This is a genomic window from Kitasatospora albolonga (genome assembly GCF_039535905.1).
GTDB lineage: Bacteria > Actinomycetota > Actinomycetes > Streptomycetales > Streptomycetaceae > Kitasatospora > Kitasatospora albolonga.
Genome location: NZ_BAAAYB010000132.1, coordinates 1 through 57,671, shown reverse-complemented (window position 1 = coordinate 57,671; position 57,671 = coordinate 1). Strand labels below are relative to the sequence as shown.

The window sequence follows — 57,671 nt, the reverse complement described above, 5'->3', positions numbered from 1 at the left end:
CCTGCTCGCGGACGCCGTCCTTGGAGCCGCCGAAACCGTGCGCCAGCAGCACCGCGGGGCGCCGCCCGCCGCCGCCCGCGGTGAAGAAGGAGGTGTCGACGGAGACCCGCTCCGCACTGCCCGGCGCCTCCGGCATGTCCAGCCGCTGCGCCTCCTGACGGACCGCCACCTCGTCGCCGCCGACGGCGGCCACCGCCGCACCGCCGCCCGCGAGCACCACGAGCGCCGCCCCGGCGGCCCACCACTTCCGTTGCCCGAGGCGACGCCACGCCCCACCGAGTCCCATGGTCATCGACCCTAGCCGCCCGGCAGGTAGGAAGCTTGTAAGCGCCCACCCGCCCCCGGACTCCGTTCAGTCCGGGAATGGATCGGCCGGACTAACCGTTGTAGATCCTGACAGCAGTTAGAACGGACCGATGGGAGGGTGCCCGATGGCCACCGACGTGAACGGCGCGACCTTCGCCGAGCAGGTGCTGAGCAGCGACAAGCCCGTGCTGGTCGACTTCTGGGCCGAGTGGTGCGGCCCCTGCCGCCAGGTCGGCCCGGTGCTGGACCGGATCGCCGCCGAGCACGCCGACCGGCTGACGGTGGTCAAGGTCAACGTGGACGAGAACCCGGGCCTGGCCGAGCAGTTCGACATCCGGGCGATCCCGGCGATGAAGCTCTTCAAGGGCGGCGAGGTGGTCCACGAGCTGCTCGGGGCCATGCCCGCCGCGGCCGTGATGGCCGAGCTCGACCCCCACCTCTGACCACCCGGCTCCCCCCGAACTCCCCGAGAGGACACGGCCATGGCCGACCGCTACGCCGAGATCGCCTTCTCCCCGAAGGTGCAGGAGCACCAGCGCCGCAACGGCAGCCTGCGCGCCTACGGACCGCGCACCTCGGGCCCCGCCGCCGGGCCCGTCCTGCTCGGCCCGGACGAGCGGGTGTTCATCGGCGCCCGGGACAGCTTCTACCTGTCCAGCGTCGGCGAGTCCGGCTGGCCCTACATCCAGCACCGGGGCGGCCCGCGCGGCTTCCTCCAGGTGCTGGACAACCGGACGCTGGCCTTCGCCGACTTCCGCGGCAACCGCCAGTACATCAGCCGGGGCAACATGGACCACGACGACAAGGTCGCCCTCTTCCTGATGGACTACGCCAACAGCACCCGGCTCAAGATCTACGGCCGGGCCCGTGCGGTGGAGGCCTCCGAGGACCAGGAGCTGGTGGCCCGGCTCAAGCCCGAGGGCTACCGGGCCCACCCGGAGCGGGCGATGCTGATCTCCGTCGAGGCCTACGACTGGAACTGCCCGCAGCACATCCCGCAGCTCTTCCCGATCGAGAACGTCCGGGCCACCGTGAACCACTACCAGCAGAAGATCGCCTCGCTGGAGGCCGAGCTCGCCGCCCTCAAGGCGGAGAAGGACAACTGACGGGCCGTCGGCGCTGGTCAGGTACCCGGAGCCGCCCGCAAATCGGGTGGACGCGTACCTGACCAGCCGCCATAGTGACCGCCATGGCTTCCCTTGTGCACCACATCACCGTCGACTGTGCCGACACCTACGTCCTCGGCAACTTCTGGGCCGAGGTCCTCGACTCCAAGCTCGCCGACGACGACCTCCCCGGCGATCCGGAGGCGCTGCTCGTCACCCCGAACGGCATCGAGATCCTCTTCATCGCCGTCCCGGACGGGAAGACCGTCAAGAACCGCCTGCACTTCGACATCCAGCCCTCGGACCGCACCCGCGACGAGGAGGTGGAGCGCCTGCTGACCATCGGTGCCACCGTCGTCGCCGACCACCGCCGACCGGACGGCACCGGCTGGGTCACCATGGCCGACATCGAGGGCAACGAGTTCTGCGTCGAGCGCAGCGCCGCCGAACGCGCCGCGACCGCCTGACCCGCCCACCCGACCTCTCCCGCCTCCCCCTCCCGAGGCCGGCGGGGCGCCCGTGCCGCTCCGGGCGCCCCGCCTACCAGGCTCGGCCGCCGCCCGCGGATACGCTGCGGACACCCGTCCCGCAGCGCGAAGGCGAGCCCGATGCCCCGTCACCCCGTCCACCTCGCCCGGGTCTACGACCCGCACCGCCCCGAGGACGGCGCCCGCGTCCTGGTGGACCGGCTCTGGCCGCGCGGCATCAAGAAGGAGGACGCCGCCCTGGACTCCTGGCCCAAGGCGCTCACGCCCTCCACCGAGCTGCGCCGCTGGTACCACGAGGGCGGCGGCTTCCCCGCCTTCCGCGAGCGCTACCTCGCCGAGCTGGAAGCACCGGAGGCCCAGGAGGCGCTGACCGGGCTGCGCGCCCTGGCCGCCGACGGGCCGATCGTGCTGCTCACCGCCTCCAAGGGCGACCTGGACAGCAGCCACGCGGCCGTCCTGCGCGAGCTGCTGGCCTGACACCGCCTCAGGCGACCGTCCCGTCCTCCCCGAGTTCGGTGAAGAGGGTCAGCTGCAGACCGGCCGGGCCCTCCAGGCGCGAGTTGAGCGAGTTCCACGGCGTGCGGACCGGCTCGGCCAGCACCCGGGCACCCGCCGCCGCCAGCCGCGCCGTCACCGCCGGGGAGTCGTCCACCTCGAAGGCCACCCGCAGGTGCCCGGCCACCCGGCGGCCGACCTCCACCTCGTCGATGAACTCCGCGTGCCCCGGATCGGTGATCTCCAGGGTGGCCCGGCCGGCGTCCAGGATGGTGACCCGGCCGTCCGGCGAGGCGAACGCCGCCTGCTCGGCCAGCCCCAGCTCGTCGCGGTAGAAGCGCAGCGCCGCCTCGTAGTCGGCGGCGGTGACGACCAGCCGCAGCTGGCGGACAGGGGTTTCCTCGGACATCGTCGGCTCCTCACCCGGTGATCTCGGTTACGGAGCCGACAACCTGACGTCCGTTCAGATCATTCCGCGCGCGAACAACGCCGCCGTGCCGCCCGCCTTCGCGGCACCGGGCGCCCCGCCCGCCCCGTCCGTCCCGGCCGGCACCGGGTCGGGGCGGCAGAACCGGTCGCGGGCGGGGAGCTGCCCGGTGACCAGGAAGCGGTGCGTCTCGGCGATCGCGCAGGACGGCGCCTCCGGGTCGTACGTCCCGTGGTTGCCCGCGTCCACCGTCACCATCCGGGCCCGCCCGCCCAGCGCCTCGCGCAGCCCGAGCGCACCGGCGTAGGGGGTGGAGGGGTCGCGCAGGTTCTGCAGCAGCAGGATGTTCGCCGGCCCCCGGTCGGTGATCCGCACCGGCGGCTCGACCGGGTCGTTCCACCACAGGCAGGGGAACACGTTGGCGCCCATCCCGGCGAGCAGCGGGTATCGCCGCCGGTGGTCCGTCACCTCCCGCTGGTAGGACGCCGGATCGCGGTTCCACCGCACGTCCCCGCAGACCACGGCGAGCATCGCGGCCACCTCGTTGTCGGCCGGGATCCCCTCCTCGACCACCCTCGGGTACCAGGCCGGCGCCTGCGCGTCCGTCCCGTCCAGGTAGCGCCACCAGGCGGCGATCTCCGGGAAGAGCGCGGTGTGGATGGACAGGCCCCGGTACAGCATCCGGAAGCGGTTGCCGTTCACCTCGCCCGCGTCGGGGTGGTGGCCGGGGGTGCGGTCCAACCGCGCCGCCAGCGCCAGGAATCCGGCCCGCACCTCGGCCGGCGTGGCGCCCAGGCCGAGCTCGCCGTCGCGCTCCGCCGCCCAGGCGGCGAAGTCGCCGAAGCGCAGCTCGGCCCCGCTGTCCCAGAGCGACCACATGCCGTGCCAGATCCGGGCCGGGTCGACCAGGCTGTCCAGCACGAAGCGGTCGGCGCGCTCCGGGAAGAGCTGCGCGTACACGGTGCCGAGGTAACTGCCGTACGAGCCGCTGAAGTAGGAGATCCTCCGCTCGCCGAGCGCGATCCGGATCCGGTCCATGTCGCGGGCGGTGTTGGCGGTGGTGACGTACGGCAGCACGTCCCCGCCGTTGGCCAGGCAGTCCCGGGCGAGCGCCTTGCCGAAGGCGACGTTCGGTGCGATCGAGCCGTCCGGCGCCGGAAAGGGGAGCACCTTCTCGGTCGGCAGCCCGGCCTCGGTGCGGCCGCAGGTGAGCGGGGCGCTGTGGCCGATGCCGCGCGGGTCGAAGCCGATCAGGTCGTAGCGGTCCAGCACCTCCTGCGGGTAGACCTGCGCGTAGGCGCTGGGCAGGTGGAGGCTGCGGGTGCCGGGGCCGCCGCCGTTGTGCAGCAGCACGCCGCGCCGCAAGCCGGGCTTGGCGGTGGCGATCCGGGAGACGGCGATCTCGATGGTGCGCCCGTTCGGCCTGCGGTGGTCGAGCGGCACCGTGACGGTGGTGCAGAGCATCCGGGGGTCGTGCGGCGGCCAGCCGGCCTCCGGCGGGCAGTCCTTCCAGACCAACTTCGCTGCCGCCGGCGCGGCTTGGGCCACGGGGACGGCCACGGCGCCGAGGCCGACGGCCAGGGTCAGCGCGGTGAGTCCACCCACGACCTTCTGACGAATCATCAACATGGTCCAGACCATAGGGACTTGACCAAGTCTTGGTACGCCGTTCGACTCAATTCGCGTACCGACTCGGCGCATCCGAGGTCTTGCCGACCCGGGCATGTCATCCCTACCGTCGGGTAACGTCCCGCGCCTCCTCCCCACCCCCAGGAGTGACCGTGCCCCGGATCCCCCGCACCGCCCTGGCCCTGGCCGCCGCCCTGACCCTGTCCGTCTCCCTCAACTCCCATGCTCCGGCCGCCAGTTCGCCGCCCCTGCGCGAAGTCCTGCTGGTCGGCAACAACTGGGACGGCACCGCTGACGTGCTGGCCTCCTCCGGAGACCTCGCCAAGGTGGGCCGGATCGACGTCGTCCCCGACAGGGAGCAGCGGCTGGCCGAGATCCACCGCGACCCGATCAGGCTGGCCTACTTCCTCGGCGTCCGCCTCGGCCCGGGCGAGGGCCACGACCAGTTCGTCGACGACATGTACACCACCCCTGACGGCTCCTCCGCGGTGGTCTCCCGCCCGAGCTTCGCCGACGTGGTCTCCCTGGACCTGGCCACCGGCCGCCTCAACTGGCGCTTCCCGGTGGCCGGTTACCGCTCCGACCACATGGCCCTCTCCCCCGACGGGACCAAGGTCGCGGTCTCCGCCTCCACCGCGAACACGGTGCACGTGCTCGACGTCCGCACCGGCGCCCAGCTCGGCTCCTTCCGCACCGGCGACAAGCCGCACGAGAACCTCTTCACCGACGGCGGCCACCGGCTGTGGAACATGTCGATCGGCGAGGTCACCACCGCACTGGACGCCCCCTGGCTCGACTGGACCAAGGGCGACCGGCGGATCACCGTGGTGGACGCCGACACCTACGCACCGGTCAAGGTGATCGACATGCGCCAGCGGCTGGACGCGGCCGGACGCAGTGACCTCTCCGACGCCGTCCGCCCGGCCGCCTTCAGTCCGGACGGCTCCACCCTCTACTTCCAGCTCTCCTTCTACAACGGCCTGGTGGAGTACGACGTGGCCGCCGACCGGATCACCCGGTTCAAGGAGCTGCCCAAGTCGCCGGCCACCGACGAGGACCGCACCACCTGGGTGAACGACTCCCGTCACCACGGCCTCTCGGCCAGCCCCGACGGCGCCCACCTGTGCGTGGCGGGGACGATGGACGACTACGTCACCGTGCTCGACCGCGCCACCCTCCAGGAGGGCCCGCTGATCCCGGCCGCCAAGCCGTACTGGGCCACCGTCAGCGGCGACGGCCGCTCCTGCGTGGTCTCGGAGAGCGGCAGCGACCGCGTCACCGCGATCGACTTCGCCACCGGACGCCCCACCGCCTCCGTCCCGGTCGGCGACCACCCGCAGCGGGTGCGCCTCGGCCACGTGCCGACGGGCTGGAGCGGCCCCGCCGCCCGCTGATCGCGGAACTCCTCCGCGTCACCGACCCGGCCGACACCCCGCCGGGCCGTTGCACCTCACTCCTCACCCTGACGGCCGTCTGATCGACCGTCAGGACGCCGACGACGGCGGTCCGGCGGGCTCTTCGGAGCCCTCGGGCCGCCGTTCGCCATGACAGGACACTACTCAGCCTCACCATGGCATGCAACACAGCAGTGAAAGCTTTCTGATGTTCTGTCATTGACCTACTGCAAGATCCCGAGGCCCCCACGCCCCCGCCGGGCCCTCGCCGCACCGCCTCCCGCTCCGACGGCCAGCCGAGGTCAACCTTCTGACCTGCGAAGACGGCAGTCACACCGAGCCGATCCGGACGCATTCGAACCAGCGTCGACGGCCCGGAAGTCGATGGAAGCCTTGCGATTGAACGGGATTCAACTATTGACAGGGCCTTCGCCGAAGTCCTCAATAGGCGACACAGTTCAACGGCTTTCAACGCCCCACCCCCACACCTCAAGACCTCACGGCGCGGTCGCGCCGCTCCCACGGCTGCCCCTCAGCCGCTCCCCCACGCACGCCCCCACCCGAAAGGACCGACCGCCCATGCGCCGCCACCCTCGCGCGCTGTCCGCCGCCATCGCCCTGATCGCCGGCACCATCGCACTCCCCGCCCTGCCCGCCGCCACTGCCTCGGCGGACACGGCTGCCGGTCCGTACGTGCTCCAGGTCGAGAACATGTCGCTGACCAACTTCGCGACCGAGACCGTGAACCACACCGCGTACAACAACCCGGTCGAGACCGTCACCTACGCCCGCGGCGCGGCCGGCCAGACCAGCTCGGCCCGGTCCACCTTCGCCGGCGCGGCGGGCACGTACGACCTGATCACCCGTTACAACGGCAAGACCGCCGGCGGCGTCAGCTACCGGCTGACCGTCAACTCGGCCCAGGTGGACAGCTGGAACGCCAACGGCCGCTGGGGCACCGACTACACCGACCCCAAGAACATCGACACCCGCACCAGCAGCAAGGTCGCCCTCAAGCCGGGCGACGTCATCGAGCTGACCGCCGTCGGCTCCACCGACGTGCCGCGGGTGGACCGCATCACCATCCAGAACTACGTCGGCGCGCCCACCAGCCCGCTGACCATCAACTCCCCCAACGCCGCCCTCAACGACGGCTTCACCTGGGGCCGCGACCGCGCGCTCGGCATGGCGTTCTACCAGGGCAACCCGATGATGGGCCACGAGCCCGAGTGGTGGCGGCTGACCGACGCCACCCACCAGACCGTGCAGCCGGGCTACTGGGGCGCCTACACCAACCGCGAGTCGTACTACAACCGCGACATCTCGCACCAGTCCGACGGCGCGCACGTCATCGGTCTCGACAACGAGACCCTCAACATGTTCAAGACCTTCGCCGGCGACGCCGACGACCCGGGCCAGAACGGCTGGCCGCTCTGGGCGCACAGCCCCACCGGCGCGATGTACTACATCGACCAGACCGGCTTCCGCGAGCTGCCCTCGCCGTTCAACCTGATGGCCAAGGCCTTCAAGCAGTACCAGTGGACCGGCAACGCCGCCTGGATCAACGACCCGACCCTGTCGGCGTACTACGACTCCACCATGAACCAGTTCCTGGCCAGCCACCAGGTCACCTGGAACGACGCCAACCCCGCCGCCGAGCAGCCCGTGGCGAAGAAGCAGAACGGTGAGTACACCGCGACCTTCTTCGAGTTCCCCAACGAGAACCTGACCTCGGCCGCCGACGCGCTGGGCTTCCAGTACCAGTCGATGCTCGCCTACGCGCAGATCCTCAAGGCCAAGGGCGACACCGCCGGCAGCACCACCTGGGCCAACCGCGCGCAGCGGGTCCGCAACCACTTCGAGAGCCAGTGGTTCGACTCGGCCAACAACCGCTACGTCCGCGGCAAGGACGCCAACGGCACCGGCTACAGCAGCTGGGGCCACGAGGCCAGCTTCCTGATGATGCTCAACGGCCTGGGCGACTACGGCCCGCGGACCTCCGCCTACCTGGACTTCATCGCCGCCAACGACGACAGCCTGAACGTCGAGGCGACCTCCTACCTGCCGGAGATGTACTACCAGTACAACCGCTCCGGCGAGGGCTGGTCCTGGCTGAAGAAGCTGATGAAGGACAAGGACACCTACCCCGAGATCTCCTTCCTCGCCGTCAGCAACACCGTCGACGGCATGATGGGCGTCCAGCCCGACGCCCCCAACCACAAGGTCGCCACCGTCTCCCGCCTGACCTCGGAGACCCCGTGGGTGGAGATCGACCACCTCAAGGTCGGCGACAGCGACCTCAAGCTCAAGCACATCGGCACCACCGGCTCGGTGCTGACCAACAACGCGGGCTCCACGGTGAACTGGGAGGCCCAGTTCTACGGCTCCTACTCCACCATCTCGGTGAACGGCACCGCCTACCCGGCGCAGACCAAGTCGCTCTACGGCCAGACCGTCTCCTACGTCAGCGTCCCGGTGAACGCCGGCGCCACCGTCACCGCCGCCGCGGGCAGCACGGTCGTCGACACCACCGCCCCGAGCACCCCGTCCGGCCTGGCGACCGCCAACCTCACCGACGCGAGCGTCGACCTGAGCTGGAACGCCTCCACCGACAACGTCGGCCTGACGAACTACCAGGTCCTGCGCAACGGCAGCGTGATCGGCACCACCACCGGCACCACCTTCACCGCCAACGGCCTGGCCGGCTCGACCGGTTACACCTTCACGGTCAGGGCCGTGGACACCACGGGCAACGTCTCCGCCGCGAGCAACGCCGCCGCGGTCACCACGCTCCCGACCCCCAAGACGGTCAACCTCAGCGACCTGGCCTGGGCGAGCTACCAGAACTCCTTCGGGACCCCCCGCAAGGACACCAGCATCGACGGCACCCCGATCAAGCTCCAGGGCACCGTCTACCCCAAGGGCATCGGCACCCACGCCAACAGCACCATCACCTACAACCTGGGCGGCGGCTACACCCGCTTCCAGGCCGACACCGGCGTGGACGACGAGATCACCGCCACCGGCTCGGTCCGCTTCGAGGTCTGGGGCGACGGCGTCAAGCTCTACGAGAGCCCCTACACCCTCGGCCCCAACAACCAGACCCAGAGCGTGAACGTCGACGTCACCGGCGTCAACACCCTGGTCCTGAAGGCCCTGGACGGCGGCGACGGCATCAACAGCGACCACGCCGACTGGGCCGGTGCCAAGCTCACCGTCAAGGCCTCGGCGCCGGTCAACGCCAGCGACCTGGCCTGGGCCTCGGCGCAGGCCGACTTCGGCACCGTCCAGAAGGACCGCAGCATCGACGGCAACCCGCTGAAGATCAACGGCACCACCTACCCCAAGGGCATCGGCACCCACGCCAACAGCACCATCACCTACAACCTCAACCGCGGCTACACCCGCTTCCAGGCCGACACCGGCGTGGACGACGAGGTCAGCTCCTACGCGACCCTGAAGTTCGAGGTCTGGGGCGACGGCGTCAAGCTCTACGAGAGCCCCTCCGTCAACACCCCCACCACCCCGGCCCAGCCGGTCGACGTCAACGTCGCCGGCGTCAACACCCTGACCCTGAAGGTCACCGACGGCGGCGACGGCATCAACAGCGACCACGCCGACTGGGCGGGCGCCAAGTTCCTCCAGTAGTCCCCGCAGTCCCCTACACCGGCCGGAGCCGGCGGGCGCCCTCGGACGCGCCCGCCGGCTCCGGCCGTCCCGCTCCCTAACGCCCCGTCACCAGACCCACCGGCAGGTACTCCGACACCACGTCCACCGCCATCCCGGCGTCCTGCGCCAGACAGGCCACCGCCAGCGGAGCCAGCGCCACGAACCCGGTGGACGTCACCGCCCGCTCCCCGTCCGCCGTCCAGTACTCCCGGTGCAGCTCCAAGGCCCGCACCAGCGCCGCGTCGAAGCCCGCCTGGTCCCGCGCCACGAACCGGCCGAACAGGTCCATGGCCGGCCGCACCACCTTCATCAGGTACTCCCGGTCCACGACCGCGGCCGGCTCCGCCGCCTCCAGCGCGGCGGCCAACTCCTGTGCCAGCCCCTGGCCCTGACGCCGGTACGCCTGCAGGGCCGCCACCCACGCCCAGGTGTACTCGTCCTCCGCCGCACCGGACCCGCGCAGCACCTCCACCGGCACCGCCGCCAGCCCGTCCAGCAACCCGCCCTCCCGACAGACCGCCGCCAGCCAGAACGCGTTCAACCAGTTCCCCGCGTGCGCCTCCCGCCGCGAGTCCCCCGCCCCCACCGTCCGCACGGCCCCGCCGATCCGGGCCTCCACGGCTCCTTCCTCCACTCCCGCCACCGCGAACAGCGCTGCAGCCGCCTGAGCCGCCGTCAGGAACGCCTCCCGGCTCTCCACCCGCTCGCCCCCCGGGTCCAGCAGCAGCCCGGCCTCGGCCATCACCAACGCCGTCTCCAGCACGCTCACCAACCCCAGCGAAGCTCCTGGCCGCAGCCTCCCCAGATCCACCGCCAAGTCCTCGCCCAGCAGCGCCAGACCACTCTCGACGTGCTCCGTGGAAATGCCGTGCCGCTTCACAATGGCGTTCAACTCAGGTCACTCCCAGGTCAGTTGGTCTCATGTCCGCCGCGGTCCCCGCCCATCCGGACCACCCCGACTACCGTCGGTGCCCCCGCAGCTACTGATCCAACACCGCACCGAACCCCTCCTGTTCCCAGCCCCCTCTCAGACCTCCGACCGAACCTGGACGTAGTCCCTACGGACCGGTTTACGCAGCCTTCTCCGCGCCGGCGCGGAGTACGCGCTCGTCGGACGGATTCCGTTACGCGAGCAGGGTGTAGTCGTCCTCGATGGCCTGGAACCACCACCAGTCCGCACCGTTCCCCTCGGCCGCCACCGGATCGACCCGGCGGAGCGCCGCACGGACGAACGCCAGGAACTCGTAGCGCTCGGCCACCTGACGCCCGGTCGACACCGAGAGCGCCCAGGTCGCCAGCGCCTGGCAGGCGGCGAACGCCATGAGCGAGGTGTTGACCACCTCGGGTTCACCGTCGAACGCCTGCACCACCCGGCCCGTCCCGTGCTCCACGCAGAGTGCGCTCTCACCGTCGCCGGCGACCGCGATCACGGTGTAGCCGCTCGCGTCCACCTCGCTCTCGGCGCCCTCCTCCTCGAGGTACTCCTCCAGCGACCGGAGCGTCTCCAGCGAGCCGAGTGTGTCCTGCCAGAAGACGGGGAATCCGGGAAGCCCGATCGTGCACAGCACCTGGACCGCATCCGGCAGTTCCGCCAGCGCTCCCAGTGCGCCGGGGCCGGCGACCGCGATGCCCCCTTGGTAGTAGGGCTGGAGGTCGTCCGCCGTCAGCGCGCCCACGGTCCACCAGGCCTCGCGGGGCAGCAGCACCGGTTCCGTGGCCCGCTCGGCCGGCCCTCCGGCCGGCCCTCCGGCCGGGGCTCCGGCCGACGGGCCGAAACGGAGCAGTGCCAGTCCGCTGTGCCCGGCCAGCAGGAGACGGCCACCGGGCAGCGGGTAGGCCTGCGCTCCCGGGTACGGCGCACAGAGGGAGAGGACCACTCCGTCCGTGCCCGTTCCGGGATGCACCTCGACCCTCAACAGGTCGGACCCCCCGTCGGAGACGGCCACCGTGCTGCCGTCTCCGTCCACCACCACCGCAAGGGCATCGGCGGTCTCGGGCCGCTGCTCCACTGCCTCTCCCTCTTGCGCCCCGTCCGCCAACGCGTACCAGCGGTACTTCCGGTCGTACGCCGACCGCAGGCACACCGCACCCTCGGCTCCGGTCGCGCCACGCCAGCCGACGACCTCGACAGGACCGGTCCAGCCCGGGCCGAACTCCCGGGCGTCGAAAGCCCCCAGCGGGCGCCAGCGTGCCCACTCGGCCCGCCAAGGGAGCGTCAGTCCGAGGCCGTCCAGAGCCCGGACCAGATCCTCGTCCCCCCAGGCCTGCCCGGCGAACCGCAACCGGGCCACCCACTCGATGACGCCGCACCGCGAGTCGGACCGGTACGCCCGAACCGCTTCGGCCACCGCTCCCCGGCGCCGAGCCGCCGCCCCTTCCGTGCGGTCGCCGGCAGCCACCGCCTCGGCCAAGGCCTCGGGGTCGCCCAGCACCAGCACCCGGAGGTCCGCCAGCCACTCGTCCAGCAGACCACCGCCGAGGGCGTGTCCGACGCCGAACCGCAGCACGTAGTCCTCGGACGCCGTCAACACCCGGCCCCGCGCCACCGCCGCCACGTCGTCCGGCAGCACCTCCCGGAGGGCGGTGGTGATCCTCCGCTGGACCTCCGTCACCCCCGAGCCGAACGAGGCAGCCGCCGCCTCGGCCAGAGCACCGTGCCTCAGCCTGGCGTACCCGTCCGGAACGGCCCCCGCTCCCTCCACCACGTCGGCGGCGACGAACGAGGCCACCACCCCCTCGAAGGCGTTCAGCTCCGCACTCGTGACCCGGTCACCGGTCACCGCAGCCGCGGCCCGCCGCCGCAGCTCGCCGGGCATCCCGACAACACCCTCAGCCAGCACCACCGGCGCCAGCAGCCTCCGGGCCCGTGCGGCGTCCTGACCAAAGCCGTCGAGGACGAACTCCCATGCGCCCTCCAGCGATTCGGGAAGCGTCCCCACCGCACCGGAGCGTGCCCGGAGTTCCCCGGCGAGCACCTCCGCCACCAGGAAGTTCGGCCAAGCCGCCGCCGTCACCGCCGCCGCAGCGGATGCCGCGTCTCCTTCGCGGCCGGCGAAGACCGAGTCCGGTACGTCGATCAGACTCCGCACCCACGCCGCGAACGCGGCCCGGTCGGGCGCGAACCGACCCTGGTCGAGGTCGATCACAGAGGCAGCCAACTTCGGTTTCCACCACAGCAGTTCGGCCAAGGTGGTCCGGTCGACCTCCACGAGCAGCAACGCCAGGCCGCCACCAGGCCGCTTCGCGGTCACCGGGTCGATCAGCTTGCGCACCAGCTCCGGCACTCCGGCCGACCGCCGGACCGTCACCCTCAGCCGACCAGGAGCACCGGACAACAGGACAGCCTGCGGGTGTTCGTCCTTCCTGAGCGCGAGGGTCAACCCGGAGACGTCGCCGTCGTACCGGATGCGGTCCCCCAACCCCATTCCGTCCGCGAGCCACCGCAACCACTCCGCGCCCGTCCCACCGTCCCCGTCCGCGCCCCCGCCGAAAGCACCGACCGGAGGCAGCGACCCGTCGGCGACGGCGACGAACCCACGGGCGTCGGCATCGGCCGCAGCGGCGGTCCTGGCGAGGAGCCGGCTCTTCCCCGCCCCCGGATCGCCGGTGACCAGCCTGATCCCATCACCGAGGTCACCCCGCTCGAGCCAGGCAGCCAGTTCCTCGGCAGCGGCCTGACGTGCTGCCAGTTCGAAACGCATCCGGCGGTCCCACTCCTCGGTTTCCAGCTGGTCATCCCGGTGGCCGACGTTCCCTGGGCGGGCTCCGGCCGGGGGTTCGGTTCAGGTGGTCTCGTACTCGCCGATCCAACTACGGTCCAGCAGGTTCTCCGGCAGGTAGCCGGACTCCACCTCGATCTGCATCCCGCTGTCGAAGGCCATGCACGCCACCGCCAACGGTGCCAGGGCGAGGAAGCCGGTGGACGAGATCGACTGCTCGTGATCGCTCGTCCAGTACTCCCGGTGCATCTCCAACGCCCGTACGAGCGAACTGGTGAAGGCGGCCTGATCACCCTTCAGGAACTGGTACATCATCTCCATCGGCGGATGGGCCACCCTCACCAGGTAGTCCTTGGAAGCGATCCGGGCGACCTCCGGATCCGACTCCTCGATCGCGGCCGCGAGCTTCTCCGCCTGCTGCGGCTCCTTCTTCCAGTACGCCTGCAGCGCCTCCACCCACAGGTAGATGTACTCGTCGTACACCGCAGCGGGATTCCGCAGCGACTCGACCGGCAGAGCAGCCAGAGCATCCAGCCGCTCGGTCTCCCGGCACACGATCGCCAGCCAGAAAGCAGTCAGCCAGTTCGCCGCGTGCGCTTCACGCTTCGAGTTCCCCGCCGGAATCCGCCGCACATCGCCGGCGATCCGACACTCCACCGCACCCTCGGCGAGCCCGGCGGCCGCGAACAGCGCAGAAGACGCCTGCATCGCCGTCAGAAGAGCATCCCAGCTCTCGATCCGGTCGGCCTTGGGATCAGCGATGATGTGCGTCTCCGCGATGATCACTGCCGTATTCATGACCCGGGACGCGCCGAGGGGCTGAGATCCCACTCGTTCCAGACAGAAAGAGAGGTACTCCCCCAGCTTCCGGACCGCAGAATCGACGTCCCCTCCAGCACTCTCATGACGTGCGACAACCATGGTCACCTGGTTCAGACCTCCCTCTGGTGCCGCTCGTGCCAGCAGAGCAGCACATGCCTCCGATTCTTCCTCGCAGCAGTCGTCAGGTGTCGAACTCGCCGACCCAACTGCCCAGTACCAGGCGCTTCGGCAGGTAGTCCGACTCCACCTTCACCGGGATGCCCAAGTCCTCGGCCAGGGATGCGAGTGCCGTCAGCGGCAGGGACACGAACCCGGCGGAGTCGTCGATCCGCTCCTCGTCCGCGGTCCAGAACTCCTTGTGCAGTCGCACCGCTTCCAGCAGCGCCTCGTTGAACTTCTCCGCGTCCCGCTGAACCAGGCGGAAGAAGGCGACGATCGGCGGGTACAGCAGCTTCACCAGGATCTCGCGGTCGGCGATTCGAGCCACCTCGGGGTCCGCACCCTCGAGAGCTTCCTCAAGCCAGCCCATCAACTCCGGCCCAGCCGAACGGAACTCCTGAAGCGCCCTCACCCACGAATAGATGTAGTCGTCGAACACCGCCCCCGACTCCCGCAGTACCGGGATCGGCACCGACGCCAGCAGGTCCCAGTCGACGCGCCTCCCGGCAGACGACGGCCAGCCAGAAGGCGTCCAACCACGACCCGGCATCGGTGTAGTGGTCAGGCCGGACCGCCTGGACCTCCCGCACACCCGCCGACCCCAGCCTCACCACCACCGACCCCCCGGTCCCCACTGCCGCGAACACCGCCGAACTCGCCTGCATCGCAGCCGTCCAGGCGTACCAGCTCTCGACCGTCTCCACCGCGGGATCGAGCAACGCCCGCTTCCGCGCCAGGATCAACGCCTTGTCCGTCGCCATGCTCAACCCCAGAACAGTCAAGGGCTCGCGGCGGAAGGCACGCTGCAGAATCCCGTCGAGCGTCTCCACCAACTTCTCGGACGTTCTCGGTCGACGCCGCATGGCGCGCCACCACCACCGGTCCTCCATCTCCGAAGTCAAGGTGTCCTCCGCGTACTCCGCCGCCCGGCACCCCTCCCCCATGTGCCCGCATCGGCCGCCTTCTGCGGGCCGGCCGCGGCGATCAGCCCCGTCTCCCACCAGAGCGGCACTCCACCGGAGACACGTCCGACGTGGCGACCGCGCAGAGTGCCGCCGCATTGCCGGTAGGCACCTCAGGGCGCGCCAGTCGGACGCCCCCTCGGCACCACTACGTTGCGGAAGTCATCATGCGTCGAACTCGCCGACCCAACTGCCCAGCAGCAGGTGCTTCGGCAGGTAGTCCGACTCCACCTCGACCTCGATGCCGAGGTCACGAGCCAGGCAGGCGATCGCCAGCAGCGGGAGAGACACGAACCCGAAGGGTTCGTCGAGGCGGTCCTCCTCCGCCGTCCAGTACTCGCGGTGCAGCTCGAGGCCCTCGACCAGGGCCTCGTTGAACTTCTCGGCGTCCCGCTGCACCAACCTGTAGAAGGCCGCGATCGGCGGGTAGAGCAGCTTGAGCAGGGTCTCGCGGTCAGCAACCCGCGCCACTTGGGGGTCCGTGCCGTCGATCGCGGCCAGGAGCTTCTCCATGACCTCGGGTTCCTGCCGCCGGAACGCCTGCAGCGCACCCACCCACGCGTAGATGTACTCGTCGAACACCGCACCGGACTGCCGCAGCACCGACTCCGGCACCGTAGCCAGCACGTCCAACCGCCGCGGCTCCCGGCAGATCAGCGCCAGCCAGAACGCGTCCAGCCACGACCCCGCGTCCGTGTAGTCCGTCGGCTCGATCGCAGGAATCGCCCGAACCCCGTGAATTCCGATCCGGCACTCCACAGACCCCTGGGCCTGGACCGCCGCGAACACCGCCGAACTCGCCTGCATCGCAGCCGTCCAGGCGTACCAGCTCTCGACCTCCTCAGCCGGCGGATCGAGCAAGGCCCGCTTGCGCGTCAGGGCCAGCGCCGTCGATGTCGCACTCTGCAGATCCCACGCCGTCAGCGGTTCCTCGGCGAACTCGTCCGCCAGGATCCCGCTCAGTACCTCGGCAGCCCGCGCCGCCTTGTCGTCCGCCGGAATCGCATGACGTGCCACTACCACGGTCATTGGTGCTCGCCTCTCACTCACGGAGTACCGATGTCGAACTTCTTCATCAGATAGCCATCGTAGTCAGTGCCGTCGACCTTGGCCTTGACCATCACGTAGTCCAGCTTTCCTGCCTTCCAAGCAGCCATGAGGTCCCTCGCCAGCGCCGCTTCCGTACCGTCGTCACCCTTCCGGTTCTTCATCTGCTCGATGATGGCCTTGAAGTAATCCGGGTGCCCCTGCATGACCTGACGACCGTTCAGAGCCCTTCGGTCTCCCAGGTCCGCCGACGGCGCCTTGGCTTCGACGACGACGTAGCCGCCGTCTTCACGCAACCAAATCTGATCGAAGCGGTTGTTGCCGTCCTTCCGGTCGTCCTTCCGGTCGGCACCGGGGTAGTTCTCCGGAATGGCGTGGAACTCCGCTACCTTGTCGCCGAGTTCCTCACCGGCCTTGCCCATCAGGTGGTGCGGTGTCTTGTGCTCCTCCTTGAGCCTTTCGTACTCGGCCTTCGCGGCTTCGTCGCTCTTGTCCTGCTCGTGCTTCTTCTTCGCCTCGTCCAGAGCGTCCTCGGCAACCCTGTCACGAGCAAGCGCCGCCTTGCGGTCCTCGATCGCCTTCTCGATCTTCTCGGCGCGCTCCCGGTCGGCGGGGACAGCGGAGCTCCGCTCGACCTGGGCGTCGTCGTGGTACTTCTCCGCAGCAGGCGGCGGGGCATCCTGCGCCGCTATCCACCTGTTGGGGTCCTTCGCCGGATAGTCCGGGTTCTGCCGGAGCTGGGGAATCTCGTTCCCGTTCTCGTCCTGCTTCCCGATCCGACGACGGTGCCCGTCCTTGCTGTAGTGCTCCTTGAACCACTCCGGATCGGCGTTGGCCTTCTCCACTTGCTTCCGAACGCGCTGACGCTCGGCTTCATCCGAATAGCGACCATCACCGGATTGGTCGTTGGAGGCATCCGGGTTTGCTCCGGCGGCTTCTTCGGGGGCGGTGCGGTCGTGGTCGGGGTTGTGGGTGGGGTCGGTGGTGTGGTGGTCGGGGGTGGTGGGGGTGCGGTTGGGGTCGAGGGGGATGGCGAAGACGCCGTTGTCGCCGTTGTGGAGGGGTTGGGGGCTTCGGCGGCCGGTCTGGGCGTCGATGTAGGTGATGGTGCCGTTGTGGTTGACGGCGTTCCAGGCGTGGGAGCGGCCGTCCTTGTCGGTGGTGATGATGACGGCTTGGGAGCCGTGGCCGCTGTTGCGGAGGGTGTCTTCGAGGCGGCGGTAGGCCTGGTCGCCGTTGCCCATGTCGTTGAAGCGGGCGCCGAGGGCGTTCTCGATGCGGTCGCGTCCGCCGCGTTCGCCGCGGTCGGAGGGGTTGCCGTTGGCGTCGGTGTCGGGGGTGCGGGAGGCGGCGGCGGTGGGGTGGCCGGAGTAGGTGTCGACCGTGGCGAGGGCGACGTCGACGCAGTTGTTGGTGCGGCCGGGGGCGTGGGGGTCGGTGCCGTTGACGGCGCCGGGCCAGTTGCCCTCGTTGGGGTCGGGGTGGCGGGTGGGGGTGCCGTCGGGGTTGCGGGGGACGGCGTCGTTGATGTGCCGGTTGTCGGCGGGTGAGGGGTCGTCGAGTCCGCCGGGGCTGCCCTGGGGGCGGTCCTCGGTGGCGGGGCGGTAGGGCTCCTTCGACGTGTGGCCGTCGTCGTCGGTGGTGCGGTGGGTGTTGTGGCCCTCGGGGTCCAGGCGGTTGCCGATGTCCGGCTTCCCGGGGTCGGTGTCGTGCGAACGGGGCGCGTCGGGGCGGGAGTTGTCGCCGTTGGGGTCGAGCCGGTTGCCTATGTCCGGGCGCGGGGTGCTGTCCGCCTTCGGCACCGTGTTCTGGCCGTCCGGGTTCAGCCGGTTGCCGAGGTCCGGGCGCGGCGCGCTGTCCGGCTTCGACGGGGTGCTGTTCTGGCCGTCAGGGTTGAGCCGGTTGCCCAGGTCCGGGCGCGGCGCACTGTCCGGCTTCGACGGCGCGGTGTTCTGCCCGTCCGGGTTGAGCCGGTTGCCCAGGTCCGGGCGCGGCGTGCTGTCCGGCCTCGGGGTGGTGTTCTGGCCGTCCGGGTTGAGGCGGTTGTTGATGTCGGCGGGGCGGGGGTTGGCGTAGGCGGCGCGCGGATCCGGGCGGGCGGGTCCGCGGTCGGCGGCCGGACGCGGCCCGAACGTCGGACCGTCGCTGTCGGGGCGGCGCTGCGAGGGCACCGGACCGGTCGGCGTGGCCGGGGCCTGCGGAGCGGTCGGGCGGGACGACGCCGGGGTGCTGGGCGTGGCCGCCTGCGGGGCGCCGACATGCGGAACGGCACCAGGCGCACCCGGAGTGCCGGGCGTGCCAGGGGTGTTGGGGGTGGGATCACCCGTGGGCACCGGACCCGGGCGGTGATCCGACGAGGACGGCGAGGGGGCGGTGGTGGTCGCACCCAGACCCGCGGTGTTCAACCTGGGTGTGCCGGCCGGGGAGGACGGGTCCGACGACGGGGTCGGGTTGGGGGTGGGGTCGTTGGCGAACGCGGTCCGCGGGTCCACCCGCGACGGCGCCGGCGCCGTGCCGTCGGGGCCCGGGGTGTGGGAGGGAGCCGGGGTGTGGGTGCGCGGGTCGGTGGCGGTGCCGGCGGGCTCGGACGGCGCGGTGCGCTCCGGAGCAGGCTGCTGCAGGGACGGCGTCGCAGCGTCCGGGCGGGTCACCGCGGGCTCCGGCGCGCTCTCGTGACGCGGCGTCGGAACATCCGCCGACGGCGTGTGGGCGGGCTGCGGCACCGGAGCCGCCTCCGAGGGGCGCACCGGCCCAAGCGTCGGCGCGGGCGACTCCTGCGACGGCCGCGACGGAGCCGGCGCCTCCTGCGCGGGCCGCGACGGAGCCGGATCGTGCTCAGGGGTACGCGACGGACCGTCGTTCGCGGCGGGACGCGTCGAACCCGAGTCGTGGTCAGGGGTACGCGACGGACCATCGTTCGCCGCCGGACGGGTCGAACCCGAGTCGTGGTCAGGGGTACGCGACGGACCATCGTTCGCCGCCGGACGGGTCGAACCCGAGTCGTGGTCAGGCGTGCGCGACGGACCATCGTTCGCCGCCGGACGGCTGGAGCCCGGATCGTGCTCAGGGGTACGCGACGGACCATCGTTCGCCGCCGGACGCGTCGAGCCAGGGTCGTGATCAGGCGTACGCGACGGACCATCGTTGCCGGCCGGACGCGTGGAGCCCGGGTCATGGTCAGGCGTGCGCGACGGACCATCGTTGGCGGCCGGCCGCGTCGAGCCCGGGTCATGGTCAGGCGTGCGGGTCGGGCCGGAGTTGTCCGGCGTCGAACGGCCCTCCGGCGCGGGGGTGTTGGTGCGCCCGGCCCCGTCGTCGTTGCGGGCCGGCGGCGTGCTGTGCTCCGGCGTCACCGGCGTGCGCGAGGGACCGTCCGTCGCCGCGTCCGGGCCCACCCGGGTACCGAACGGGTCCAACGCCGGCGACGGAGTCCGCGGCGAGGGAGACGAGTCACCACCCGGCTGCTGCGAAGGCGACGGCGTGTGGCTCGGCGCCGTGCTCGTCGGCGTCGGCGTCGGCGAACTGGTCGAGGACGGCCCCGAATCACGTGAGGTGGAGCCGTCCCCCGACGACGTGTTGGACGTGCTCGACGGACTCGAGGTGGACGAGGACGGCGAAGAGCTCGACGACGGCGTGGAGCTGGACGACGAAGGTGAACTGGTCGAGTTGGACGGGGAGTTCGACGTCGAGGACGGCGAGGTGTTGTTGCTGTTCGACGAACCCGCGTCGTTGTTGCCCGACCCCGGATCGTCACCACCACCGTTACGACCCGCCGCATTCTCCAGACCGTTGCGCGCATGCCGCCCCGCCCGCGAACCCAACCCGTCCCGCAACGACTCCGTGAACGTCTGCCCCGAGTTCTTCACCGCATCCTTGAACTCGTCCGCACCCGCCTTCCCCGTCCGCCCCAGGTCATACCCGTCCTGCGCACCGAAACCCTGGTTCACCGTCTGCGCGATCAAATCACTGATCATCGCCTGAACAGCCGAAACCACCGGCTCCTTCAACGTCTCCATGATCGCCTCGACCAGAGCCTGCCGAAGCTCCTTCAACAACCGCCGCACGATGGCCTTCGTCGCCAACGTCGCCCCGGCCGCCCCCAACTCCGACAACCCCAACGTGAACGGCGCAGCCGCCTGAGCGGCGATCAACTCCACCGCCAACGCCACCAACTGCGCGATCACCGCGATCTTGCACGTGATCACGATCACCGCGGCAGCATCGAACGCCGCCGCGATCAACCGCGCGGCCGTCGCCGCATCCGCCAGATACCCACCCCCACCACCCGAGAACTTCTCCCAGGTCTTACCGAACGCGTCGATCGAATCACCCGAGTTCGACGACAACACCCCGTTCGCCGCCGACGCACCCCGATAGTGCAACTCCTCCACCTGATCGGCGAAGTCACGCCACACCTGCGCCGACTCACGAAGCTTGTCCTCATTCGCCGTAGGCCAGTCAAAGCCCAGCATCTCGAGAACCCACTCGACGCTGTCCGGCAACATGAGCGCCATCTGGTCATTCCCCCTGCGGTGACGAAGACTTCAACTACGAGAACCACGCGAACTACGAACGGGCGGTGCAACGGCGGCGGCCGGGCCCGCCTCGGACCCGGCCGCGCACGCCGTGGGACGACGGTGCGTCAGTGGTGCGGACGGTAGAGCGCCTGGACCCGCTGGCCGACCGTGCCCTGCTTGCCCTCCATGGTGCGGAGGTCGTCGCTGGTCTGGCTCTCGTTGGCCTCGTGGGCGGCGGCCATGCCCTGGAGCTTCTGGCCGATCTCGCCGATGCGCTCGCCGAGCGACTGCATCGACTCCTTCATGCCGTCGCGCAGGCCTTCGTAGACGACGCCGAACTTCTCGCCCAGGTCGTCGTCGCCCCACGGCGGGGTGTCGCCCTTCTCCAGGGCCTCCAGCCGGCTGGAGAGGTTCTTCACCGCGGCGAGGAAGTCCTCGCCCATCCGGCCCATGTTCCTGCCCTCGGACCGGAGACTGTCCGGGTCCACCACGATCTGCTGTGCCATCTCGGCTCCCCCACTACACCTGTCTGATGACCCGTCCGGTCAGTTCACCGCTCACCGCTCACCGCTCACCGCGTACGGCCGCTCCGAGCGGACCGTTCAGCGCTGCTGCGCGCCGAACCCCCCGTGCTCCCACTCCTCGGGCTCGTCCGGTCCGAACTCCGCCTCGTAGTCCTCGCGGAGCTTGACCGCCCGAGCCTCCGAGGCCTCGCGGTCGGCCGGGCTGAGGTTCTCGGCGGCGGTGCGCATCTGCCCCAGCCGCTCCCCGATCGCGTTGAGGTAGCGGTCGGACTCGACCACCTCGCGCATGCCGACGCGGCCGCTGAGCACGTCCCTGGCCATCTGCTGGAGCTGCGGGCCGACGGAGTCGTTGTCAGCGAGGGTGCGCAGGGCGCGGTGCAACTCACGTGCCTGCGCGGGATTGTCGGCGACGTCGAGCAGTTCGTCGTCCGTGATCTCCGGAATGTCCCGGTCCGTGGCCATCGCCTGTCCCCCTGCCCCGTATGCATCTCCGCCGTGGTCCGTCCGGGCCAACTTCCCCGGCCGTCCACAGCATTGCCCATGAGATCATAATGTTTACTTCATGGCTGTACCCGTACCGTGCTCGTTCGGTCTCGACCTTGCAACGGGTAGCCTCGTCCCGGCTCGCGGCAGCGACACTTCGAAACCCCGGCCGACACAACGCCACCGGTCCCCTCAGGCGAGGAGTTCTCGTGATCACCCAGGAGCTTGCCCTCAGCACCGCCGACGCCTGGCTGAACAGCGGCGCCGACACCGCCGGGCTGCCCCGGCGCGAGGTCCGGCACCGGGAGTTCGACCTCGGCTGGGTGGTCTGGGCGGCGCCCGCGCCGCTGGAGCGGGACCCGGTCACCGGGCAGCGCCGGCCCCCGGCCGACCTCGGTGACGCCTGCGGCGTGGTCGACCGCTCCACCGGCCGGCTCTCGGTCTGGTCGTCCATCCCGGTGGACGAGGTCATCGAGGCGTACCGCGAGAGCAAGCGTCCGGCCACCGGCCCGGGCAACTCGCTGACCGCCGACTACACCGACACCGCCACCGGCCAGCCGGTCCGGATCGAGCTGACCGCCGCCCCCGGCCACCCGCCGGTGGAGCACCAGCTGCTGGCCGAGCTCCAGCGCCGCGGCGTCGCTCCCGAGGCGGTCACCGCGGTCCACACCGCGCTGTACCCGTCCACCCTCCCCGGTGGCTACCCGGCCGTCGTGCTGGAGCAGTTGCCGAACGCGGCCGTCAGCCACGACTTCCCGTACGGCATCACCGCCGACGAGCGCGCGCAGGGCGTCACCGCCCTCACCGAGCGCCTGCGCCCGACCCCGCGCCCGAACCGCACCCCCGCCCCGCAGCCCGGCTCGGTCGAGCCGGCCGAGGCGGTCCGCGACGTCGCCCTCGGCCGTCAACTCCCCACCGTCTTCGACCTGGTGACCCGGTACGACGCCGACGACCTGGCCGCCAGCGCGCTCCCGGACGCCACCCGCTCCACCCTCACCTGGGCCGGGCTGCCCAACGAGCTGCCGCTCTTCTTCACCGCAGACCAGGCCGACCGGCCCGCCCCCGGCGGGCTCTTCGCCGACCTGCGCACCCACCTGACGGCCGCCGGCTCCCCGATCGCGCCGGCCACCCTGGACGTGCTGGCGGGCTGGACCCGGATCGGCACCGACGGCCTGTGCGTGATCGCCGTCCAGACGGCCGGCGACGAGGCCGGCTCGGTCTGGGCCGTCCACCCGCGCACCGGCAGCGGACGGTTCGTCAACACCACCGTCGCCGCCTTCGACCGCAGCCTCGCCCTGCTCGCCACCGCCCGCCCGGCCCTGGCCGGGCTCGCCCCTGCCGAGGCGGGCGCCGCCCTGGCCGAGTTCCAGAACAGCCTGGCCGCCATCGACCAGGACGCCTTCCGCAAGGACACCACCTGGTGGTCGGTGGTGGTCGAGCAGATGTGGCACGGCCTGTTCTGACCCACCGCCGGGAACGACGACGGCGCCGGCCGGGAACCCTCCCGACCGGCGCCGCGCCACATCCGCCCCGCCCCGCCCCGCCCCCAGGGACCGTCAGACCGGGTGCCGCACCCAGACGTTCGGCTCCACGTAGACCGCCTGGTCGCGCTCCGCCTCGCACCGCACCGGCACCAGCGCCCCCGGCACCAGCACCTCCCCCGTCGCGTCGAACGGCAGGCCGGTCCACTCCCGCCACTCCGCCAGCGACCCGGCGATGGTCATCGAGACCGGCGCGACCCGCTCCACCGTCGCCCCGGCCCGCACGTGCACCCGCAGCCACGGGTCGTACGGCAGCCCGTCCTCCGCGCGCACCCGGAAGGCGTACTCCTCCATCGGCGTCCCCGGCTCGTGGTGCTTGGCGCTCGGCCGCACCGGGGCCACCACCTCGGCGTACCCGCGCGCCCGCGCCGCGTCCCGCATCGCACCGAGCACCACGCCCGACAGGCCCTTGCCCTGCAGGTCGGTCCGCACGGCGATCTCGATCGCGCTGACGGTGTCGGGCCGTTCGCCCCGGCGGTGACCGTTCACGGCCCAGAGCAGCACCTGGTCCCAGCCCCGGTCCGGCAGCCGGCCGTCCCGGCCCTCCCCGTGCAGCCGGAACGGCACGCTGTGGCCGCGCGCCACCAGCGCGCCCTCGGCGTCGGTGGCCACCACCACGTGCTCCGGGAAGAGCTCGGCGATCGTGCCCATCAGCGCGTTGGCCACCAGGTCGTGGTCCATGAACCGGGCCCAGGTGTCGGGCATCTCCCAGAGCCGCTCGCGCAGCTCGGGCCGCTCGGCCAGGGTGGTCACGGTCAGGTCGTCGTTCATGGGCCGCACCCTAACCAGCCGAACGCCTCCCCCGCACCGTGGTTTTCCCAGCTCACCACCGGTCAGGGGTGCATCCTGGCGCCCTTCAGCACCTTGTCCACCGCGTTGCGCGGCCCGTACATCGCGATCCCGACCAGATCCAGCTCCGCCGTGGCGACCGCCCGCACCGCGGCCCGGTTGTCCCGGTCGTTGCCGGTGGCGAACAGGTCCGAGGTGAACACCGCGAGCGGCAGCTCCCGCCCCAGCGCCCGCCCGTGCGCGGCCGTCAGCACCTCCTTGGTCCCCTCGAAGACCAGCACGGGCTGACGGAACATCGGCAGGTAGCCGGTCCCGTCCCCATCCCGGTACGGCTCCCCGATCACCTCGGGCACGGCCGTGCCCAGGCCGCTGACCAGGAAGGCCGTCACGTTCAGCCGCTGCCAGGGCTCCAGGTCCTCGCGCAGCAGGACCGCGATCTTGGTGTCGAAACGGACCGGCCCGGCCGCGGCGCTCTGCTCTTCGCTTCTCATGCACCGAGACTGCCCGGTCCCCGCCCACCCGGTCTTGTACGTTCTTGGCATGACGCCCGGTCAGGAGGTCTCCGCGTGGCGGCCGCCGGTGCCCGGCCTGGTCGAGGTCCTGCACGCGCGCTTCACCGAGCACCGCTACCCGATGCACGTCCACGACAGCTGGACCCTGCTGATCGTGGACGACGGCGCCGTCCAGTACGAGCTGGACCGCCACCGCCGCGGCACCCCGCTCGGCACCGTCAGCCTGCTCCCGCCGCACGTCCCCCACAACGGCGCCCCGGCCACCGCCGAGGGTTTCCGCAAGCGCGTCCTCTACCTCGACACCACCCAGCTGGACACCTCCCTCACCGGCCCCGCCGTGGACGGCCCCGACATCACCGACCCGCTCCTACGGGACCGCATCGGCCGCCTGCACACCGCCCTGGCCCGCCCCGGCGAGGAGCTGGAGGCGGAGAGCCGGCTCGCCCTGATCGCCGGCCGCCTGCGCACCCACCTGCGCCCGGACGCCCCCGAGGGGGCGCCACCGCCCCGGGGCCTCGCCCAGGACCTGCGCGACCTTCTGGACGCCGACCTGCTCGCCCCGCCCACCCTCGCCGAGGCCGGAAGGCTGCTGCACGCCCACCCCACCCACCTGGTCCGGGCGTTCGGGGCCGCCTTCGGGATCCCGCCGCACCAGTACCTGACGGCCCGCCGGATCGACCGCGCCCGCCGTCTGCTGCTCGCCGGACAGCCCCCGGCCGAGGTCGCCACCGCCGTCGGCTTCCACGACCAGCCCCACCTCAACCGGCACTTCCGGCGCTTCCTCGGCACCACCCCGGGCCGCTTCACCCGCCCGGCGGGTCCCGATTGCCCTCCCGGTCAGCCCGTCCGGGCCGACCTCGCCCTCCCGGCCGGGCAGACCTTCCCCGCCACGAGTACCTCCCCCACCGGTCCCGCCGCGCAGACCTCCCGCTGACCGCCCGCTGACCGCCCGCTGATCGCCCGACCGCGCGTCACTTCCCGGGCCACCCCAAACCGCCACGGTATGGTGCAAATCGCCGACCCCGTCGAGGTGCACCGTGCTCTGGCCGCTCTCCGCCCTGCTCGCCATCGTCCTGGTCACCCTGGCGCTCGGCTGGCTGGCCGACCAGATCCTCCAACGGGTGGCCCGCCGCCACCCCGAGTCACCCGTCTGGGCACTGCTGCGCCGCTGCCGCATCCCGCTCCAACTCGTGGTCTGCACAAGCCTCTTGCTGGCGGCACGGCCGATCGAGCGGATCTTCGACCTGGAGGGCGACGACACCCACCACACCGTCCTGCTCGCCCTGATGGCCTCGCTCGGCTGGCTCACCATCCGGGTGGTCGCCGCCGTCCTGGAGGCCTTCTTCCTCCGCTACCAGGCCGTCACCGACGAGCCCTACCGCGTCCAGCGGGTGCAGACCCAGCTCAGCCTGACCCGACGGGTCGTCAGCGCGCTGATCGCCGTGGTGACCGTCGCCGTCATGCTGCTGACCTTCCAGGCCATGCGCACCATCGGCGCCAGCCTGCTCGCCTCCGCCGGCATCCTCGGCATCGTGGCCGGCATCGCCGCCCAGAGCGCGCTCGGCAACTTCTTCGCCGGCCTGCAGATCGCCTTCGGCGACACCGTCCGGATCGGCGACACGGTGGTGGTCGAGACCCAGCAGGGCACGGTGGAGGAGATCACCCTCTCCTACCTGGTGATCCGCCTCTGGGACTACCGCCGCCTGATCGTCCCGACCTCCTACTTCGTCAGCAAGCCCTTCGAGAACTGGACCCGCAAGGACCCGGGCCTGCTCGGCGCCGTCCTGCTCCACCTCGACCACACCACGCCCGTGCCCGAACTCCGCACCGTGCTCAAGGAGTTCCTCGCCACCAACCCGCTCTGGGACTCCACCGAGTGGGCCCTCCAGGTCACCGACACCACCCCGAGCACCATCGTCGTCCGGGCCACCATGACCGCCCGCACCCCGGACGACGTCGCCGTCCTCCGCTTCGAGGTCCGCGAACACCTGGTCGCCCACCTCCGCGACCACCACCCCACCGCCCTCCCCCGCATCCGCACGGGAGAGGGCGGCCGGGGGCGGCCCGGCCCGGTCACGCCAGGTTGATCTCGATCAGCTGGATCTGGTCGCCGACCCGCACCGCCTTGCGCAGCACCTTCCCGCCGAAGCCGTCCAGGTTCCCGGACATCGGCCGCCTGCCGAGCGCGTGGTCGATCTCCCGCAGCTGGAAGTGCAGCAACCGCTCCTGGGGGATCTGGCCGTTGAGGCCGAACGCCGGGACGTCCCGGTTCTGCGCCGACACGCCGTTGTCCGGTGAGATCTGCTCCAGGGTGTCCATCTCGTGCTCGCCGGGCGGCAGGATGACGGTCACCCAGGAGTCCGGATGGTCGAGGCCGCCCTGCGTTCCCATGGTCACCAGCGGATCGCGCCTGACTCCCGAGTACCAGAGCGAGGACTCGCCCCCCAGCCACAGCGGGATGTTGGACATGCCGACGTTCTCGAAGTTGCTGACCGTGTTGTTGACGCCCTGTTGGGTGTGGCCGAACTCGGTCTGCCAGATCTTGCTGTTCTCCGGATGGGCCGGATCGCCGCCGCGCCCGGTGTCGTTCGGGTTCTGGATCCGGACGATGCAGTCCTGGAAGTGCACCGTGCGGTCGGGCGCGGCCGTGACCGGCCAGTAGTCCTCCTCCCCCGGTTGGAGCTGCGTCGCCCCCGGCGGCACCTCCGGTCCGGGATTCTGGTCCTGGCCCGCTGCCGGGTTGTCCGCCATGCCCGGCCGGTCCGGGGCGGTCCGGTGCTGTCCCGGGGCGTGCTCCTGGCCGACGGGTGCGCGCGCGGGGTCCAGCAGGATCGCGAAGACGCCCTGCGGGCCGGCGTACCCGTCGCCGGGACGCCGGTGCAGGTCCGGTCCGTGCTGCCCGGTCTGCCCGTCGACGTAGACGATCCTGCCGTTCTGGTTCACCGCGTTCCAGGAGTGCGCCCGCTGGTCGTCGTCCACCGTGATGATGACCGCCTGCGAGCCGTGGCCCTGCGCGGTGAGCCGCTGCTCCAGCCGCTCGAACGCCTCGCGGCCGTTGCCCAGGTCGGAGAACTCGGCACCGAGCGCGGTCTCGATCCGCTGCCGGCCACCCGCCTCGCCCAGGGCGGACGGCTGCCCGTCCGCCTCCGGCGTGCGCGCACCCGCGGCGGCGGGGTGCCCCGAGTAGGTGTCCACCACGGCGAGCGTGGTGTCGACGCAGTTGGTGCTCCGCCCGGGCAGGTGGCTGCCGTCGCCGTTGATCCGGGAGGGCCAGTCGCCGTCCGCGGGATCGGGGTGGCGCTTCGGGACGCCGCCCTCGTGCGGCACCGCGTTCCGGATGCGTGCCTGGTCCTCGTCCGAGGGGCCGAGCAGTCCGCCCTCGCCGCCGACCGGACGGTTGCCGGTGGCCGGCCGGTAGGACTCGCCGCCCTCGGGTGCCGGGAGCGGCCCCGGCCTGTCGTGCGCCGGCTCGATGTCCAGGCGCAGGTGGTAGTTGGTGCCGTCCCTGATCACCATCACCTGGGAGATGGCGAGTTGATCGCCGCTCATGCCGTTGTACTGCTTGACGATGTTGTTGGTCGACTTGCCGTTGTCGGTCGTCAGCACCTGGGTGAAGACCGGGTCGCCCTTGCGACCGACCAGGGTCGTGGGCAGCTTCTCCCGGACGTCCTTCAAGGCCTCCGGCCGGACGACCTCCTCCAGCTTCTTGCCCTTCATCGCCTCGGCGAGCGTCTGGCCGGCGTCCATCTTGGCGATCACGTCGGGGCTGAGGACGCTCTCCCGGCCGTGGGCGTTCACCTCCTGCCGGATCACCGGCTCGTTGACCAGGAGGTCGAGGGTGGCCTTGGCGGGCCCGCCGGAGATGTTCTGCCGGTAGATCGAGTCCGGCATCGTGGACGGGCCGTTCTGGTGCAGCGTCCCCAGGGCGGTGGCCGCCTGCTTGCGGTCGCCGGATGCGGCGGCCTGCCACTGCGTCAGGAACGCCTCGCTCGCGAAGTACGGGGCCTCCTTCCCCGCCGGGTACATGACGTTGCCGTCCTCGTCGAGGAGCACGTTGCCGTCCTTGTCGCGGACCACCTTGCCGTCGTAGCGGTAGGTCTCCATCGCGACCGCGAACGACTTGCCGTCCTTGAAGCCGAACGCCGTCGCGAACCGCCCGCCCGCGATCGGCCGGCCCGCCGCCGCGTTCTCGGTCGAGGTCTCGTAGTCCGTGGACTGCTGCTCGATGCCGAAGATCGTGGCGCCCGAGAAGAGCTTGGTCGGGTCGGTCTTCAGGACCGGGAGGTTCTGCTCCTTGACCGTGTAGAGCTCGGGCTCACCCATGCTGTCGAAGTAGTCGGTCATCCGCTGGCTCGGCGGAACGTCCTTCAACGCCCGCGGTGCGGGAGCGGGCGTCCCGGTGTCCGTGGTGCCCCCGGTGTCCGAAACGTCCGTCTCCGGCGAGCCGAACGAACCGCCGGCGACCGGCTCGACCTCGAACCGGAGGCTGAGGTTGCCGCTGGTGTCACGCCCGATCGTGATGGCGGTGATCTCCGCGCGGTGCTCCGGCTTCATCAGGTTGAAGTCGCTGACGACGGCACCGGTGGTCTTGCCGTTCACGGTCTTGCCCAGGATCTCCTGGAAGCCCGTCTGATCCGGCGTCATCCTGACCAGCAGCGGCCTTCCGCCCTCCTGGCGCGCCGGGGGGTTCGCCTCGTTCCACCGGTCACGGGCGGACGCCCGCCCGTCGACCCACTGCTTCCACTCCGTCAGCTTCTCCCGGTCGGCCGGGGTGCTCTGGTCGAGCCGGTCCTGCCAGTCCTGCCCCCAGTGGATGCCCTGCTCCTTCTGCCGTTCGAGCCACCCCTCCCGCTCGCCCCGGCGCGTGAACGGGGCCGCCGGTTCGGGCGTCACGTTCCCGCCGCCGGCCAGGGCGTCCTGCAAGGCGTTCTTCGCCAGCTGGCCCGAGACGTTCTGCCGGTAGATGTTCGCGGGGAGGGAGTCGGGGATCTCCAGGGTCGACGGGTTCTCCAGCCGGCGCCGGACGTCCTTGTCCGACCGGCCGCCGGGGTGCACGGCCGCCCACTGGGTGAAGAAGCCGTCACTGGCGAAGTAGGACTTGTCGCCCGCCGCCTTGTAGTTCTCCATCATCAGCGCGGAACCGCGCCCGTCGGCGTCGAAGCCGTACGCGTTGGTGAACTGGGCGCCCTTCTTCGGCGCGCCGTCGGAGGTGCTGCCCTCCTTCTGCTCGAAGTCGCTGGTCTGCTGCTCGACCTGGTGGTACTTGAGCGGCGCGGACCCGCCGTCCTGCAGGAAGCCGTTGACCAGCTTCGAGTTCGGGAAGGTGCTGTGGTCGGCGTACCCGCCCTCCATCAGCCCGGCGAGGGTGGACACCCGGGCGCGGACCGCCGCCTGCACCTCTGCCGGGGTGCGGGTGTCGTTGGCACCGAAGTGCTCGCGGAACTCCGGGTCGGGCGTCATGCCCGGCAGCGTCTGCTCCCGGCCGTCGACGGCCGAGGCCCAGACCTTCCAGTCGCCTGCGCGCCGGTCCGGCAGGGCGCCCGGCTCGGCGGGCCAGGAGGTCTTCTTGCTGGTGTCGACCCAGTGCGGCCCGCCCGGCTTGCCGTCCTGCGGGGGCAGGTTGACCAGCGCGAGGGCATGGCCCTCCGCGCCCTCCTTGCCCACCATGACGGTGGCGAAGGCACCGGGGCCGCCCTGCTTCACCTTGTCGATCAGGGAGTCGACGGCCGGCTGGCCCGTGCCGAACAGGTGCGGGACGTCGTGACGCTTGTTCAGCATCGAGGCCACGCCCAGCTCCGCCTCGCCGGTGAAGGTCTGCCCCGAGGGGCGCGGGCGGCCGAAATGGGTGTCGCGGTACGCCTCGACGCCCTCCAGGCAGTTGTGCAGGTCGCTGCCGGGACGGAACCCGGGCGGCGGCGTCACCGGCACCTTGTGCGGGTCCACCAGGCCGAGCAGTTCCTTGGTCGGCTGCGGGAACTTCGCGCCCTGGGTGTGCTGCGCCAGGGCGTCGTACTGCGCGTCACTGGCCGGCAGGTAGCCGCGGCCCATCAGCACGGCGTCGCTGTTCTCGTACGCCGGGGTGCGCCGCCACTTGTCCGGGGTCTCGTCCGGTTCCTCGTCCCGGCCGCGCTTGCGGCCGGTGCCGTTCCCGTGCCCCGGCGCCGGCTGGTCCGGCGGGGGCGTCCCGTCCGACGGGGAGGCCGGTGCCTTGGGCAGCGACCCGTCGGGGACCGCGGTGGGCGTCACCCGGCCGAGGACCGGCGGCGTCTGGCCCGGCGAGCCGAAGCCCGCGGCGGGCGGCACCTGGCCCTGGCCCGCCGGTGCGGCATCGGGCGTCGTCACCGGCGCCTCCTGCTGCACGTCGAGCCGCAGGTGGAAGCTGCCGTTGGCCTCCCGGATCACGGTGACCCGGCTGATCTCCATCCGCTCGCCCTCGCGGCGGCCGGCCACGTCGTTGAACTGGTCGACGATCTGCTTGGTGCTGGAGCCGTTCTGGGTCTCCGTCAGGAGGCGGGCGGCCTGCTCCGGGGTCGCCACGCGGTTGTACGGCCCCGCGTCCGGACCCATGATCGCGACGAGGGCGGCCTTCGCCGGGGTGCCCGAGATGTTCTGCCGGTAGATCGAGTCCGGCAGACCGGACGGCACCGCCACCGGCTGCTTCCCGAGCTGCTTCGCCACGTCCTTCTGCTTGATCCCGTCCGCCCCGTTCTGCTGCGCCAGGGCGTCCACGGCCTGCCACTGCGTCAGGAACACGTCGCTGGCGAAGTACGGCACGCCGTCCTTGATCCGGACGTTGTTCGCGTCCTTCTCCCCGTTGTAGCGGTAGCTCTCGACCGCGACGGCGAAGCTGCGCCCGTCGTCGGTGTACCCGAACGCGGTCTTGAACTTCGCCCCGGCCAACGGCGCCTGGCTCTCCGGGCTGGTCGGGTGCGGCACGTAGCCGTCGGAGGTCATCTCGACGTCGAACATCGAGACCACCGTCGACGTGTCCATCGAGCTGTCGGCCTTCAGCGCGAAGACGTTCTCCGGCCGCTTGACCACCATCACGTCGGTCTCGTCGACCCGGCCGAGGTAGCCGTTCATCCGACCGTGCGCCTTGTCCCCCTTCGCGCTCCGGTCCGGGGACCCGAAGCCGGAGACCTGCTCGGTCGAGGTCGACCGGGGCGCGCCGTCCCCCTCGGCCGGAGCCGGAGCGGCCGGTGCGGTCTTGTCGACGTCGAAGCGCAACTGGTAGTTGCCCTGGGCGTCCTGGAGCACCGCCACGCGCTTGATGCTGTTCTGCTGCTGCCGCATCCCGTTGAACTGCTCGACGATCCGCTTCGTCGAGTCGCCGTTGTCGGTCGCGATGATCTTCGCGTAGGCGGAGCTGCCCGCCGGGAAGGTCTGCGGCGGTACGGCCCCGCCCAACGCGTCCTTGATCAGCGCCTTCGCGTCGTCACTGGAGACGTTCTGACGGTAGATCGAGTCCGGCAGGGTGAGCGGACCGTCGCCGCTCGGCTGCCCGAGGTTCTGCTTGACCGAGCCCCGGTCCCCGTTCGCGCCCGCCAGTTCGACGGCCTGCCACTGCGCCAGGAACGCGTCGGTCGCCCGGTACGGCGGCTTGCCGGCCCCGTTGGCCCGGTAGTTCTCGATCGCGACCGCGAAGGTCGAGCCGTCCTCCTTGAACCCGAAGGCGTTGTAGAACTTCCCACCCGCCACGGGGCGCCCGGCCGAGGCGCTGCCCTCCGCCGTCGCGTAGTCGTGCGACTGGTGGCTGACCCCGAACACCTTGCTGATCGGCTGCCCGCCCGACTCCGTGTCGAGCGTGACCGCCGGCATCCTGGCGGGGTTGACCGTACCGATCTCGACCTCGGCCCGGCTGGCCTTCGGGCGCGACTGGCTCATCAGCTCGTCGAACTGCTGCATCCGCAGCGGCGCACCGGGGTCCGGGTTCACCGGCCGCGCCACGGGCGCCGGCGCGTCGGACGTGCCCGTGTCCTCGGGCGCGGGCGAGCCGAACGAGCCCCTGGCCCTCGGCGCGGCGGAGTCAGTCGAGCCCGCGTCCCGGTCGGTGGACGAGGACTGGTCCGGGAGTGCGCGGTCCTTCGGCGCCGACGAACCCCGGGAGTCGCCGCTCTCCGGAGCGTCCTGCGGAGCGGAGCGGGAGGCGTCACCCCCCTGGTGGACCGCCAGGGGCTGCCTGGAGTTCTCGATGTCGAACCGCATCTGGAAGTTGGTGCCGTCGAGCGTCACCACCACCTTCTTGATCTCGGCCACCGAGGTGGTGTCCCGACCGCCGGCGGCCGCCTGATCCGCACTCATCCGGTTGAACTGGTCGACGATGCCCTTGGTCGACCCGCCGTTGACCGTGCTCATCACACCGGCGAAGCCGGCGGAGTCGAGCGGGATGTCAGCCCGGGTCCCGGCCGCCGCCTTGACCTCGGCGAGGTACTCGGGCGCGACGAAGTCCTCGAGTTTCTTGCCCCTGACCACGTCGATCGGGCTCTTGTCGCCCTTCTGCTTGCCCCCCTTGGGCGTGCCGATCTCCGCCGAGGTCTCGGGGGTCAGCAGGGCCTCGACCTTCAGCCCGTGCTTGGTGGCCACCTGCTCGACGGCGTGCATGTCCAGCACGGCGCCGAGCGTCTTCTTGGCGTCGTCACCCGAGATGTTCTGCCGGAAGACGTGCTGCGGGAACGCGTCGGGGAACGGGGTGTCCGGGTCGCCGAACCGGGTCTCGACGTTCTCGTCGAACTTGCTGTTCTGCCTGGCACCGCTGACGGCCTGCCACTGCGCCAGGAACACGTCGCTGGCGAAGTAGTCCGGTGCCGGCCAGACCTTGTCGAAGTCCTTGTCCTTGTTCTTGCCGTCGTGCCGGTAGCTCTCCATCGCCACCGCGAAGGTCTCGCCGTTCACCTCTCCGAAGGCGGCCTGGAAGTGGCTGCCGCGCACCGGTCGGCTGGCCGACGCCGACTCTCCGGTCGGCATCTTGAAGTCACCGCTGACCTGGTCGATGTCCACCACGTACTTCGCCGTCGAGAGGTCGAAGTCCGGATCGGCCTTGATGGCGGGAAGCGAGTTGGCCACCCGGTTGGGCCTGACCACCATGAAGGTGCTCGACCCCTCCAGGTCCACCGAGTCGTCGCCCTCCTGCACCGTCACCGACTCGAGGTCGCTCTTGAAGTTGTCCATCCGCTCCGCCGGCGGGACGTCGGCGAGCCTGCGAACGGGCGTGGCGGCGTTCGGGACGGGCTCCGGCCGGGTGACCGTGCCCTCCTCCGGGGACGGGGCCTGCTGCTCGGGCCTGCCGGTGAACCCGGTGTTGGCCGGGTTGGTCGGCAGTGCGGTGACCGGATTCTCGGGTCGCGCGGTCGTCGACGTCGGCGTCGGTGTCGGCTGCGGCGTGACCGGACGCGGGCCCGGCTGCGGGCCCGGCTGCGCCGGGGCACCGGCCGTACCCGGCGGGACGGCACCGGAGGTCGGGGCGGCGGCCGGCGCGGCCTCCGGAGCGACCTGGGTGGACGTGAACTCCCCCTGCTGGTTGGACGAGTGACTCTGGGTCGGCATGGTGCGCGGGGTGGATCCCATACCGCTGACCCGGGTGCCGGACGTCTGGTCCGACTGCTCGGACTCCGGACGCTGGTGCGGCACACCTGCCGGCGGGCCGTCGGAGCTGGGAACGGTCCGCGGTGTGGGCGCCGGCGTCGTGTCGGAGTCGTGGGTGGGCGTGGGGGTGGGCGTGGGCGTGGGCGTCGGGGTGTGGTCCGGGGCGCTGCGCTGGGTGGGCGGCTCGTAGGGCGCGAGTTGGGGCGCGGCCTCGTGGCGGGGGGTGGTGCTCGGGCCCTGGTACGGGGCGGTGTCCGGGGTCGGGGTGGTGGTGTTGGCGGTGTGGCCGGCGGTCGAGAAGGTCCGTGGGTTGTCCTCGGAGAAACCACGCGGGGTCGGGCCGCTGTCCGGCCTGGAGCCCGTGTCCGGGTCAGCGCCCTCGGCGTACGGCTGCCGGATGCGGTGCCCATCGCTGCCCATCGGCGACAGGTGCTGGTCGGGGTCGGCCCCCTCGGCGTAGGGCTGCCGGATGTGGTGCCCATCGCTGCCGATCGGCGACAGGTTGTCCGGCTTGGAGCCCGCGTCCGGGTCGGCGCCCTCTGCGTACGGCTGCCGGATGTGGTGCCCGTCGCTGCCGATCGGCGACAGGTTCTCCGGCTTGGGCGCGGCGTTGGTGTCCGGCTTCGAGCTGCTGCTGTCCGGCTTGCCCGGGCCGTCGGAGCCTGATCCGTTCTGACCGTTCGAGTCCGAGGAGTTGGAGGAGCCGTTGCCCGAAGTCCCGCTGTTCGAGGAGCCGTTGCCGCTCGTCGAGTTTCCGTTTGAGCTCGTGTTGCCGGAGCCGCCCATGCTGGGGGCGTCGACGCCGGGGCCGTCCGCACCACCACCGGTGAAGTCGGAGGCGTTGGGGATGTCCGAGGAGTTGAACTTGCCCTTGAGGGCGCCCGCACCGCGGTGAATGGCGGGGCCGGCACCGCCGCTGAGCGCGGAGCCGCCGAGCTGGCCCGCGTCGACCTCGCCGGTGAGGGCGAACTGCGTGAACGCGTCCGCACCGACGTCGGTGATCGCGCCCTCGACCATCTGGGCCGGGAGCCGGTCCATGTTCTTGCCGATGAGCTTGTTGCCGGCCGCGCCGAGGCCCTTGCCCAGCACGCCACCGGCCGCGCCGCCGATGGCGCCACCAGCGGCGCTCATCCCGAGCTCCTTGCCGTCCAACTCCTTGCGGTTGCCCGCCGCGAGCTGGATCGACTGGGCGAGCAGGTTGATGGCGACCTCCTGGAAGGCCTCCTTCAACGCCAGGATGATGATCTCCTTGGCCAGCTTCTTCAGGATCTGCTGGACCGTCAGCTTGCTCGCCGTGATCGCCGCCGGGATCGCCGCCAACGACGCACCCGCCGTCACCGGCGCGGCCGCCTCCGCCGTCGCGATCTCGTAGGCCAGGATGCCCAGTTGGGCCACGATCGAGATCTTCGCCGTCTCGGTCGAGTTGGCCATCGCCTCCAGGCTGTCCGCCATCGAGTTGCAGGCCTTCACCATGCCGGGGAAGAAGCCGGGCTTCTTCCCGTCGGCGGGGAGGGTGAGCGTCTCCCACTTCTTCGACAACTCGTCCATGGCGGCGCCCTGCTGGCCGTCCAGCGCACGCTTCATCGCCGAGTCGGCGGCTCGGCCGCCCTCTTCGATCGTCTCGGCGGCGGACCGCCAACGGCGGGCCATGTCCCGCATCAGGTCCTCGTCGCCCTCGGGCCAACGGGAACCGGCGAGCAGCATCAGGACCCACTGCAGGGGCTCGGGGAGTTCGACAGCCATGGTGGGTCAGTGCCTTCCGTTGTACTTGCCGCCGGCGATGTCGCGGTGCAGCAGGTCCTGCTGACCGGTGCCGGGGGAGGGGGAGCTCGGGCTTTCCCATGCCGGTGAGGCTGAACTGCTCGGCGTTCTCGTAGCCGTCGGCCATGCCCTTGAGGCGCTTCCCGATCGTTTCGAGGACCTGGGGGAGGGCCTCCAGGCCCTCCAGCACGTCCTTCTCGTTGGCGAGGTAACCGGGCTCGCCGTCCTCGCCGTTGGCGAAGGACTTCCCGTCGTCGTCGTTGCCCCAGGGCGAGTTGCCGCGCATGCCGCTGAGGTAGCCGTTCATGCTGGTGAAGAGCTCCTTGAGGTCGTCCGCGACCCCGAGCACCGGGCCGGAGGCGGCCCGCAGCTGCTCGGGCACGATCCGGAAGCCACCGGCCATCGCCGAACCGACGGACGGCGACGGGGAGCCCTTGCTCCGCGCCTGCATGGCGGGGGTGCCTTCGCCGCCCACCTTCATCGCGGGAGTCGTCCCGTCGGGCGACTCCGCCGGCACGGCGGCGGTACCCTCGCCACCCACCTTCATCGCAGGAGTCGTCCCGTCAGGGGACACCGCCGGCACGGCGGCGCTGCCCGTACCCCCCACCTTCATCGCGGGAGTCGTCCCGTCGGGCGCCACCGCACGCTCGGCGGGAACGGTTCCGTCGAGCGGGACGCCGGTGCTCTTCGGCACGGCCTGCGTGAACTCCGGCGAACCGGCCGGGACCCCCGCACTCGCGGCCCCACTCGCGGGCACCGCCTGCGTGACCTCGCCCGCCCCCGCCTGCACGGCCTGGGTGTACGCGGGCGATCCGGCGACCGGCACACCGGCACTCGCCCGCACCGCCTCCGTGAACCCCGGCGAACCAGCCCCACCCGCCTGCACCGCCTCGGTGAACGCAGGCGAACCAGCCACCGGCACACCGGCACTCGCCCGCACCGCCTCCGTGAACCCCGGCGAACCAGCCCCACCCGCCTGCACCGCCTCGGTGAACGCAGGCGAACCAGCCACCGGCACACCGGCACTCGCCCGCACCGCCTCCGTGAACTCGGCGTTCCCCGCCGGGATGCCCGAACTCGCGGGCATGGCCTGGGTGTACGCAGGCGTACCCGCCACCGCCGCCTCGCCGCCCAGCGGCACGCCCGTGCTCGCCCGCACCGCTTCGGTGTACTCCGGCGACGCCCCGCCACGCGGCACACCGGCACTGGCCGGAATCGCCTCCGTGTAGGCGGCGGCCGTCTGCGCCGGCATCGTCGTGCCGAACGGATCCGTCCCGCTCATCGCCCGCATGACGCCGGGCTCGTAGACCGCCTCCGCCGGGAACGTGCCCTCCACCGGCCGGCCGACGGTGCCGCCGACCCGCGGCTCGTACTGGGCGGCCACGGTCTCGCCGCCGCCCCACAAGGGCGCCGCGTCCGGCTGCATCCGTTGCTGCGCCGGGAACACATCCTGAGCGGGCCCGTACTGCGCGGGGAACTCATCCTCCGCAAACCCACGACGCGCCGCGAACTCACCCTCCGCAGGCCCGTACTGCGCAGGAAACTCACCCTCCGCAAACCCACGACGCGCCGCGAACTCACCCTCCGCAGGCCCGTACTGCGCAGGAAACGTCTCCTCGTCTCCCCCGCCCCAGAGCGGTGCGGCCTGCGGCTCCATGACGGCGCGCCGCGGAGTGGTCTCCACGTAATCGGCCGGCCGGAAGGGCGACTGGTCAGTCATGACGGTCCCTCAGCGATCTCGACGGTAGGGGGGATGAGAAGGGGCGGCGGAGGACTCGGGGGTGCCCTCCGCCGCCCAGACAGGTGGAGCGGTCAGCTCCGCGGTGCGCCCTCGCCTGAGGAGTTGGCGGCGATCCGGGTGAGCGCGGCCCGCAGGAAGGGGCTCGGCACGTCGTACCCGCCCTCCTGCCGGATCGGCGTCGGCTCGGCGGCGGGAGCGGCCGGGACCGGGTCGAGCGTGGGGGCGTCCTCGTCGGTGCGCCCGCGCCGCTCCGCCACCGACCGGGCCCGGTCCAGGTACTCCTGCTCCGCCGAGGCGGCAGGAGCCGCCTCCGCGACCGGTGCGCTCCCCGCCGAGGCGGACTCCGCCGTCGTGACGGTGCCCTCCGCGGCCGGAGCGCCCGACGCGACGCCCGACGCGGCGTCAGCCGACGGAACGTCACCGCCCGCCGCCTCGCCGCCGCCCAGCAACGCCCCTGCCAGCTGCGTCATCAGGTCGGCCCCACCGGCCGCCGCAGGCTGCGCCGCAGCCGCCGCGGCAGCGGCCTCGGCACCCTCCGGCACCCCGCCGCCCCGCGCCTCGTCCAGCCACTGACGCCGCATCCGCTCGAAGTGCGGGTCGCCACTCTCGTGGTCGACCTGCTCGCCGCCGACGATGCCGCGGTCCCGGCGGCGGCGCTCCTTCTCGTCCTCGCCGCCGAAGCGGGTCGGCCTGACGAACTTGCCGCCGCCCTTGCCCGCACCGCCACCGGCCCCGGCGCCACCGCCGTGCCCGCCGCCCGCCGCACCCGGCATCCCGGCCGCGCCACGCCCCGCGGCACCGGCCGCACCGGCACCCGCCGCGCCACCGCGCCCGTAGGCACCGGCACCGCCCGCGCCGCCCATCCGGGAGCCGGCACCGCCGGCACCGGCCAGTCCGCCGCCGCGACCGAGGCCGCCGGCGCCACCGCCGCCGACCCCGCCGAAGCCGAGCCCGCCGCCGCCGGCGCCACCACCGGAGCCCGAACCGCCGCCCGCGCCGCCACCTCCCGAACCGGAGGAGGAGTACGGGCTCAGCGTGGAGCCGAAGCTGCCCTTGTAGTCGGGGTGGCCGGCCAGGTTGAGGCCGGGCGGCTGGACGGCGGGCTTGAACTTGCCGCCGCCGTTCGCGCCGCCGTCGAGGTACGGGTTCTTGACCTTCGGCGGCTCGTACGGCTTGACCTTCGGCGGCTGGTAGGGCTTGGTCTTCGAACCGCCCCCGCCCGCACCGCCACCGGCTCCGTCGCCGGAGCCCGAACCGCCGCCCGCGCCACCACCGGCTCCACCGCCGGCACCACCGCCCGCACCGTCACCACCGGGCGGGGGCGCCGAGTTGATGCCGGTGCCCGGCGGCGGGGTGCCGGGCGGCGGGCCGGCCTTGCTCTTGTTGAGGTTGCAGATCTCGGTCGCGGCCTGGGTGGCGGCGCCGTGGTCGGCTCCCTTGCGCAGCATCTGGTCGACGCTGCCCGTCACGCTCTTGACGTACGTGTGGTACGCCTCGACGGCCGACTTCACGCCCTCGGACTTGGCGATGTCGTCCTTCTTGCCCGCCGGGTTCTGCTCGATGTACTTCTTCGCGTACTGGAGCTGGTTGATCATCGAGGTCTTGGTGTCGCCGATCGCCTGCGCGGCACCGCTGAGGTGAAGCTCCATCAGCTTCCCGGCCATCATGATCGTCCCGGCGTGCGAGCCGTCGCCGACGCCGTACTTCTGCAGGTAGCGCTCGAAGCTGTCGGCCGCCTCGCCGGACATGCTGTCGCAGGCCCGCTGGGCGTGCGCCAGGATCGTCCGGATCCGCACGTCGGCGATGTCGTTGAACTTCTTCCAGGCGGCGGCCAGATCGGCGATCCGGGTCTCGTTGCCGTCGGGGAAGAGGACGTCCTTGCCCTCCTCATTGCTCTGGAGGGTCTTGAGCACGTCCTCGAGATCGGCAGGCAGCTCGATCGGCACGGCGGGTCACTCACTTCACGGAGAGGGGAGGGAAGGAACGGGGATGGACGGGAGGCGAAGCGCGGGGCCTCACATCAGGTTGCGGCCACCGGGCTGCGGCCGCGGGGCCGGCTCCGGCCGGTCGCCCGCGTGGTTGTAGTCGAGCTTCGGCGGGGCCTGCGGCGACACGTAGCCGCCGCCGGGGCTGGTGCTCGGGGGCAGCGGCAGCGGGATGTCGTTGCCCTGCTCGATCTTCTTCATGTCGTCCGCGTTGTCGGAGTCCGTGCCGCGGTGACTCGCCACCATGGTCTTCAGGTTGGCGGCCACCTGGGCGGTGTTCTCCAGGAAGGACTGCAGACCCGTCAGGGCCTTGTCCTGCTGCTCCGACAGACCGATCACCGCCGCCGTCTTGCCGCCCAGCGACTCGCCGACCAGGTCCTTGCCGTAGATCTCCTTGTTCACCGTCCCCACGTAGGTCTTCAGGACGATGAACGCCTCCTGGAGGTCGTCGTGCATCCGCTGGATCATCGTCGCGGACGACTCGACCTCGGCCAGGTCGATGCTGAACGAACCGGAACTCCCGGTCATGTACCCCTACCCCTAAGACAGTTGGGAAGCGTGCGAGGAAACGACGGTCAGAGGGTGACCGGGCCGCCGGGGCCGACCACGTGCAGCCCGGCCTCGCCGAAGGCGATGGCCAGCGGGATCCGGTCCAGCGGCGCCTCGTTGACCAGGGAGCCGCTGGCCAGGTGCCAGAGCCGGAGCACCGAGCTCTCGTCGCCGGCCGCGACCAGCACCTCGCCGTCGAGTACCTGACAGACCAGGGAGCGCACCTCGGCGCTGCCGCCCGGGAGTTCGGCCAGCGTGTGCCCGCCGAGCACGTCCCGGGCGCGCACCGTGCCGTCGGCGCAGCCGACCAGCAGCACGGCCCGCCCGTCCAGCGTGCCGAGCGCCAACGCCTCGGCGGGGGCGGCGAGTCCGTCCAGCACCGGGCCCGCCTGGCCGGCGTCGACGTCCCAGAGGCGGACGGTGCGGTCCTTCCCGGCGCTGGCCAGCACCCGGCGGCCGCCGACCTCGCCCACGGTGAGCGCGGTGACGCCGCCCCGGTGGGCCGTCAACTGCCGGACCGGGAGGCCGTCGAGGGCCTGCCGGACCCGGACGGTGCCGTCCGAGCCGCCGGAGAGCAGCACCGCCTCCGCGCCGGGGACGGCGGCGGCGAAGGCCAGCGCGGTGACCGGACCGGTGTGCGGGGTGGGCACCGAGAGCGGGGCCCCGTCCTTGAGCCGGTGGCAGCGGACCGCGCCGGCCACCGTGCCGCAGACCAGCACCGGCCCGTCCGGGTCGGCGAGCACCGCGACCGAGGCCACCGGGCCGCCGTCCGGCTCCAGCGCGTACAGCTCGGTGCGGGTGCCGGCGTCCCAGAGCCTGACCCGGCCGTCGCCGTAGCCGGCGGCCAGCACCGGGCGGCCGTGCAGTTCGCCGACCGCCAGCGCGTTGACCGGGACGGGGCCGGCCGTGGTGGGCTCGGGCTCACAACTGCCGACCGGCTTACCGCCGTTGAGCTCCCAGAACCTGATCCGGCCGTGCTCGTCGCCGCTGGCCAGCTGCGCCGTTCCGGCCGCCGGGACGGTGACCAGGCCGGTGAGCCAGCTGCCGCCCGCCGGGCGGCCGCCGAGCGCCTCGGCGGCGTGCACGTCCCAGCTGCGCAGGGTGTTGTCCAGGGCGGCGGAGAACAGCACGGGGCGGCCGTCGAGTTCGGCGAAGGCCAGGCCGGTGACGGTGGCGGAGTGGCCGGAGAACTCGGCCACCGGGCTGCCGGTGGCCAGGTCCCAGAGCCGGACTTCGTGGTCCCGGCCGCCGGTGGCGAGCAGCGCCTGCTCGCCCAGCGGCAGCACGGCCAGCGCCGTGACCGGCGCCGAGTGGCCGACCAGCAGCTGGAGCCGGGCGCCGCGGGCGGCGTCCCAGACCCGGACGGTGCCGTCCGGGGCGCCGGCCACCACCAGGTCGAGCCCGGCCACCCGGGCGTGCAGCAGAGCGGTGACGCCCTCGCCGCCGACGGCCAGCAGGCCCAGCCCGCGGCCGTCCTCGGCCTGCCAGGCGCGCAGCTCGCCCCGGCTGCCGCCGGAGAAGACCAGCGGCACCCCGCCGATCAGGCCGGCCGCCACCAGCTGGGCGCCCTCGCCGCCCGAAGTCCCGTGCGCCAGCTCGCCGGTGTCGGCGTCCCAGACCTGGACGGCGCCGTCGGCCGCACCGAGCGCGAACAGCTCCCGGCCCGCCACCTCGGCGAGCGCGACGGCGGTCGGCAGCAGGCCGTCCGCGCCGTCCGAGCCGCCCAGCGAGGCACCGCCGGGCAGCCGCCCGAGGTCGAAGCCGGCCGCGCCGTCGGCCAACGCGTAGGCCGGGGCACCGCCGACGGTGCCGATCACGGCGGCCGGGCGGAGCGCCTCGTCCACCGCCCCGGCCGTCTCCGGCCGGACCACGGCGAACGGGAGCTGGCCGTACTCCAGCGGCTGGAGCAGCTGAACGGCGAGCGCCTCCAGCAGCCGGCCGACCGGCGGTACGGGGGTGTCGGTGCCGTCGGCCCAGCTGCTCTCCCCCACGGTGAGCTGCCGGGCCGCCGGCTCCTCGGTCGGGCCCACAACCCGACCGTCGGCCAGGCCCACAACCTGGCCCCTCCCCGGTGTCCCCGGGGTGGTCCTCAGCGCGGCGCGCAGCCGCTGGTGCACTGCGGGGTCCACGGCGCCGCCGCGGCTCTCGGTCCGCTCGGCGGTCAGCCGGCGGACGGTCAGCCCGCCCTCCTGATCGATCGCCAACTCGATCCGCCCGGAAGGCAGTCGGCGCGATCCGGCGGTGAAAAGCACGTCGCTCACGGGTCTCCCAAGGAACGTCTGCAGAGCTCGCCCGGCACCCCGGTCGCGCGGCGGCGTCGTAGGGGGCGGGGCGCGAGGGTTGCGGCCGGCGGCCGGCCAGGCGGAGGCCGACCTGTCCGTGCGCAGTGGCCGTCATCGAAACACCACCGGCACACACCGCTCAAGCTGGGAAGGCCCGTTGGGGCACTTCACCGCAAACTCTGCCCGAGCGGTCACGGAGCGAGCAGCGCGAAGGGCACGGGGGAGGTGACCGGACGGGGACCGGGAAGGGCAGCGCACCCCGGGATGGCACGCAAAGCCGCTGGTGGTGCCTACTGCGCACCGATCGCCCTGAGCAGATCGAGGCGGGCCGCCCGGCGGGCGGGCCAGACCGCCGCCAGGACGCCGATCGCGGGGCCGAGCAGCAGGAAGAGGCCGAGCCGGGCCCAGGGCAGCACCAGGGCGTACTGCGGCAGGGCGGTGGCGGCGAGGCCGCCGCAGGCCCAGGCCAGGAAGATCCCGGCGGCCAGTCCAAGCACGGTGCCGAACAGCGAGATCACCACCGACTCCAGCCGCACCGTGCGCCGCACGCCCCGGGCGTCCAGGCCGACCGCGCGCAGCAGGCCGATCTCCCTGGTCCGCTCGAAGACCGACAGGGCCAGGGTGTTGACCACGCCGAAGGCGGCGATCACCACCGTCATGCCCAGCAGGCCGGCCACCATGCCCAGCATCGCGTCCACCTGCCCGGCCTGGGCCCTGGTCAGCTGCTCGCGGCTCTCCACCCGCAGCAGCGGGCTGCCGCCGAGCGCCGCCCGGACGTCCCGGTCGAGCGCCGCGCCGGCCCGGCCGGGTGCGGCTCGCAGCAGGACGGCGTCCGGCTTGCCGCCGAAGGCCTGCGGCAGGGTCTCGTCCAGGGTGGCCAGGGCGCCGCCGAAGGCCCGGGTCTGCCGGTAGATGCCGGCCACGGTGTACTGCCGAGCGGGGGCGGTGCCGAGCCTGCCCTCGAAGACGTCGCCCGTGCCGAGCCCGGCCTTCGCGGCCAGCACGTCGGAGAGCGCCACCCTGCCGGGGCCGATCCCGGCGGCCGAACCACTGGTGAACTCCAGGTCGGAGACGGCGGCCAGGCCCTTCGGGTCGACGCCGGTCAGGGTGGTGTAGCTGCCCCGCGCCCCGAAGGCGGCCGAGGCGAGCGGCACCGCGGCGGTGACGCCCGGCACGGCCGCGAGGCGTGCGGCGGCGGCCGGGTCGAGCCCGCCGGGGCCGGCCAGGGAGACCTTGCGGTCGGCGGTCAGCCCGGCCACCGCGGCCTGCCGCAGGGCGGCGTCCATCGAACTGCCGGTCACGCTCAGGGCGGTGATCAGGGTGAGACCGACCATCAGGGCGGAGGCGGTGGCGGCCGTGCGGCGCGGGTTGCGCAGCGCGTTCTCCCGGGCGATCAGGCCGGTGACGCCGAACAGCCGCGTGGTGGCCGCCCCGGCCAGCAGGATCAGCGGCCGGGCGAGCAGCGGTGCGAGCACGATCGTGCCGGTGATCAGCAGCACGGCGCCCAGGCCGGCCGCGAGCAGGTTGGCGTCGTCCCCGGTGCGCTGGGCGGCGACGTACAGCAGGACCAGCACCCCGGCGCCGGTGACCAGGGCGCCGAGGGCGTGACGCAGCCTCAGGCTGCGGGCGGGCGGCGGCAGCTCGGCGCCGGTCAGTGCCTCGACCGGTGCGGTGCGGGCGGCCCGGCGGGCCGGCAGCCAGGCGGAGAGCAGGGTGACGCCGAGGCCGACGGCCAGCGCGCGCAGCACCGCGCCCGCGGTCACCACCAGGGGCCCGTCCGGCAGTTCGGCGCCGCCGATGTCCAGCAGCGGGCGCAGCGCGGCCGCGATGCCGAGGCCCAGCCCGGCCCCCGCGGCGGAGGCGAGCAGGCCGAGCAGCCCGGCCTCGGCCAGCACGCCGCGGACCACCTGGCCGCGGGAGGCGCCGACGGCGCGCAGCAGCGCGGTCTCCCGGCGGCGCTGGGCGACCAGCATGGTGAAGGTGTTGGCGATCACGAAGGAGCCGACGAACAGGGCGATCCCGGCGAAGGCCAGCAGCAGCCGGGTGAGCCCCTTGGTGCTCTCGGCGATCTGCGCGGCCTGCTCCTGGGCCAGTTGGGTCCCGCCGGTGACGGTGAGGCCCTCGGCGGGCAGCAGGGCGCGGATCCGGTCGGCCAGCACCCGGTCGTCGGTGCCGGGCCCGGCGCCGACCGCCAGTTCGTCGAACTGGCCCGGCTGGAGCAGGAGTTGCTGGGCGGTGGCGGTGTCGAACAGCACCAGGGTGGCACCGGCGGTGACCCGCGGGTCCTCGGTGTCCACGATTCCGACCAGGGTCTTGCCGAGGGTGGGCCCGTCGGCGGCCAGCCGGACGAGGTCGCCGAGGCGGTAGCCGCCGCGCTCGGCGGTGCGGCGGTCCAGGGCGAGTTCGGCGGCGGAGGCGGGGGCCCGGCCGGCCCGCAGCGGGTGGCGGCCGTCCCGGTCACCGCCCGGGGTGTCGGGGGAGAAGTTGACCGCCAGGTTCTGCCGGGTCTGCTCGGCGTTCAGCGGGCGGCCGTCCTTGGCCGCCACGGTGGCGGTGCCCTCGACCACGGCACGGACGGAGGCGACGCCGGGCACCGTCCGCACCCGGTCGGCGAGTTCGGCGGTGAGCGTGGTGCGGCGGCCCTCGCCGTCGGGGGCCGACTCCGCCCTGACGGCGACGGCCACGCCGCGCAGGTCCTTGGCGGCGGCCCCGCGCAGGGCACCGGCGACGGTGTCGCCGAAGACCAGCGTGCCGGCGACGAAGGCCACCCCGAGGGTGACGGCGAGGGCGGTGACGACCAGTCGGGCACGGTGCGCGAGCAGGCCGCGCAGGGCGGTGCGGAGCATGGTGGTGGTCTCGTTCCTGGGGGTGCGGAGAGTCCCGGAGGGGTCCGGCCGGTCCGGGGCACGGCGTCGGACCGCCGCGTCCGCTCCGGTGCGGGACGGGGTGGTCGACTCCCATCCTCGGAGCGCCGGGCGCCCGGTCCGTCGGCCCCAGGGCCTGACCTGCCGCTCTTCCCGGTGCCGGAGCCGGGGCCGTCCGTGCTCCCCGGGACGGACCGCCGTCTCCCCCCTTCGGCAGAGCCGGCGCTACGAGCTCAGCCCCGAGCGGTGGGCGAGCACCGCCGCCTGGAGCCGGCTCCCGGTACCGGTCTTCACCAGGACGGCGCTGACGTGGGTCTTCACCGTGCCCACCCCGATGCCCAGCCGGGTGCCGATCTCCGTGTTGGCCAGGCCCTCCCCCAGCAGCGCCAGCACCTCGCGCTCCCGCTCGGTGAGCGCGGCGAGGCGCTCCTGATGGGCCGTCGGCGCGGCGGGCACGGGCCCGGCGGCGCCGGCCAGCATCCGCTCGACCACGGTCCGGGTGACCCCGGGCGAGAGCACCGCGTCCCCGGCGGCGGCCGCCCGCACCGCGCTGACCAGCTGCTGCGGGCCCTCGTCCTTGAGCAGGAAGCCGGTGGCGCCGGAGCGCAGGGCCCGGGTGACGTTCCGTTCGTCGCCGAAGGTGGTGAGCATGACCACCTGCGGCCGGGGCTCCAGGGCCAGCAGCCGCTCGATCGCGGCCAGCCCGTCCAGCACCGGCATCCGGACGTCGACCAGCGCCACGTCGGGTCGGGTCTCGGCGGCGATCCGCACGGCCTCCTCGCCGTTGGCGGCCTCGCCCACCACCTCGATGCCCTCGGCATGACGCAGGATCAGCCGGACGCCGTGGCGGACGAGCACCTCGTCGTCGGCGAGCAGCACCCGGATCGGCCGGTCGGCGGGCAGGGTCACGGGTTCTCCCGGGGCGGTGTGGCCGGCACCGTCGGCACGGCGAAGCGGTCGATCGCGGTGAGCGTCTCGCCGCGGAAGCAGTAACGGGTGATCAGGACGCCGTCCTCCGGGGGCGGCTCCCCGAACGGGTAGGTCGAGTAGAGGCAGCCGGTCACGTCGGCGGGGTGCGCCGGTTCCCGGCCGGTGGCCGCCGCCCGGGCCAGCGCGCTGTCCCCGTAGACGGCCTGCTCCACCTCGGTGCGGGACATCCCGAGCGCGGGCTCGCGGTGCGTCCGGCCGCCGTCCTCCGGCGCCGGGAAGGCCTGCGAGACCGTCAGCAGTCCGAAGAGCATCGTCACGCCGACCCCCAGCAGCCCGAGCAGGGCGCCGACCGCCCGCCCGGTTCCCCGTCCGGCTCCGTCGGCGGCACCGCCACCGGCGCCCGGCACCGTCTCGGGGGTCCGGACCGCGGCCGGTCCGGGCTCGGCCGGCATCGAGGCCGTCACGGAGTAGCCGCCGTCCGCCGAAGGCCCGGCCGCCAGCGAGCCACCGAGCAGGGCCAGCCGCTCGCGCAGCCCGATCTGGCCGCGCCCGGTGCCCAGCCCGGTCCGGTCCTGCGGCGGCACCGGCGGCAGGCCGTTGCGCACCTCCACCTCGACCCGGTCCCCGGTGTGGCGGACGGCCACCGTGACCTCGGCCCCCAGGGCGTACCGGTGGACGTTGGTGAGGGCCTCGCGCACCACCCGGTGCACGGCGTGCCGCACCCGGGCCGGCCGCCCGTCCAGGTCGGGCCCCTCCCACAGGACCGTCACCGGGACGCCCGCCGCGCGGGACTCCCCCACCAGCTCCTCCACGTCGGCCCGGGTGCCGGTCGCACCGGTCGCGGCGGCGGGGCCGCCCTCCGGCTCCAAGGGGCCCAGCACGCCGAGCAGTTCGCGCAGCTCCCGCATCGCCTCGCCGACCGAGCGGCGCACCAGGGCCGCCTCGTCCCGCAGCTCGGGCGACTGCTCCCCCATCGCCATCTCCAGGCCGCCCGCGTGCAGCGAGACCACGCTCAGCCGATGGCCGATCAGATCGTGCATCTCGGCGGCGATCCGGGACCGCTCCTGCGTCCGGGCCTCGCTGTCCGCGAGCCGCCGGGCCGCCTCCGCCGCCTCGGCCCGCTCCCGCAGCGCCCGCAGCAGCCGCTCCTCCTGCCCGCCCGTCCCGCCCAGCAGCCCGGGCAGCACCAGCGTGCTGGCGGCCAGCACCACGCCGACGCCGAGCCCGAACGCGTGGCCGCCGTACCCGAGCGAGGGCGCGGCGGCCGTGGCGACGAGCACCGTCAGGCCGCTCGCCGCGAGCAGTGCCGCGATCCGGTGCCGCGGCTCGGTGAGCCGCCTGGCGGTGGAGTACGCCACCACGGCGGCCGGCAGTCCGGCCGGCGGGTACAGGCCGAGCACCGTGGCCGCGGCCGCCAACGCCACCAGCGGGAAGCGCCGGCGGAGCGTCAGCGGCACCAGCGCGGCGGCCCCCAGCAGCAGCTGGCCCGGGACGGCCGGCCCGGGGCCCTGCAGGACCAGCTGGGCGGCCAGCACCAGCACGGCGAGGCCGAGCGGCCCGGCGCAGGCGTGCCAGCGCGGCCGGTCCGGCGCCGGAGCGGTGGGAAGGAAGGACGGCATCGGACCATTCTCCGGTGCGGGGCCGGCCGGTCCGGTACGCCCCCGGGACGACCGGGTCTCTGTCGAAGGTCGGAGAACCGGCAGGGCCCGGGCGGACGCCACGTCCACCCGGGCCCCGAAGACCGTCCGGGCGCTCAGAGCACCCGGGTCATGGTCCGGTGCGGGATGCCGGCGTCCTGGTAGACCGGGCCCTCGGCCACGTAGCCGAGCCGCTCGTAGAAGCCCAGCGCCTGCACCTGGGCGTGCAGTTCCAGCTCGGTGCCGCCCTGCTCGCGCCCGGCCGCCTCCAGCGCCCGGACCAGCTCGGCGCCGAGCCCGGTGCCGCGCGCCTCCTTGCGCACCGCGAGCCGCCCGAGCAGCACCCGGCCCTGACGGCCCGTCATCCCGAGCGCCACGGCGCCGTGGATCAGCCGCCCGGTGCCGAGCGCCGTACCGTCCTCGCCGACCGCCAGCACGTGCACCGAGGTGGCGTCGTGCTCGTCGTACTCCAGCTCCACCGGCACGCCCTGCTCGACCACGAAGACCTCGTGCCGGACCTCCCGGACGAGCGCCAGGTCGGCCTCGGTCACCGCGGTCCGCAGTTCGGCGCCCATCAGCTCTCCGAGGCGATGATGTCGAGGGCCCGCTGCAGGTCCTCCGGGTACGGGCTGGCGAACTGGACCCACTGGCCGTCCGAGGGGTGCTCGAAGCCCAGCTGCACCGCGTGCAGCCACTGGCGGGTCAGCTTGAGCCGCTTGGCCAGCGTCGGGTCGGCGCCGTAGGTCAGGTCACCGACGCAGGGGTGGCGCAGCGCGGACATGTGCACCCGGATCTGGTGGGTGCGGCCGGTCTCCAGCTTGATGTCCAGCAGCGAGGCCGCCCGGTACGCCTCGATCAGGTCGTAGTGGGTGACGGAGTGCTTGCCGTCGCGGGTGACGGCCCACTTCCAGTCCGAGCTGGGGTGGCGGCCGATCGGCGCGTCCACGGTGCCGCTCATCGGGTCCGGGTGGCCCTGGACCAGGGTGTTGTACTTCTTCTCCACGACCCGGTCGTGGAACTGACGCTTGAGATCGGTGTACGCGCGCTCGGACTTGGCGACCACCATCAGGCCGGAGGTGCCGACGTCCAGGCGGTGCACGATGCCCTGGCGCTCGGCCGCGCCGGAGGTGGAGATCCGGTACCCGGCGGCGGCCAGGCCGCCGATCACGGTCGGGCCGGTCCAGCCCGGGCTCGGGTGCGCGGCCACGCCGACCGGCTTGTCGATCAGCACGATGTCGTCGTCGTCGTGGACGATCCGCATGCCCTCGACGTGCTCGGCCACCACCTGGACGGCGGCGGCGGGGGCCGGGATCTCGACCTCCAGCCAGGCGCCGGCGGACACCCGGTCCGACTTGCCGGCCGTGGTGCCGTCGATGGTCACCTTCCCCTCGGCGGCGAGCTCGGCCGCCTTGGTCCGGGAGAACCCGAACATCCGGGCCAGTGCGGCGTCGAGGCGCTCGCCCTCCAGGCCGTCGGGAACGGGGAGGCTGCGGGTCTGTGCGGTACTCACCCGTACGAGTATGCCGGACCGGCCCCCCGCCGGATCACAGCGGAGGCTTCACCACGGCCGCGCGACCCCTCGTGCCGCTCGCCCGTTCTCCTCCCCCGCGGGGCGCGCTACTCGCCCTTGGACGAGGCCGGCGCCGTCGTCCCGTCGGGGTTGCTCCCCTTGAACGACAGCAGCACCACCAGGATCCCGCCGCAGACGATCGCGCAGTCCGCCAGGTTGAAGACCGCGAAGTGCTGCACCGAGATGAAGTCCACGACGTGCCCGCGGAAGACCCCCGGCGAGCGGAACAGACGGTCCGTCAGGTTCCCCAGCGCCCCACCGAGCAGCAGCCCGAGCGCGATCGCCCAGGGGAGGCTGTAGAGCTTGCGGGCGATCCGCCAGATCACCACGATGACGGCGGCGGCGATCGCGGTGAAGACCACCGTCATCGCCTGGCCCATCCCGAACGCCGCCCCGGGGTTGCGGATCACCTGGAAGGTGGCGAACTCCCCGATCACCTCGATGGCCTGGTGGCCCTCCAGCCGGGCGACCACCAGGAGCTTGCTGCCCAGGTCGATCAGGTAGGCCAGCAGCGCCACCACCAGCAGCACGCTCACCCGGCGCCGCCGCACCGCCTCGGCGGCGGCCGCGGCGGCGGAGTCGGGCTCGGTGGTCACGGCGGCCTCCGCGGCGTCGGGGGCGGGCTGGACGGCGTCGTCCTGGGTCTGGGGGGAACCTGGGGTGCTGATGATCCGCTCCGCTGCCGGGTGGGGTGGACAGGTCGTCGGGGTCGAGCGTACGGCACCTGCCCGACCCCGTGGCCCAGCCGTTACATCTCCTACCTGCGCTCCTGCTTGGCCTTGCAGGTGACGCAGAGCGTCGCCCTCGGGAAGGCCTGCAGCCGGGCCTTGCCGACGGCCTGGCCGCAGGACTCGCAGACGCCGAAGCCGACGCCCTCCAGGCGGGCCAGCGCGCGCTCGGTCTGGGCCAGGCTGTCCCGGGCGTTGTTGGCCAGGGCCAGCTCGCTCTCCCGGTTGATGTTCTTCGTCCCGGCGTCCACCTGGTCGTCGCCGGCCCCGTCGTTGGAGTCCCGCATCAGGCCGTTGAGGGCCTGCTCGGCGGCGGCGATCTCGCCGCGCAGCCGGGCCGCGTCCTCGTTCAGCTCCTGGTGCAGCTCCTGGACCTCGGCCGCCGTCCACGGGTCCTCGCCGGGGCGGACCGGGAGCTCCGCCGGGTCCACCGACTCCGCGCCCCGCGCTCCGCTGCCCGCCGGGGCGTGGTTGCGGCTGGTGGCGGCCACCCTGCCGGTGCTGGTGCTGGTCTTGCGCCGTGTAGTGGTCACGGTCCCCTCCCCTGAGTCGCCCGCCACGGCCTTGTGCGTCCGCTTGCCGGCGGTGGTGGTGGTAGCACCACTTGCCTTCTCAGCCATGGCTTCGACCTCATCTACGAACGAAACGAACCGCCGGTTCCCGGCGGTTTCCGTGCCGGAACGATAATCCCCATCGAATCCCCCCACAATGGGACATACCGATACGGCCGCCGGTTCCCACCCGTTCCGACCCGGCCGGCCGCCCAGCCCGGATGCTGACCAGGTTGTGCCCAGATCGTCACCCGCTAACCACGCCGTTCGCGGCGCCCCCGCGGCGTGCGACGCAAAGCGGTTGTGCGGGCCGATACACTGAGCGCTGCAAGGCGCTGATGGGACGAGTACCGACGTACGCAGCCAGGAGCGACCCGGGGACGGTGCGAGCCCGGGGGTGTGCGCGGCGGGAAGATCACCCCGGAGCTGCCGGAAGAGGGGCCTGACGGCCCGTTAGAACCGGCTGCAAACCCAAACAAGTGGGCCGCACCGGCAGTTCGCGGCCAAGGAGGGTGGTACCGCGGGGCGGCCTGTCCGTCTCGTCCCTCCGTCGGAAGCCAGTCCACGCATCCGTCGGAGGAAGACGCCCGCGATGAGCACCTACAACTCCGTCCCCGCGCAGGTCGACCTGCCCGCGCTGGAGCACCAGATCCTCTCCTTCTGGCAGGACCAGAAGGTCTTCCAGCGCACCCTGGAGCAGTCCGAGGGCCGCCCCGAGTGGGTCTTCTACGAGGGCCCGCCGACCGCCAACGGCATGCCCGGCGCCCACCACATCGAGGCACGCGTCTTCAAGGACGTCTTCCCGCGCTTCAAGACCATGAAGGGCTACCACGTCGCCCGCAAGGCCGGCTGGGACTGCCACGGCCTCCCGGTCGAGCTGGCCGTGGAGAAGGAGCTGGGCTTCTCCGGCAAGAAGGACATCGAGGCGTACGGCATCGCCGAGTTCAACGCCAAGTGCCGCGAGTCGGTCACCCGCCACACCGACGAGTTCGTGAAGCTCACCGAGCGGATGGGCTACTGGGTCGACCTCGACCAGGCCTACCGCACCATGGACCCCTCCTACATCGAGTCGGTCTGGTGGTCGCTCCAGCAGATCTTCGACAAGGGCCTGCTGGTCCAGGACCACCGCGTCGCCCCCTGGTGCCCGCGCTGCGGCACCGGCCTGTCCGACCACGAGCTGGCCCAGGGCTACGAGACCGTGGCCGACCCCTCGGTCTACGTCCGCTTCCCGCTCACCTCCGGCCCGCTCGCGGGCACCGCCTCGCTGCTGGCCTGGACCACCACACCGTGGACCCTGGTCTCCAACACCGCCGTCTCGGTCAACCCCGAGGTGACCTACGTCGTCGCCACCGACGGCACCGAGCAGATCGTCGTCGCGCGGGACCTCCTGGCGAACGCCCTGGGCGAGGGGTGGGAGGAGACCGGCCGGTCCTTCACCGGTGCCGAGATGGAGCGGTGGAGCTACCAGCCCCCGTTCTCCATCGTCACGCTCGAAGGCGCCAACATCGTCCTCAACGGTGACCACGTCACCACCGAGATCGGTAGCGGTCTGGTCCACACCAACCCCGCCTTCGGTGAGGACGACTACAAGATCTGCAAGGCGTACGGGCTGCCGCTGGTCAACCCGGTCCGCCAGGACGGCACCTTCGAGGCCGGCCTCGACCTGGTCGGCGGCGTCTTCTTCAAGAAGGCCGACGAACTGGTCCTCGCCGACCTCAAGGAGCGCGGCCTGCTCTTCCGCCACGAGGTCTTCGAGCACAGCTACCCGCACTGCTGGCGCTGCCACACCGCACTGCTCTACTACGCGCAGCCCTCCTGGTACGTCCGGACCACCCAGGTCAAGGACGCCATGATCCGGGAGAACGAGGCCACCAACTGGCACCCGGAGAACGTCAAGCACGGCCGCTTCGGCGACTGGCTGAACAACAACATCGACTGGGCGCTCAGCCGCAACCGCTACTGGGGCACCCCGCTGCCGATCTGGCGCTGCGAGGAGGACCACCTCACCTGCGTCGGCTCGCTGGCCCAGCTCTCCGAGCTCTCCGGCACCGACCAGTCCGAGCTGGACCCGCACCGCCCGTTCATCGACGCGGTCACCTTCGCCTGCCCGCAGTGCTCCGCCACGGCGACCCGGGTGCCCGAGGTGATCGACGCCTGGTACGACTCGGGCTCGATGCCCTTCGCCCAGTACGGCTACCCGTACCAGAACAAGGAGCTCTTCGAGCAGCGCTACCCGGCGCAGTTCATCTCCGAGGCGATCGACCAGACCCGCGGCTGGTTCTACACCCTGATGGCCGTCGGCACTCTGGTGTTCGACAAGTCCTCGTACGAGAACGTGGTGTGCCTCGGTCACATCCTGGCCGAGGACGGCCGGAAGATGTCCAAGCACCTGGGCAACATCCTCCAGCCCATCCCGCTGATGGACCAGCACGGCGCCGACGCCGTGCGCTGGTTCATGGCCGCGGGCGGCTCGCCCTGGTCCGCGCGCCGGGTCGGACACGGCACCATCCAGGAGGTGGTCCGCAAGACCCTCCTCACCTACTGGAACACCGTCGCCTTCCAGGCCCTCTACGCCCGCACCGCCGACTGGGCCCCGTCCGCGGCCGACCCGGCCCCGGCCGACCGTCCGCAGCTGGACAAGTGGGTGCTCTCCGAGCTGAACACCCTGGTCCGCGAGGTGGACGCGGCGCTGGAGGCCTTCGACACCCAGCGGGCCGGCAAGCTGCTCTCCGGCTTCGTCGACGACCTCTCCAACTGGTACGTCCGCCGCGGCCGCCGCCGCTTCTGGCAGGGCGACGCCGCCGCGCTGGCCACCCTGCACGAGGCCCTGGAGACCGTCACCCGCCTGATGGCCCCGCTCACCCCGTTCATCACCGAGCGGGTCTGGCAGGACCTGGTCGTCCCGGTCGCCCCGGACGCTCCCGGCTCGGTGCACCTGGCCACCTGGCCGGTGGCGGACGAGACCCTGATCGACACCGAGCTCTCCCGGAACATGGCGCTGGTCCGCCGCCTGGTCGAGCTCGGCCGGGCCACCCGGGCCGAGTCCGGCGTGAAGACCCGTCAGCCGCTCTCCCGGGCGCTGATCGCCGCCCAGGGCTGGGACGAACTGCCGGGCGACCTGCGGGCGCAGATCGCCGAGGAGCTGAACGTCTCGGTGCTCGAGTCGCTGACCGAGGTCGGCGGTTCGCTGGTGGACACCACCGCGAAGGCCAACTTCCGGGCCCTCGGCAAGCGCTTCGGCAAGGGCGTCCAGGACGTGGCCAAGGTGGTCGCGGCCGCCGACGCCGCCGCACTGGCCGCTTCGCTGCGGTCCTCCGGCACCGCCTCGGTGGAGCTCAACGGCGAGACCGTCGAGCTGACCCCGGACGAGGTCATCATCACCGAGACCCCGCGCGAGGGCTGGGCCGTCGCCAACGAGGCCGGCGCCACCGTCGCCCTCGACCTGGCCATCACCCCGGAGCTCAAGCGGCTCGGCATCGCCCGCGACGCCATCCGCCAGATCCAGGAGGCCCGCAAGAACTCCGGCCTGGACGTCGCCGACCGCATCGTCCTGCGCTGGCGCGCCACCGACGAGGCCACCGTCGAGGCCATCGCCGAGCACGGCCACCTGGTCGCCGAGGAGGTCCTCGCGACCGACTTCGCCGCCGGCTCCGCCGACTGGCAGTCCGAGACCTTCACCGACGAGGGCCTCGGCCTCCACTTCCAGCTCCGCAAGGCCTGACCCGTCCCGAAGGGGCGCCCGGGAGCACCTCCCGGGCGCCCCTTCGGCGTGCGTGGTCACTCCGAGGGCGCGAGGAACCGCGCGCGGCCGAGGTCCGCGCGTGCGACTGACGGTGGGTCAGTCGCACGCGCGGACCTCGGCCGCGGTCGGTGTGCTCCGCTCCGGACCCTCCGTCAGGAGCTCGCCGACCGGCCGACCTCGCTCGCCCTGGCCTCGACCGGGCTCGGCGCCGGCACGGCCTCGGCGGGCGCGGCCGGCACGGCCGGCACGGCGGGCGCGCGGCGGGGCAGCTTGCCCTGCGTCACCGCCAGGACCGCCCCGAGCACCAGCACCAGCGCACCCGTGCCCTGGATCCAGCCGAACGACTCCCCGAGCAGCAGGGTCGCGCACAGGGTGTTGACGATCGGCACGTTGAACATCATCAGCGAGGCCCGCGCGGGCCCCACCGAGCCGACGCCCCGGTAGTAGAGGAGGTTGGCGACGGCGGCCGCGCCGATGGCCAGGTAGGCGGAGTTCCACCAGACGCCGGCGGGCAGGTCCGACCAGACCACCTCGCCGAGGTCGGGCGCCGCGAGGACACCCAGCAGCACCGCACCGGCGCAGGTCGCGTAGGTGGTGGCCCGCAGCGGGTCGACACCCGCCAGGACCCGGGGGCCGATCAGCGTGTAGGCCGCCCAGCAGACGGCGCTCAGCACGAAGAGCGCGTCACCGAGCAGCCGGGACGAACCGCCCGATCCGTGCCCACCGGCCCCGACGAAGAACACCGCCGCGCCCGCGAGCCCCAGGCTCAACCCGGTCACCCGGGCCCAACTCGCCTTCTCCTTGCCGGTGATGAGCAGGAAGGTGTTGGTCAGCAGCGGGCTCATCACCGGAATGAGAATGCCGGCGTCGAGGGACGGGGCGAGCGACAGGCCCCAGAAGAAGAACCCGTTGTAGGCGAAGACGCCCAGCACGCCGGCGGCTGCCGCGAGCCACCCACTGCGGGCCGGCACCCGGACCTGGCGGTTGCCGAACATCGCCACCGCCAGGAGCAGCGCCACCGCGCCGCCGCCGAAGCGCAGGAGCGCACCCACCGAGTGCGGCACGTTCTGCACGACCATCTTGGAGCTGGAGAAGGAGCTGCCCCAGAGCACCATGGTCGTGAGGAGGAGGATGTACGGATTGCTCATCCGACGTGATGTTCCCATGATCCAACCTTCTTCGAGTTCACCGGCCGTGTCTTGAACGCTGGTGCGCGGCCACAATGGGTTCATGTCAACGGCAAGCAGCTGGGTACGGTACTGGCGGGACGGCGCCCGCTCCCTGGAAGCCATGCACGCGCACTTCCGCAACCACGTGTACGCGCCGCACAGCCACGACACGTACTCCTTCGGCATCACCGACCTCGGCGCCCAGAGCTTCCACTGCCGTGGGGCCAACCACACCAGCGGCGCCGGCATGGTGATGGCGTTCAACCCGGACGAGGTCCACGACGGCCAGGCCGCAGCCGAGTTGGGCTACCAGTACCGGATCGTGCACATCGGCCCGGCGGTCGTCCGCGACGTCCTCGCCGACGCCGCCGCCCGCACGACGGGAGCCATGCCGCTGTTCGTCCGCCCGGTGCTGACCGATCCGGTGCTCACCACGCTGCTGGCCCGCCTGCACGGTGCGCTCGTCGACGGGGCGGGCCCCGTCGAACGGGACGAGCTGCTCACGGCGACCGTCCTGGCCCTGGCCGAACGCGGGTCGACGAAGGCGCCGCGCACCCGGGGCCTGGACGGCACCGCGCAGCGTCGAGCGGCCCGGCGGGCCCGCGAACGGCTGGACGAGTGCTTCCTCGACCAGCTGTCCGCGGACGACCTGGCGGCCGACGCCGGCTGCAGCCGCTTCGCCCTGTACCGGGCGTTCCGGGCGGAGTTCGGCCTGGCTCCCAGCGAGTACCAGCGTCTGCTGCGGCTGCGCCGGGCGCGGCAGCTGCTGGTCGGCGGCCTGACGCCCGCTCAGGCCGCGGCGTCCGTGGGCTTCGCGGACCAGGCCCATCTCGGCCGGTGGTTCAGGCGCACCTACGGCATCACTCCGGCGATCTACCAGCGGGCGACCCACTGACCGCGCCGGCCCCGGCGAGCACGGACTCGAGCGGCTCCGCCGACGGGACCGGCTCCTCCGGTGCGGGCCCCGCTCCCGCGGCCCGCAGGAGCGGCGCGGTCATCACGGTGGTGACCAGCGCCACGATGGTCAGCAGGCCGAGCATCTGCTGGCTGATGATGTGGGCCTGGTAGCCGATCTGGATCACCACCAGTTCGGTCAGTCCGCGGGCGTTGAGCAACACTCCGAGGACGGCCGAATCCCGCCAGGGCAGTCCGGTCAGCCGGGCGCACAGGCCGGGACCGACCAGCTTTCCCACGATCGCGACGGCCAGGAGCGCCAGCAGGACCAGGCCGGCCCCGCCGTCGAGGTGGAGCGAGCGCAGGTCGACGTTCAGACCGAAGCCCAGGAAGAAGAACGGCAGGAGGACGGTCTTGGCCGTCGACGCCAGTGGGGCGGCGGCCGCGACCGCGATCCGGTTCCCCTGGGGCCAGACCAGGCCCACCAGCAGGGCGCCGATGAGCTGGTGAATGCCCAGCATCGCCGTGAGGGTGGAGACCGCGCCCACGGCGATCACCAGCAGGACCGCGGCGCTCGGCGCCCGCTTGGCCCAGTCCGTCCGGTCGGGCACCTTCGTCGCGAGCCGGCGCAGCGGCCCGACGAACAGCGCGACCAGCACGAGCACGGCAACTGCCCTTCCCAGCAGGGCAGTCGGGTCCGAGCCGTGCGCGAGCGAGAGGATGACGGACAGGATCAGCCAGCTGCCGCCGTCGCCGACCGCCGCGGCGAACAGGCTGAGCTGCCCGGGCCTGGTCCGGGTGAGGCCGAGGTCGCTGAGGATGCGCGCGAGCACGGGGAACGCGGTGATGCTCAGCGCGCAGCCGATGAACAACACGAAGGCCACGGGCCGGACTTCGGTCCCCATGTACTGGCCCATCAGGGGCAGGGCGATCAGGACTCCCGCCGCGAACGGCACCAGCAGGGAGGCCTGGCTGATCAGCAGGGCTTGCGGAGCCGCACCACGCAGCCGCATGGCGCCGAGCTCCTGCCCCACTCCGAACATGAACAGCACGAGGCCCAGCTGCGCCAGACCGTTGAACATCGGGACGACGCCCGG

39 protein-coding genes (1 of these 39 running past the window's edge) are annotated in these 57,671 nt (G+C 72.4%); 12 read left to right on the top strand and 27 right to left on the bottom strand.

Going from position 1 to position 57,671, the window contains the following annotated elements:
• Window positions 1-292, bottom strand: the 5' end (the start) of a protein-coding gene (locus tag ABD946_RS32070; RefSeq protein WP_425558753.1) for an alpha/beta fold hydrolase. It extends 2,450 nt beyond the left edge of the window; only the first 292 of its 2,742 coding nucleotides appear in the window; it begins with the start codon at window positions 290-292; its stop codon lies beyond the left edge, outside the window.
• A 139-nt stretch (window positions 293-431) separates the two neighbouring features.
• Here ABD946_RS32070 and trxA point away from each other — a divergent pair, with 139 nt between their 5' ends.
• The 4 genes from trxA (at window position 432) to ABD946_RS32050 (ending at window position 2,377) form a co-directional block, all read left to right on the top strand.
• Window positions 432-749 carry a thioredoxin gene (gene trxA, locus ABD946_RS32065; protein ID WP_345289128.1) on the top strand — a complete coding sequence of 106 codons (318 nt, stop codon included), beginning with the start codon at window positions 432-434 and terminating at the stop codon, window positions 747-749.
• Between the two features lie 39 nt (window positions 750-788).
• A complete protein-coding gene (locus ABD946_RS32060) occupies window positions 789-1,412 on the top strand; it encodes a pyridoxamine 5'-phosphate oxidase family protein (RefSeq protein ID WP_345289127.1) in 624 nt (207 codons plus the stop codon).
• An 83-nt stretch (window positions 1,413-1,495) separates the two neighbouring features.
• Entirely contained in the window at window positions 1,496-1,879 is a 384-nt protein-coding gene (locus ABD946_RS32055) for a VOC family protein (RefSeq protein ID WP_345289126.1), read from the top strand.
• A gap of 141 nt (window positions 1,880-2,020) precedes the next feature.
• Window positions 2,021-2,377 carry a DUF488 domain-containing protein gene (locus ABD946_RS32050; protein WP_345289124.1) on the top strand — a complete coding sequence of 119 codons (357 nt, stop codon included), beginning with the start codon at window positions 2,021-2,023 and terminating at the stop codon, window positions 2,375-2,377.
• A gap of 7 nt (window positions 2,378-2,384) precedes the next feature.
• Here the strand turns inward: ABD946_RS32050 and ABD946_RS32045 are convergent, their stop codons facing one another.
• Window positions 2,385-2,804: a VOC family protein gene (locus ABD946_RS32045; protein ID WP_345289123.1), complete on the bottom strand. Its 420-nt coding sequence runs from the start codon at window positions 2,802-2,804 to the stop codon at window positions 2,385-2,387.
• 54 nt (window positions 2,805-2,858) lie between these two features.
• Window positions 2,859-4,451 (bottom strand): alpha/beta hydrolase, encoded by a 1,593-nt coding sequence (locus ABD946_RS32040; protein WP_345289122.1) that lies wholly within the window; start codon window positions 4,449-4,451, stop codon window positions 2,859-2,861.
• 152 nt (window positions 4,452-4,603) lie between these two features.
• Here ABD946_RS32040 and ABD946_RS32035 point away from each other — a divergent pair, with 152 nt between their 5' ends.
• Window positions 4,604-5,845: a YncE family protein gene (locus tag ABD946_RS32035; protein ID WP_380148929.1), complete on the top strand. Its 1,242-nt coding sequence runs from the start codon at window positions 4,604-4,606 to the stop codon at window positions 5,843-5,845.
• A gap of 579 nt (window positions 5,846-6,424) precedes the next feature.
• Entirely contained in the window at window positions 6,425-9,493 is a 3,069-nt protein-coding gene (locus ABD946_RS32030; RefSeq protein ID WP_345289120.1) for an NPCBM/NEW2 domain-containing protein, read from the top strand.
• 76 nt (window positions 9,494-9,569) lie between these two features.
• On the opposite strand, the gene ABD946_RS32025 is transcribed toward ABD946_RS32030, so the two are convergent.
• The 9 genes from ABD946_RS32025 to ABD946_RS31985 all read right to left on the bottom strand — a co-directional run bounded on the left by ABD946_RS32025 (window position 9,570) and on the right by ABD946_RS31985 (window position 21,726).
• Window positions 9,570-10,406, bottom strand: a complete 837-nt coding sequence (locus ABD946_RS32025) for an immunity 49 family protein (protein WP_345289119.1) — start codon at window positions 10,404-10,406, stop codon at window positions 9,570-9,572.
• Window positions 10,407-10,638: 232 nt separating this feature from the next.
• Window positions 10,639-13,215, bottom strand: coding sequence for an SUKH-4 family immunity protein (locus ABD946_RS32020; protein WP_345289117.1), 2,577 nt, complete (start codon window positions 13,213-13,215; stop codon window positions 10,639-10,641).
• 81 nt (window positions 13,216-13,296) lie between these two features.
• Window positions 13,297-14,019, bottom strand: coding sequence for an immunity 49 family protein (locus ABD946_RS32015; RefSeq protein ID WP_345289116.1), 723 nt, complete (start codon window positions 14,017-14,019; stop codon window positions 13,297-13,299).
• A 217-nt stretch (window positions 14,020-14,236) separates the two neighbouring features.
• Window positions 14,237-14,686, bottom strand: coding sequence for an immunity 49 family protein (locus tag ABD946_RS32010; RefSeq protein WP_345289115.1), 450 nt, complete (start codon window positions 14,684-14,686; stop codon window positions 14,237-14,239).
• Entirely contained in the window at window positions 14,571-15,116 is a 546-nt protein-coding gene (locus ABD946_RS32005) for an Imm49 family immunity protein (protein ID WP_345289114.1), read from the bottom strand. Before ABD946_RS32005 ends, ABD946_RS32010 begins: the two co-directional genes overlap by 116 nt.
• 225 nt (window positions 15,117-15,341) lie before the next feature.
• A complete protein-coding gene (locus ABD946_RS32000) occupies window positions 15,342-16,205 on the bottom strand; it encodes an immunity 49 family protein (protein ID WP_345289113.1) in 864 nt (287 codons plus the stop codon).
• A 17-nt stretch (window positions 16,206-16,222) separates the two neighbouring features.
• Complete coding sequence (locus tag ABD946_RS31995) at window positions 16,223-20,737, bottom strand: toxin glutamine deamidase domain-containing protein (protein ID WP_345289112.1); 4,515 nt, start codon at window positions 20,735-20,737, stop codon at window positions 16,223-16,225.
• Between the two features lie 128 nt (window positions 20,738-20,865).
• A complete protein-coding gene (locus tag ABD946_RS31990; RefSeq protein ID WP_345289111.1) occupies window positions 20,866-21,246 on the bottom strand; it encodes a hypothetical protein in 381 nt (126 codons plus the stop codon).
• A 96-nt stretch (window positions 21,247-21,342) separates the two neighbouring features.
• Window positions 21,343-21,726, bottom strand: coding sequence for a hypothetical protein (locus tag ABD946_RS31985; RefSeq protein WP_345289109.1), 384 nt, complete (start codon window positions 21,724-21,726; stop codon window positions 21,343-21,345).
• 230 nt (window positions 21,727-21,956) lie between these two features.
• Between ABD946_RS31985 and ABD946_RS31980 the strand changes: the two genes are divergently transcribed.
• Complete coding sequence (locus tag ABD946_RS31980) at window positions 21,957-23,210, top strand: SUKH-4 family immunity protein (RefSeq protein WP_345289108.1); 1,254 nt, start codon at window positions 21,957-21,959, stop codon at window positions 23,208-23,210.
• A 93-nt stretch (window positions 23,211-23,303) separates the two neighbouring features.
• On the opposite strand, the gene ABD946_RS31975 is transcribed toward ABD946_RS31980, so the two are convergent.
• Window positions 23,304-24,059, bottom strand: coding sequence for an N-acetyltransferase (locus ABD946_RS31975; protein WP_345289106.1), 756 nt, complete (start codon window positions 24,057-24,059; stop codon window positions 23,304-23,306).
• Window positions 24,060-24,121: 62 nt separating this feature from the next.
• Complete coding sequence (locus ABD946_RS31970; protein WP_345289105.1) at window positions 24,122-24,568, bottom strand: DUF2000 family protein; 447 nt, start codon at window positions 24,566-24,568, stop codon at window positions 24,122-24,124.
• Window positions 24,569-24,617: 49 nt separating this feature from the next.
• Here ABD946_RS31970 and ABD946_RS31965 point away from each other — a divergent pair, with 49 nt between their 5' ends.
• Together ABD946_RS31965 and ABD946_RS31960 are read left to right on the top strand one after the other, a co-directional pair.
• Window positions 24,618-25,523 (top strand): helix-turn-helix transcriptional regulator, encoded by a 906-nt coding sequence (locus ABD946_RS31965; protein ID WP_345289104.1) that lies wholly within the window; start codon window positions 24,618-24,620, stop codon window positions 25,521-25,523.
• 103 nt (window positions 25,524-25,626) lie between these two features.
• Window positions 25,627-26,676, top strand: a complete 1,050-nt coding sequence (locus ABD946_RS31960; protein ID WP_345289103.1) for a mechanosensitive ion channel family protein — start codon at window positions 25,627-25,629, stop codon at window positions 26,674-26,676.
• On the opposite strand, the gene ABD946_RS31955 is transcribed toward ABD946_RS31960, so the two are convergent.
• Entirely contained in the window at window positions 26,663-35,914 is a 9,252-nt protein-coding gene (locus ABD946_RS31955; RefSeq protein ID WP_345289102.1) for a toxin glutamine deamidase domain-containing protein, read from the bottom strand. The genes ABD946_RS31960 and ABD946_RS31955 overlap by 14 nt on opposite strands.
• 323 nt (window positions 35,915-36,237) lie before the next feature.
• Between ABD946_RS31955 and ABD946_RS31950 the strand changes: the two genes are divergently transcribed.
• A complete protein-coding gene (locus ABD946_RS31950) occupies window positions 36,238-37,161 on the top strand; it encodes a hypothetical protein (RefSeq protein WP_345289100.1) in 924 nt (307 codons plus the stop codon).
• 583 nt (window positions 37,162-37,744) lie between these two features.
• Here the strand turns inward: ABD946_RS31950 and ABD946_RS31945 are convergent.
• The 10 genes from ABD946_RS31945 to ABD946_RS31900 all read right to left on the bottom strand — a co-directional run bounded on the left by ABD946_RS31945 (window position 37,745) and on the right by ABD946_RS31900 (window position 50,751).
• Complete coding sequence (locus ABD946_RS31945) at window positions 37,745-39,619, bottom strand: WXG100-like domain-containing protein (protein ID WP_345289099.1); 1,875 nt, start codon at window positions 39,617-39,619, stop codon at window positions 37,745-37,747.
• Between the two features lie 69 nt (window positions 39,620-39,688).
• Window positions 39,689-40,186 carry a hypothetical protein gene (locus tag ABD946_RS31940; RefSeq protein ID WP_345289098.1) on the bottom strand — a complete coding sequence of 166 codons (498 nt, stop codon included), beginning with the start codon at window positions 40,184-40,186 and terminating at the stop codon, window positions 39,689-39,691.
• Window positions 40,187-40,233: 47 nt separating this feature from the next.
• The gene (locus ABD946_RS31935; protein ID WP_345289097.1) at window positions 40,234-42,468 is read right to left on the bottom strand and encodes a WD40 repeat domain-containing protein; all 2,235 of its coding nucleotides are present in this window, start codon (window positions 42,466-42,468) and stop codon (window positions 40,234-40,236) included.
• A gap of 311 nt (window positions 42,469-42,779) precedes the next feature.
• The gene (locus ABD946_RS31930) at window positions 42,780-45,335 is read right to left on the bottom strand and encodes an ABC transporter permease (protein ID WP_345289096.1); all 2,556 of its coding nucleotides are present in this window, start codon (window positions 45,333-45,335) and stop codon (window positions 42,780-42,782) included.
• Window positions 45,336-45,578: 243 nt separating this feature from the next.
• Entirely contained in the window at window positions 45,579-46,262 is a 684-nt protein-coding gene (locus tag ABD946_RS31925; RefSeq protein ID WP_345289095.1) for a response regulator, read from the bottom strand.
• Window positions 46,259-47,902, bottom strand: coding sequence for a sensor histidine kinase (locus ABD946_RS31920; protein WP_345289093.1), 1,644 nt, complete (start codon window positions 47,900-47,902; stop codon window positions 46,259-46,261). Before ABD946_RS31920 ends, ABD946_RS31925 begins: the two co-directional genes overlap by 4 nt.
• 134 nt (window positions 47,903-48,036) lie before the next feature.
• A complete protein-coding gene (locus ABD946_RS31915; RefSeq protein ID WP_345289092.1) occupies window positions 48,037-48,495 on the bottom strand; it encodes a GNAT family N-acetyltransferase in 459 nt (152 codons plus the stop codon).
• Window positions 48,495-49,430: an RluA family pseudouridine synthase gene (locus ABD946_RS31910; protein WP_345289091.1), complete on the bottom strand. Its 936-nt coding sequence runs from the start codon at window positions 49,428-49,430 to the stop codon at window positions 48,495-48,497. The genes ABD946_RS31915 and ABD946_RS31910 overlap by 1 nt, the downstream gene beginning before the upstream one ends.
• Window positions 49,431-49,537: 107 nt before the next feature.
• Window positions 49,538-50,086, bottom strand: coding sequence for a signal peptidase II (gene lspA / locus ABD946_RS31905; protein ID WP_345289090.1), 549 nt, complete (start codon window positions 50,084-50,086; stop codon window positions 49,538-49,540).
• Between the two features lie 161 nt (window positions 50,087-50,247).
• Window positions 50,248-50,751, bottom strand: coding sequence for a TraR/DksA family transcriptional regulator (locus ABD946_RS31900; protein WP_345289089.1), 504 nt, complete (start codon window positions 50,749-50,751; stop codon window positions 50,248-50,250).
• A 610-nt stretch (window positions 50,752-51,361) separates the two neighbouring features.
• Between ABD946_RS31900 and ileS the strand changes: the two genes are divergently transcribed.
• On the top strand, window positions 51,362-54,490 hold the full coding sequence (gene ileS / locus ABD946_RS31895) for an isoleucine--tRNA ligase (RefSeq protein WP_345289087.1): 3,129 nt from the start codon (window positions 51,362-51,364) through the stop codon (window positions 54,488-54,490).
• A 173-nt stretch (window positions 54,491-54,663) separates the two neighbouring features.
• On the opposite strand, the gene ABD946_RS31890 is transcribed toward ileS, so the two are convergent.
• Window positions 54,664-55,659, bottom strand: coding sequence for a DMT family transporter (locus tag ABD946_RS31890; RefSeq protein WP_345289086.1), 996 nt, complete (start codon window positions 55,657-55,659; stop codon window positions 54,664-54,666).
• A gap of 82 nt (window positions 55,660-55,741) precedes the next feature.
• Between ABD946_RS31890 and ABD946_RS31885 the strand changes: the two genes are divergently transcribed.
• On the top strand, window positions 55,742-56,575 hold the full coding sequence (locus ABD946_RS31885; RefSeq protein WP_345289085.1) for an AraC family transcriptional regulator: 834 nt from the start codon (window positions 55,742-55,744) through the stop codon (window positions 56,573-56,575).
• Here the strand turns inward: ABD946_RS31885 and ABD946_RS31880 are convergent.
• On the bottom strand, window positions 56,541-57,671 hold a 1,131-nt coding region (locus ABD946_RS31880), incomplete at its 5' end, for a cation:proton antiporter (RefSeq protein ID WP_345289084.1). The two genes, ABD946_RS31885 and ABD946_RS31880, sit on opposite strands and share 35 nt — an antisense overlap.

What these genes read in the sequence shown, in the direction of transcription:
- trxA (WP_345289128.1), top strand. Translation starts at nt 432, where the DNA reads ATGGCCACCGACGTGAACGGCGCGACCTTCGCCGAGCAGGTGCTGAGC.
- ABD946_RS31950 (WP_345289100.1), top strand. Translation starts at nt 36,238, where the DNA reads ATGCTGGTGAAGAGCTCCTTGAGGTCGTCCGCGACCCCGAGCACCGGG.
- ABD946_RS31940 (WP_345289098.1), bottom strand. Translation starts at nt 40,186, where the DNA reads ATGACCGGGAGTTCCGGTTCGTTCAGCATCGACCTGGCCGAGGTCGAG.
- ABD946_RS32055 (WP_345289126.1), top strand. Translation starts at nt 1,496, where the DNA reads ATGGCTTCCCTTGTGCACCACATCACCGTCGACTGTGCCGACACCTAC.
- ABD946_RS32000 (WP_345289113.1), bottom strand. Translation starts at nt 16,205, where the DNA reads ATGACCGTGGTAGTGGCACGTCATGCGATTCCGGCGGACGACAAGGCG.
- ABD946_RS32045 (WP_345289123.1), bottom strand. Translation starts at nt 2,804, where the DNA reads ATGTCCGAGGAAACCCCTGTCCGCCAGCTGCGGCTGGTCGTCACCGCC.
- ABD946_RS31985 (WP_345289109.1), bottom strand. Translation starts at nt 21,726, where the DNA reads ATGGCCACGGACCGGGACATTCCGGAGATCACGGACGACGAACTGCTC.
- ABD946_RS32030 (WP_345289120.1), top strand. Translation starts at nt 6,425, where the DNA reads ATGCGCCGCCACCCTCGCGCGCTGTCCGCCGCCATCGCCCTGATCGCC.
- ABD946_RS31955 (WP_345289102.1), bottom strand. Translation starts at nt 35,914, where the DNA reads ATGGCTGTCGAACTCCCCGAGCCCCTGCAGTGGGTCCTGATGCTGCTC.
- ABD946_RS31990 (WP_345289111.1), bottom strand. Translation starts at nt 21,246, where the DNA reads ATGGCACAGCAGATCGTGGTGGACCCGGACAGTCTCCGGTCCGAGGGC.
- ABD946_RS32020 (WP_345289117.1), bottom strand. Translation starts at nt 13,215, where the DNA reads ATGCGTTTCGAACTGGCAGCACGTCAGGCCGCTGCCGAGGAACTGGCT.
- ABD946_RS32050 (WP_345289124.1), top strand. Translation starts at nt 2,021, where the DNA reads ATGCCCCGTCACCCCGTCCACCTCGCCCGGGTCTACGACCCGCACCGC.
- ABD946_RS31965 (WP_345289104.1), top strand. Translation starts at nt 24,618, where the DNA reads ATGACGCCCGGTCAGGAGGTCTCCGCGTGGCGGCCGCCGGTGCCCGGC.
- ABD946_RS31995 (WP_345289112.1), bottom strand. Translation starts at nt 20,737, where the DNA reads ATGGCGCTCATGTTGCCGGACAGCGTCGAGTGGGTTCTCGAGATGCTG.
- ABD946_RS31970 (WP_345289105.1), bottom strand. Translation starts at nt 24,568, where the DNA reads ATGAGAAGCGAAGAGCAGAGCGCCGCGGCCGGGCCGGTCCGTTTCGAC.
- ileS (WP_345289087.1), top strand. Translation starts at nt 51,362, where the DNA reads ATGAGCACCTACAACTCCGTCCCCGCGCAGGTCGACCTGCCCGCGCTG.
- ABD946_RS31920 (WP_345289093.1), bottom strand. Translation starts at nt 47,902, where the DNA reads ATGCCGTCCTTCCTTCCCACCGCTCCGGCGCCGGACCGGCCGCGCTGG.
- ABD946_RS31890 (WP_345289086.1), bottom strand. Translation starts at nt 55,659, where the DNA reads ATGAGCAATCCGTACATCCTCCTCCTCACGACCATGGTGCTCTGGGGC.
- ABD946_RS32040 (WP_345289122.1), bottom strand. Translation starts at nt 4,451, where the DNA reads ATGTTGATGATTCGTCAGAAGGTCGTGGGTGGACTCACCGCGCTGACC.
- ABD946_RS31915 (WP_345289092.1), bottom strand. Translation starts at nt 48,495, where the DNA reads ATGGGCGCCGAACTGCGGACCGCGGTGACCGAGGCCGACCTGGCGCTC.
- ABD946_RS32060 (WP_345289127.1), top strand. Translation starts at nt 789, where the DNA reads ATGGCCGACCGCTACGCCGAGATCGCCTTCTCCCCGAAGGTGCAGGAG.
- ABD946_RS31930 (WP_345289096.1), bottom strand. Translation starts at nt 45,335, where the DNA reads ATGCTCCGCACCGCCCTGCGCGGCCTGCTCGCGCACCGTGCCCGACTG.
- ABD946_RS31975 (WP_345289106.1), bottom strand. Translation starts at nt 24,059, where the DNA reads ATGAACGACGACCTGACCGTGACCACCCTGGCCGAGCGGCCCGAGCTG.
- ABD946_RS31885 (WP_345289085.1), top strand. Translation starts at nt 55,742, where the DNA reads ATGTCAACGGCAAGCAGCTGGGTACGGTACTGGCGGGACGGCGCCCGC.